59 protein-coding genes and 2 pseudogenes (1 of these 61 only partly in view) are annotated in these 55,971 nt (G+C 70.5%); 24 read left to right on the top strand and 37 right to left on the bottom strand.

Translation table 11 applies throughout. The annotated features are described in order from the left end of the window. The 4 genes in view from M3Q23_02520 to M3Q23_02505 are tightly spaced (at most 28 nt apart) and all read right to left on the bottom strand, a layout consistent with a single transcriptional unit that may run on beyond the window. Positions 1–193 carry the 5' end (the start) of a DUF3566 domain-containing protein gene (locus M3Q23_02520; GenBank protein ID MDP9340986.1) on the bottom strand. It extends 209 nt beyond the left edge of the window, so 193 of the gene's 402 nt are visible here — the first part of the coding sequence; the start codon lies at positions 191–193; its stop codon lies off the left edge, out of view. A 2-nt stretch (positions 194–195) separates the two neighbouring features. Next, positions 196–1,641, bottom strand: coding sequence for an RtcB family protein (locus M3Q23_02515; protein ID MDP9340985.1), 1,446 nt, complete (start codon positions 1,639–1,641; stop codon positions 196–198). Positions 1,642–1,669: 28 nt separating this feature from the next. Next, complete coding sequence (locus tag M3Q23_02510) at positions 1,670–2,086, bottom strand: archease (GenBank protein MDP9340984.1); 417 nt, start codon at positions 2,084–2,086, stop codon at positions 1,670–1,672. 4 nt (positions 2,087–2,090) lie between these two features. Continuing rightward, a complete protein-coding gene (locus M3Q23_02505) occupies positions 2,091–2,375 on the bottom strand; it encodes a hypothetical protein (GenBank protein ID MDP9340983.1) in 285 nt (94 codons plus the stop codon). A 71-nt stretch (positions 2,376–2,446) separates the two neighbouring features. Here M3Q23_02505 and M3Q23_02500 point away from each other — a divergent pair, with 71 nt between their 5' ends. Next, positions 2,447–3,658: an MFS transporter gene (locus M3Q23_02500; protein ID MDP9340982.1), complete on the top strand. Its 1,212-nt coding sequence runs from the start codon at positions 2,447–2,449 to the stop codon at positions 3,656–3,658. Next, the gene (locus tag M3Q23_02495; protein ID MDP9340981.1) at positions 3,655–4,317 is read left to right on the top strand and encodes an SIMPL domain-containing protein; all 663 of its coding nucleotides are present in this window, start codon (positions 3,655–3,657) and stop codon (positions 4,315–4,317) included. The genes M3Q23_02500 and M3Q23_02495 overlap by 4 nt, the downstream gene beginning before the upstream one ends. Positions 4,318–4,328: 11 nt before the next feature. Here the strand turns inward: M3Q23_02495 and gyrA are convergent, their stop codons facing one another. The 6 genes from gyrA to dnaA form a co-directional block, all read right to left on the bottom strand. Further along, positions 4,329–6,803 (bottom strand): DNA gyrase subunit A, encoded by a 2,475-nt coding sequence (gyrA, locus tag M3Q23_02490; protein MDP9340980.1) that lies wholly within the window; start codon positions 6,801–6,803, stop codon positions 4,329–4,331. A 19-nt stretch (positions 6,804–6,822) separates the two neighbouring features. Then, positions 6,823–8,742 carry a DNA topoisomerase (ATP-hydrolyzing) subunit B gene (gyrB, locus tag M3Q23_02485; GenBank protein ID MDP9340979.1) on the bottom strand — a complete coding sequence of 640 codons (1,920 nt, stop codon included), beginning with the start codon at positions 8,740–8,742 and terminating at the stop codon, positions 6,823–6,825. 142 nt (positions 8,743–8,884) lie between these two features. Next, positions 8,885–9,247, bottom strand: a complete 363-nt coding sequence (locus M3Q23_02480; GenBank protein MDP9340978.1) for a DUF721 domain-containing protein — start codon at positions 9,245–9,247, stop codon at positions 8,885–8,887. Positions 9,248–9,251: 4 nt separating this feature from the next. Continuing rightward, positions 9,252–10,376, bottom strand: a complete 1,125-nt coding sequence (gene recF, locus M3Q23_02475; GenBank protein ID MDP9340977.1) for a DNA replication and repair protein RecF — start codon at positions 10,374–10,376, stop codon at positions 9,252–9,254. A gap of 77 nt (positions 10,377–10,453) precedes the next feature. Beyond that, on the bottom strand, positions 10,454–11,557 hold the full coding sequence (gene dnaN, locus M3Q23_02470) for a DNA polymerase III subunit beta (protein MDP9340976.1): 1,104 nt from the start codon (positions 11,555–11,557) through the stop codon (positions 10,454–10,456). Between the two features lie 227 nt (positions 11,558–11,784). Beyond that, positions 11,785–13,080, bottom strand: coding sequence for a chromosomal replication initiator protein DnaA (dnaA, locus tag M3Q23_02465; GenBank protein MDP9340975.1), 1,296 nt, complete (start codon positions 13,078–13,080; stop codon positions 11,785–11,787). A gap of 358 nt (positions 13,081–13,438) precedes the next feature. Here dnaA and rpmH point away from each other — a divergent pair, with 358 nt between their 5' ends. The 8 genes and pseudogenes from rpmH to M3Q23_02425 all read left to right on the top strand — a co-directional run bounded on the left by rpmH (position 13,439) and on the right by M3Q23_02425 (position 18,980). Continuing rightward, a complete protein-coding gene (rpmH, locus tag M3Q23_02460) occupies positions 13,439–13,573 on the top strand; it encodes a 50S ribosomal protein L34 (protein ID MDP9340974.1) in 135 nt (44 codons plus the stop codon). Positions 13,574–13,605: 32 nt separating this feature from the next. Further along, a complete protein-coding gene (gene rnpA / locus M3Q23_02455) occupies positions 13,606–13,935 on the top strand; it encodes a ribonuclease P protein component (GenBank protein ID MDP9340973.1) in 330 nt (109 codons plus the stop codon). A gap of 66 nt (positions 13,936–14,001) precedes the next feature. Beyond that, on the top strand, positions 14,002–14,265 hold the full coding sequence (yidD, locus tag M3Q23_02450) for a membrane protein insertion efficiency factor YidD (protein MDP9340972.1): 264 nt from the start codon (positions 14,002–14,004) through the stop codon (positions 14,263–14,265). Beyond that, positions 14,262–15,443 (top strand): YidC/Oxa1 family membrane protein insertase, encoded by a 1,182-nt coding sequence (locus M3Q23_02445; GenBank protein ID MDP9340971.1) that lies wholly within the window; start codon positions 14,262–14,264, stop codon positions 15,441–15,443. The genes yidD and M3Q23_02445 overlap by 4 nt, the downstream gene beginning before the upstream one ends. Next, positions 15,409–16,101: a protein jag gene (locus M3Q23_02440; GenBank protein ID MDP9340970.1), complete on the top strand. Its 693-nt coding sequence runs from the start codon at positions 15,409–15,411 to the stop codon at positions 16,099–16,101. The genes M3Q23_02445 and M3Q23_02440 overlap by 35 nt, the downstream gene beginning before the upstream one ends. Beyond that, positions 16,067–16,732, top strand: a complete 666-nt coding sequence (locus M3Q23_02435; protein MDP9340969.1) for a class I SAM-dependent methyltransferase — start codon at positions 16,067–16,069, stop codon at positions 16,730–16,732. Before M3Q23_02440 ends, M3Q23_02435 begins: the two co-directional genes overlap by 35 nt. 404 nt (positions 16,733–17,136) lie before the next feature. Next, positions 17,137–17,925: pseudogene (locus M3Q23_02430) on the top strand (AAA family ATPase). 176 nt (positions 17,926–18,101) lie between these two features. Beyond that, positions 18,102–18,980 (top strand): ParB/RepB/Spo0J family partition protein, encoded by an 879-nt coding sequence (locus M3Q23_02425; protein ID MDP9340968.1) that lies wholly within the window; start codon positions 18,102–18,104, stop codon positions 18,978–18,980. A 56-nt stretch (positions 18,981–19,036) separates the two neighbouring features. On the opposite strand, the gene M3Q23_02420 is transcribed toward M3Q23_02425, so the two are convergent. After that, positions 19,037–20,287 carry a PLP-dependent aminotransferase family protein gene (locus M3Q23_02420; protein ID MDP9340967.1) on the bottom strand — a complete coding sequence of 417 codons (1,251 nt, stop codon included), beginning with the start codon at positions 20,285–20,287 and terminating at the stop codon, positions 19,037–19,039. Between the two features lie 305 nt (positions 20,288–20,592). Here M3Q23_02420 and trpS point away from each other — a divergent pair, with 305 nt between their 5' ends. Both trpS and M3Q23_02410 read left to right on the top strand, forming a co-directional pair. Continuing rightward, the gene (gene trpS, locus M3Q23_02415; GenBank protein MDP9340966.1) at positions 20,593–21,582 is read left to right on the top strand and encodes a tryptophan--tRNA ligase; all 990 of its coding nucleotides are present in this window, start codon (positions 20,593–20,595) and stop codon (positions 21,580–21,582) included. Positions 21,583–21,584: 2 nt separating this feature from the next. Next, entirely contained in the window at positions 21,585–21,740 is a 156-nt protein-coding gene (locus tag M3Q23_02410) for a hypothetical protein (protein MDP9340965.1), read from the top strand. A gap of 38 nt (positions 21,741–21,778) precedes the next feature. On the opposite strand, the gene M3Q23_02405 is transcribed toward M3Q23_02410, so the two are convergent. From M3Q23_02405 to M3Q23_02350, 12 genes are all read right to left on the bottom strand, one after another. After that, positions 21,779–22,891, bottom strand: a complete 1,113-nt coding sequence (locus M3Q23_02405) for an N-acetylmuramoyl-L-alanine amidase (GenBank protein ID MDP9340964.1) — start codon at positions 22,889–22,891, stop codon at positions 21,779–21,781. Between the two features lie 82 nt (positions 22,892–22,973). Continuing rightward, the gene (gene trxA / locus M3Q23_02400) at positions 22,974–23,303 is read right to left on the bottom strand and encodes a thioredoxin (protein MDP9340963.1); all 330 of its coding nucleotides are present in this window, start codon (positions 23,301–23,303) and stop codon (positions 22,974–22,976) included. Between the two features lie 131 nt (positions 23,304–23,434). Further along, complete coding sequence (gene trxB, locus M3Q23_02395) at positions 23,435–24,364, bottom strand: thioredoxin-disulfide reductase (GenBank protein MDP9340962.1); 930 nt, start codon at positions 24,362–24,364, stop codon at positions 23,435–23,437. A 93-nt stretch (positions 24,365–24,457) separates the two neighbouring features. Continuing rightward, positions 24,458–25,375 carry a zf-HC2 domain-containing protein gene (locus M3Q23_02390; protein ID MDP9340961.1) on the bottom strand — a complete coding sequence of 306 codons (918 nt, stop codon included), beginning with the start codon at positions 25,373–25,375 and terminating at the stop codon, positions 24,458–24,460. Next, entirely contained in the window at positions 25,372–25,974 is a 603-nt protein-coding gene (locus tag M3Q23_02385; GenBank protein MDP9340960.1) for a sigma-70 family RNA polymerase sigma factor, read from the bottom strand. Before M3Q23_02385 ends, M3Q23_02390 begins: the two co-directional genes overlap by 4 nt. Beyond that, complete coding sequence (locus tag M3Q23_02380) at positions 25,967–27,454, bottom strand: protein kinase (protein MDP9340959.1); 1,488 nt, start codon at positions 27,452–27,454, stop codon at positions 25,967–25,969. Before M3Q23_02380 ends, M3Q23_02385 begins: the two co-directional genes overlap by 8 nt. Positions 27,455–27,550: 96 nt before the next feature. Beyond that, entirely contained in the window at positions 27,551–27,955 is a 405-nt protein-coding gene (locus M3Q23_02375; GenBank protein MDP9340958.1) for a pilus assembly protein TadG-related protein, read from the bottom strand. Beyond that, positions 27,952–29,604, bottom strand: a complete 1,653-nt coding sequence (gene murJ / locus M3Q23_02370) for a murein biosynthesis integral membrane protein MurJ (protein MDP9340957.1) — start codon at positions 29,602–29,604, stop codon at positions 27,952–27,954. Before murJ ends, M3Q23_02375 begins: the two co-directional genes overlap by 4 nt. 10 nt (positions 29,605–29,614) lie before the next feature. After that, positions 29,615–31,690, bottom strand: a complete 2,076-nt coding sequence (locus M3Q23_02365) for a DUF6049 family protein (protein MDP9340956.1) — start codon at positions 31,688–31,690, stop codon at positions 29,615–29,617. Between the two features lie 10 nt (positions 31,691–31,700). Then, entirely contained in the window at positions 31,701–32,120 is a 420-nt protein-coding gene (locus M3Q23_02360; GenBank protein MDP9340955.1) for an NUDIX hydrolase, read from the bottom strand. Beyond that, complete coding sequence (locus tag M3Q23_02355) at positions 32,117–32,608, bottom strand: YbaK/EbsC family protein (protein ID MDP9340954.1); 492 nt, start codon at positions 32,606–32,608, stop codon at positions 32,117–32,119. Before M3Q23_02355 ends, M3Q23_02360 begins: the two co-directional genes overlap by 4 nt. Before the next feature lie 161 nt (positions 32,609–32,769). Then, the gene (locus M3Q23_02350; protein MDP9340953.1) at positions 32,770–32,964 is read right to left on the bottom strand and encodes a hypothetical protein; all 195 of its coding nucleotides are present in this window, start codon (positions 32,962–32,964) and stop codon (positions 32,770–32,772) included. A gap of 151 nt (positions 32,965–33,115) precedes the next feature. Between M3Q23_02350 and M3Q23_02345 the strand changes: the two genes are divergently transcribed. Together M3Q23_02345 and M3Q23_02340 are read left to right on the top strand one after the other, a co-directional pair. Next, the gene (locus M3Q23_02345; protein MDP9340952.1) at positions 33,116–34,201 is read left to right on the top strand and encodes a type IV pilus twitching motility protein PilT; all 1,086 of its coding nucleotides are present in this window, start codon (positions 33,116–33,118) and stop codon (positions 34,199–34,201) included. A 51-nt stretch (positions 34,202–34,252) separates the two neighbouring features. After that, positions 34,253–34,405, top strand: a pseudogene (locus M3Q23_02340) (TfoX/Sxy family protein). 11 nt (positions 34,406–34,416) lie between these two features. Here M3Q23_02340 and M3Q23_02335 read toward each other — a convergent pair. Beyond that, a complete protein-coding gene (locus M3Q23_02335; protein MDP9340951.1) occupies positions 34,417–35,337 on the bottom strand; it encodes a glycoside hydrolase in 921 nt (306 codons plus the stop codon). Positions 35,338–35,427: 90 nt separating this feature from the next. Between M3Q23_02335 and M3Q23_02330 the strand changes: the two genes are divergently transcribed. The 3 genes from M3Q23_02330 to M3Q23_02320 all read left to right on the top strand — a co-directional run bounded on the left by M3Q23_02330 (position 35,428) and on the right by M3Q23_02320 (position 38,737). After that, positions 35,428–35,904: a hypothetical protein gene (locus tag M3Q23_02330; GenBank protein MDP9340950.1), complete on the top strand. Its 477-nt coding sequence runs from the start codon at positions 35,428–35,430 to the stop codon at positions 35,902–35,904. Positions 35,905–35,995: 91 nt separating this feature from the next. After that, on the top strand, positions 35,996–37,408 hold the full coding sequence (locus M3Q23_02325; protein ID MDP9340949.1) for a CCA tRNA nucleotidyltransferase: 1,413 nt from the start codon (positions 35,996–35,998) through the stop codon (positions 37,406–37,408). A gap of 42 nt (positions 37,409–37,450) precedes the next feature. After that, positions 37,451–38,737: an MFS transporter gene (locus tag M3Q23_02320; GenBank protein MDP9340948.1), complete on the top strand. Its 1,287-nt coding sequence runs from the start codon at positions 37,451–37,453 to the stop codon at positions 38,735–38,737. Here M3Q23_02320 and M3Q23_02315 read toward each other — a convergent pair. From M3Q23_02315 to M3Q23_02290, 6 genes are all read right to left on the bottom strand, one after another. Next, a complete protein-coding gene (locus tag M3Q23_02315; protein ID MDP9340947.1) occupies positions 38,681–39,361 on the bottom strand; it encodes a hypothetical protein in 681 nt (226 codons plus the stop codon). The genes M3Q23_02320 and M3Q23_02315 overlap by 57 nt on opposite strands. A 278-nt stretch (positions 39,362–39,639) precedes the next feature. Then, positions 39,640–40,743: an ABC transporter ATP-binding protein gene (locus tag M3Q23_02310; protein MDP9340946.1), complete on the bottom strand. Its 1,104-nt coding sequence runs from the start codon at positions 40,741–40,743 to the stop codon at positions 39,640–39,642. Then, on the bottom strand, positions 40,740–41,525 hold the full coding sequence (locus tag M3Q23_02305) for an ABC transporter permease (GenBank protein MDP9340945.1): 786 nt from the start codon (positions 41,523–41,525) through the stop codon (positions 40,740–40,742). Before M3Q23_02305 ends, M3Q23_02310 begins: the two co-directional genes overlap by 4 nt. Positions 41,526–41,529: 4 nt before the next feature. Next, positions 41,530–42,282, bottom strand: a complete 753-nt coding sequence (modA, locus tag M3Q23_02300; GenBank protein MDP9340944.1) for a molybdate ABC transporter substrate-binding protein — start codon at positions 42,280–42,282, stop codon at positions 41,530–41,532. Next, complete coding sequence (locus M3Q23_02295; protein ID MDP9340943.1) at positions 42,279–42,671, bottom strand: TOBE domain-containing protein; 393 nt, start codon at positions 42,669–42,671, stop codon at positions 42,279–42,281. Before M3Q23_02295 ends, modA begins: the two co-directional genes overlap by 4 nt. Positions 42,672–42,747: 76 nt before the next feature. Then, positions 42,748–43,728 carry a DUF933 domain-containing protein gene (locus M3Q23_02290; GenBank protein MDP9340942.1) on the bottom strand — a complete coding sequence of 327 codons (981 nt, stop codon included), beginning with the start codon at positions 43,726–43,728 and terminating at the stop codon, positions 42,748–42,750. A 95-nt stretch (positions 43,729–43,823) separates the two neighbouring features. Between M3Q23_02290 and M3Q23_02285 the strand changes: the two genes are divergently transcribed. Then, complete coding sequence (locus M3Q23_02285) at positions 43,824–44,099, top strand: hypothetical protein (protein MDP9340941.1); 276 nt, start codon at positions 43,824–43,826, stop codon at positions 44,097–44,099. Between the two features lie 63 nt (positions 44,100–44,162). Here the strand turns inward: M3Q23_02285 and sodN are convergent, their stop codons facing one another. Next, positions 44,163–44,591: a superoxide dismutase, Ni gene (sodN, locus tag M3Q23_02280; protein ID MDP9340940.1), complete on the bottom strand. Its 429-nt coding sequence runs from the start codon at positions 44,589–44,591 to the stop codon at positions 44,163–44,165. Between sodN and M3Q23_02275 the strand changes: the two genes are divergently transcribed. The 3 genes from M3Q23_02275 to M3Q23_02265 are packed head-to-tail and all read left to right on the top strand — an operon-like array spanning position 44,584 to position 46,581. Beyond that, positions 44,584–45,099 carry a S26 family signal peptidase gene (locus tag M3Q23_02275; protein MDP9340939.1) on the top strand — a complete coding sequence of 172 codons (516 nt, stop codon included), beginning with the start codon at positions 44,584–44,586 and terminating at the stop codon, positions 45,097–45,099. The genes sodN and M3Q23_02275 overlap by 8 nt on opposite strands. A gap of 12 nt (positions 45,100–45,111) precedes the next feature. Beyond that, positions 45,112–45,360: a hypothetical protein gene (locus M3Q23_02270; protein ID MDP9340938.1), complete on the top strand. Its 249-nt coding sequence runs from the start codon at positions 45,112–45,114 to the stop codon at positions 45,358–45,360. Then, positions 45,361–46,581 (top strand): GNAT family N-acetyltransferase, encoded by a 1,221-nt coding sequence (locus tag M3Q23_02265; GenBank protein MDP9340937.1) that lies wholly within the window; start codon positions 45,361–45,363, stop codon positions 46,579–46,581. A gap of 17 nt (positions 46,582–46,598) precedes the next feature. Here the strand turns inward: M3Q23_02265 and M3Q23_02260 are convergent, their stop codons facing one another. Both M3Q23_02260 and M3Q23_02255 read right to left on the bottom strand, forming a co-directional pair. Next, positions 46,599–47,351 (bottom strand): hypothetical protein, encoded by a 753-nt coding sequence (locus tag M3Q23_02260; protein MDP9340936.1) that lies wholly within the window; start codon positions 47,349–47,351, stop codon positions 46,599–46,601. Between the two features lie 75 nt (positions 47,352–47,426). After that, a complete protein-coding gene (locus M3Q23_02255) occupies positions 47,427–48,881 on the bottom strand; it encodes an MFS transporter (protein MDP9340935.1) in 1,455 nt (484 codons plus the stop codon). Positions 48,882–48,925: 44 nt separating this feature from the next. Between M3Q23_02255 and M3Q23_02250 the strand changes: the two genes are divergently transcribed. Continuing rightward, entirely contained in the window at positions 48,926–49,432 is a 507-nt protein-coding gene (locus M3Q23_02250) for a hypothetical protein (GenBank protein ID MDP9340934.1), read from the top strand. A gap of 200 nt (positions 49,433–49,632) precedes the next feature. On the opposite strand, the gene M3Q23_02245 is transcribed toward M3Q23_02250, so the two are convergent. Continuing rightward, positions 49,633–50,754: an inositol-3-phosphate synthase gene (locus tag M3Q23_02245; protein ID MDP9340933.1), complete on the bottom strand. Its 1,122-nt coding sequence runs from the start codon at positions 50,752–50,754 to the stop codon at positions 49,633–49,635. Further along, entirely contained in the window at positions 50,751–51,344 is a 594-nt protein-coding gene (locus tag M3Q23_02240) for a PadR family transcriptional regulator (protein MDP9340932.1), read from the bottom strand. The genes M3Q23_02245 and M3Q23_02240 overlap by 4 nt, the downstream gene beginning before the upstream one ends. A gap of 231 nt (positions 51,345–51,575) precedes the next feature. Between M3Q23_02240 and M3Q23_02235 the strand changes: the two genes are divergently transcribed. Then, complete coding sequence (locus tag M3Q23_02235; GenBank protein MDP9340931.1) at positions 51,576–53,150, top strand: alkaline phosphatase family protein; 1,575 nt, start codon at positions 51,576–51,578, stop codon at positions 53,148–53,150. Position 53,151: 1 nt separating this feature from the next. Continuing rightward, positions 53,152–54,747: an MATE family efflux transporter gene (locus M3Q23_02230; protein ID MDP9340930.1), complete on the top strand. Its 1,596-nt coding sequence runs from the start codon at positions 53,152–53,154 to the stop codon at positions 54,745–54,747. 67 nt (positions 54,748–54,814) lie between these two features. Here the strand turns inward: M3Q23_02230 and M3Q23_02225 are convergent, their stop codons facing one another. Then, complete coding sequence (locus tag M3Q23_02225; protein MDP9340929.1) at positions 54,815–55,324, bottom strand: hypothetical protein; 510 nt, start codon at positions 55,322–55,324, stop codon at positions 54,815–54,817. Positions 55,325–55,394: 70 nt separating this feature from the next. Further along, positions 55,395–55,649: a hypothetical protein gene (locus M3Q23_02220; protein MDP9340928.1), complete on the bottom strand. Its 255-nt coding sequence runs from the start codon at positions 55,647–55,649 to the stop codon at positions 55,395–55,397. Between the last annotated feature and the right edge of the window lie 322 nt (positions 55,650–55,971).

Below are 55,971 nucleotides of genomic sequence, written 5' to 3'. Positions count from 1 at the left end.
CGCCCACCGCCGCCAGCACGTTGTACAGGATGGTGAGCCCCAGCAGGACCACCAGCATCACGCAGAAGTAGAACAGCAGCGAGAACTTGAAGACCGACCAGGGACCGACCTTCTTCACGATCACCCTGGTCTGCCGGACCTCAGGGGCCCGCTCGCGACGCGGGGGAGGGGCGATCTCGACCGTACGGGACATGCTCATCCTTTCACCACGCCCACGGGGCGCAGGCGGGCCACGACACGCGACAGTCCCGCACCCTCGCAGACGGAAACGACCTCGGAGACATCTTTGTACGCGTACGGAGCCTCTTCGGCAAGCAAGCGGGGCTGGGAAGCCGCCACCGCGATTCCCTGCTCACGAAGCGTATCGGCCAGGGCCGGGCCCGACATGACCTTCTTGGCCTGGGTCCTGGACATGGCCCGCCCGGCCCCGTGGCAGGTCGAGGAGAAGCTTCGCGTGGCGGCTTCGGTCGTTCCCACCAGCACGTACGACGCCGTCCCCATGCTCCCCGGGATGGTCACGGGCTGGCCGATCTCGCGGTAGGCCCGCGGGAGCTCGGGGTGGCCCGGGCCGAACGCCCGGGTGGCGCCCTTGCGATGGACGCACAGCGTCGTGCGGCGGCCGCCGACCTCGTGCTCCTCCAGCTTGGCCAGGTTGTGGGCCACGTCGTACACCAGGTCGAGGTGCATGTCCGCGGCCGAGCGTCCGAACACGTGCTCGAACGACTCGCGCACGCCGTCGGTGATCACATGGCGGTTGGCCCGGGCGTAGTTCGCGGCGGCGCCCATGGCACCGAGGTATCGCTGCGCCTGCTCGTGCTCGACCGGGAGGCAGGCCAGCTGGCGGTCGGGGACCTCGATCCCGGTCCTGGGCATCTCGCGGTCCATGACCTTCACGTAGTCCGTGCACACCTGGTGCCCCAGGCCGCGAGACCCGGAGTGCAGCATCACGCATACCTGGCCCTCGAACAGGCCCATCACGTTCGCCGCCCGGACGTCGCGGACCTCCTCCACCACCTGGACCTCCAGGAAGTGGTTGCCCGCGCCGAGCGAGCCCAGCTGGAGCATGCCGCGGTCGACGGCGCGGTCGCTGACGAACTCGGGCCGCGCGTCGGCGAGCACGCCGCCGTCCTCGCAGAACTCCGCGTCGGCGTCCACCCCGATGCCCTTCGACAGCGGGAACCGCACCCCTTCCGCCAGGACCTTCCGCATCTCGTCGCGGCCCAGGGCCATCCGTCCCCTGGTCCCCACCCCGCGGGGCACTCGGGCCCCCAGGGTGTGGACCAGCTCCTCGATCACGGGCCGGGCGTCGCGTTCCCACTCCAGCTCCGAGCGGATCAGCCGGACCCCGCACGAGATGTCGAACCCGACTCCGCCGGGGGACACCACGCCGCCCGCCTCGGGGTCGGTGGCGGCAACGCCGCCGATGGGAAAGCCGTAGCCCCAGTGGATGTCGGGCATCGCGTAGGAGGCGCCGACGATCCCCGGCAGCGTGGCCACGTTCGCCACCTGGAGCACCGCCCGGTCCTCGACCGCTTTGGCCATGAGGTCGTCGGAGGCGAACACGATGCCCGGCACGCGCATCCCCGGGACCGTTCCGACCGGGATCCGCCACACAAACGGCTCGACCCGCTCGGGCTCCATCGCTGACACCGAGCTCGGAGTCTATCCGTCAGACGTCGAGGTAGACCGTGAGCTCGGTGGCACCGCCCGGGTCCCTCCGGACGTCGAGCTGGTGGTAGGTGGCGGCCTTCACCGCCGTTCCCTCCGGCTCGCCGAGCAAGGGTGTCAGGCCGACCTCCGCCTGGAGGTCCCGCTCCCCGACCCGCGAGACCCGGATCGCCGCGAACCCGGCCTCCTCGCTCTCATGAAGGAACAGCAGCTCGTCCAGGAAGGCGACCGCCAGCGCCCCCAGGTCGTCCGCCTCCGCCCGCACCCGGCGACTCACGCCGGGGAGTCCTTCGGCCGCAGCGCCCAGGATCTCGGCCAGGGCCCAGCCGGCTTGCTCGAAGGCCTCCTCCGGCGAGGCGCCCCAGGCCCGGAGCCCGACGTCCGCCGTGTGCTCGAGGATCTCGTACCCAGCGTCCACCGGGTCAGGCGCTCGGAACGGCCGGGCGGTGGCGGGGCGGACCGAACGGCCCCATCACGACCCGGATATGGGCCGGCCCCAGCAGGAACATGGCCGCCAGGGTCAGGGCCCATTCCGCCGCCGAGACGTTGGACTGCACCAGCAACGAGCCCGCCCCGATGGCCAGACTCGCCGCAGCGGCCAGGCCGAACACCGCCCGCCCGGGAAGCCGCCGGCGAAGCACGAACGCGACGGCGAGCACGAGCAGCCCTCCCGCCGCGATCAGCGCGACGCCCGTTCCATCGCTCATCGCAGGATTATGTGCCCATGTCGATTGGTCCAGGGCCTTCCGAAAGCGCCCCCCGGGCGGCGGGCCCCGCCATGGAGCGCGACCTCCGCACCATCGTGCTCATCCAGGGCCTGAGGGCGTTCCTGTACGGGTTCGGGAGCATCCTGCTCGGCTCCGTGCTGGCGGCCGGCGGCCTCTCCGCGGGCGAGGTCGGGGCGGTGTTCACGGCCATGCTCGGCGGCATGGCCCTGGCCTCGATCGGCGTCGGCCTGTGGGGAGACCGGCTGGGGCGCCGTCGCATCTACGCGGCGCTGTTCGTCGTGATGGGCGTGGCCGGCTCGGTGTTCGCCCTCACCCGATGGCTCCCGGCCCTGGTGCTGGCCTCGCTCACCGGCACCCTGTCCACCGACCCGAACGAGTCCGGACCCATCACCTCCGTGGAGCAGGCCATGATCGGCGAGGCGCCGGGCGACGCCCGCGTGCGGGTGTTCGGCCGCTACAACGCGGTGGCGTTCCTGGCGGGCGCGATCGGGTCGCTCGCCGCGGGAGGGCCGGCCGCTCTGCGCCATCTCCTGCCCTCCCTCCCGGCGAACCAGCGATTCCTCTTGCTCTTCCCGGTCGTCGCGGCGGGCTGCCTGGTGCTGGCGCTGCGGCTGTCGCCCCGCATGGAGCCCGAGCGTCCGGAGCCGGGGCTAGTCCGAAGGCCGCTGGTCCGCTCCAGGGGGATCGTGGCTCGGCTGGCGGCGCTGTTCGCCCTGGACTCGTTCGGCGGCGGCTTCGTCGTGCAGGCGTTCCTGGTGTTCTGGTTCCGTCGCAAGTTCGGCGCCGGCCCCGAGCTCATGGGCCTGGTCTTCTTCGGGGCCGGGCTGCTCCAGGCCGCCTCCTCCATCGCGGCGAGCCGCATCGCCGGGCGGATCGGACTCCTGAACACGATGGTCTTCACGCACCTGCCGTCCAACGTGCTGCTGGCGGCGGTCCCCTTCATGCCCACGCTGTCCAGCGCCGTGGTCGTCCTGCTGGCCCGGTTCGCCCTGTCGCAGATGGACGTCCCCGCCCGGCAGGCGTACGTGGTCACCATGGTGGACCCGTCCGAGCGAACGGCGGCGTCCGCGTACACGAACATGGCCCGCTACGCGACCCGCCCCGCGGGCCCCGTGGCTGCTGGCGCCCTGATGCAGCACGTGGCGCTGGCCGGGCCGTTCCTGGCGGCGGGCGGGTTGAAGATCGTGTACGACCTCACCCTGTACCGGCTGTTCCGGCGAGTCCCGGCTCCCGGCCCACCACCGAAGGAGGAACGACGATGACCGATCAACCGACCATCACCGTCCGTGGCGAAGGCCTGGTCCGAGCGGACCCCGACGAGGTGGAGCTCCAGCTGGAGGTGCACGCTCGTGACCAGACGCCGGAGGCCGCCTATGCGGAGGCGGCACGCCGGAGCCAGGCCATCGACGCACTGCTGAACGACCTGGGAGTCCGAAGAGACCGCCGCTCGACCGCTGGACTGACGGTGCGGGAGGAGGTCGAGTACCGAGAGGGCCGCGAAGAGAGCCGGGGCTATGTCGCCTCGAACCGCATCGTGGTCCGTCTGGGTGACCTGGAGCTGGTGGGCAGGGTGATCGGTGAGGCCACACGGGTCTCGCAGGCCCGAGTGGAGGGCCCGATATGGCGCGTCGCGCCCGAGAACCCCGCCCGGGCGGAGGCTCGCCGGCAGGCTGCCCTCGACGCCCGCCGCCGTGCCGAGGCCTATGCCGAAGCTCTCGGCCTTCGCTTGGGCGCGGTCCTGGAGGTGTCCGAGCCCGGCCTCCGGGCAACCGGCGCGCGAAGGATGCCCTTCCACGTGGCGCTCTCCGGGGGATTCGAGGGAGCGGCGGCCCACATCGAGATCTCGGGCGGCAACCTGGAGGTGCTGGCGCTGGTGGAGGTCACCTTCTCTGTCGACTCGGCGGACGGCTCAGCGAGCTAGTCCGTCCCAGACTAGCTGCCGTTCTCCTCCATCTGCATGATGACCGGGGCGATGGCGACGACCTTGCCGCCTTCGTCGACGCGCATGGTCCGGACACCCTGGCTCGGCCGGCCGACGCGGCGGATCTGCGCCGCCGGAACGCGGATCACGATGCCCGTCGAGGAGATCACGAACAGGTCCTGGTCCCTCGAGCCGACGAAGGCGCCAGCGAGCTCACCGGTCCGCGACGTGACCGCGTGGGCCACAACCCCCTTGATCCCCCGCCCCTTCCGCCGGAACTGTGCAAGCGGTGTGCGCTTGCCGTAGCCATTCTGAGTCACCGTGATGAGCTCCTCGCCGGACGACGTCGCGGCGACCGCGATCACTTCGTCGCCCTCCGTCAAGCGCATCCCGATCACGCCTGCCGTCGCCCGGCCCGTTGAACGCACGGCCGTCTCGGCGAATCGGACGCCCTGCCCCCGCCGCGACACCAGCACGATGTCGTCTTTTCCCTCCGTGAGCAGAACGTCGATGAGCTCGTCGCCTTCTTTCAGGTTGACGGCGAGGAGCCCCGTGCGGGGCGAGTCGTACTCGGGCAGGGCGGTCTTCTTCACGATGCCGTTCCGTGTGGCGAACACCAGGAACTTGCCCGCCTCGTACTCCTTGAGGTCGATGACGGCCTGGACCCGCTCGTCGCCGGAGATGGCGACGCCGGGGAGGTTCGCCGCGTACATGCCGCGGGAGGTCCGCGAACCCTCGGGGATCTCGTGCACCTTCACCCGGTACACCCGGCCCTTGGAGGTGAAGAACAGGAGCCAGTGGTGCGTCGTCGTGGTGAAGACGTGGCTGACCACGTCCTCCTCCTTGAGGTTCTGCCCGATCACACCGCGGCCGCCCCGGCCCTGGCGGCGGTACGTCTCGACGGGCAGGCGCTTCACGTAGCCCGCCCGCGACACCGTGATGACCACGTCCTCCTCGGCGATGAGGTCGAGCGTGTCCAGCTCGCCCTCGTCCGCCTGGATCCGCGTGCGCCGGGGGTTTGCGAAGCGCCGCTTGACCTCGAGGAGCTCCTCCTTGACCAACGCGAGGATCTTGGCCCGGTCGTCCAGCAGCGACTTCAGGTACTCGATCCGTTCGAGCAGCTCCTTGTGCTCGTCCTCCAGCTCCTTCCGCGCGAGCCTCGTGAGCCGCCGAAGCGGCATGTCCAGGATGTGGTTGGCCTGGACCTCGGAGAGCTCGAACCGCTTCATCAGCTTGGTGCGGGCGTCCTCGGAGTCGGCCGCGCCGCGGATGAGCTTGATGACCTCGTCGAGATGGTCGAGGGCGATGAGGAGCCCCTGGACGATGTGGTCGCGTTCCTCCGCCTTGCGCAGCTGGTAGCGCGTGCGCCGGGTGACCACGTCCTCCTGGTGCCGGATGTACTCCTTCACCACCGTGCCCAGGTCGAGGACCCTGGGCTGCACCCCGTCCACCAGCGCCAGCATGTTCACGCCGAACGAGTCCTGGAGCTGGGTGTGCTTGTAGAGCTGGTTCAGCGCGATGTGGGGGTTGGCGCCGTGGCGGAGCTCGATGACCAGGCGCAGACCCTGGCGGTTCGACTCGTTGCGGATGGTCTGGCGGCTGGGGCTGCCCGGCGCGATCTCCCTGACCTTCCCGTCCCTGCGGAGCTCGGCGACCTTCGTCAGCAGCGCGGCCGGGTTCACCTGGTACGGCAGCTCGGTGATGACGATTCGCTGGCCGCCGCGAGAGGTCTCCTCGATCTGGGTGACGCCGCGCATCTTGACGGACCCGCGGCCGGTCTCGTACGCGTCCCGGATGCCCTGCCGTCCCAGGATCAGCCCGCCCAAGGGGAAGTCCGGGCCCTTGATGTGTTTCATCAGCTCGGCCACGGTGATGTCCGGGTTGTCGATGGCGGCGATGACTCCGTCGATGACCTCGCCCAGGTTGTGCGGGGGGATGTTGGTGGCCATCCCCACGGCGATCCCGCCGGCCCCGTTCACCAGCAGGTTCGGGAACCGGGCCGGGAGCACGACCGGCTGCTGCTCGTACCCGTCGTAGTTCGGGACGAAGTCCACCGTCTCCTCGTCGATGTCCCTCAGCAACTCCATGGCGATGAGTGACAAACGGGCTTCTGTGTAACGCATGGCCGCCGCTTCGTCGCCTTCGGCGGAGCCGAAGTTGCCGTGGCCGTCGATGAGGGGTGCCCGCAGGGTGAAGTCCTGGCCCATGCGGACCAGGGCGTCGTAGATGGCCTGGTCGCCGTGGGGGTGGTACTTCTTCATGACCTCGCCGACCGCGGCCGCGCACTTGCGGTGCGGCCGGTCCGGGCGGAGGCCCGACTCGAGCATCGACCACAGGATGCGGCGCTGGACCGGCTTCAGCCCGTCGCGGACGTCGGGCAGCGCGCGCCCCACGATGACGGACATGGCGTAGTCCAGGTACGAGCGCTGGATCTCGTCCTGGATGTCGACGGGCTCAATGCGCCCCGCAAACAGCGTCGTCGACATCTAACCGGTCACCGAAGCCCTACACGTCAAGGTTCTGCACGTCTTTCGCGTTCGACTGGATGAATCCGCGCCGTTCCTCGACATCCGTTCCCATGAGGATGGAGAACAGGCGGTCGGCGGCCGCCGCGTCCTCGATGTCCACCCGCAGCAGCGTCCGCGTCTCGGGATCCATGGTGGTCTCCCACAGCTGGCCGGCGTCCATCTCGCCGAGGCCCTTGAACCGCTGCGGCGTCTCGAGCTTGCGATGGCCGTTCTCCTTGCGGAACTGGTCCCACTCGCGTTCCGTGTAGAAGTAGCGGGGCTTGCGATCCACGTTGAGCAGGTACAGGGGCGGCTGGGCGATGTAGACGTAGCCCGCCTCGATCAGCTGCTGCATGTTGCGGAAGAAGAAGGTCAGCAGCAGGGTCCGGATGTGCGCGCCGTCCACGTCGGCGTCGGCCATCAGGACGATGCGGTGATAGCGGGCCTTGACGAGATCGAACTCCTCGCCGATGCCGGTCCCGATCGCGGTGATGAGCGCCTGGATCTCGATGTTCTCGAGCGTCTTGTGCAGCCGGGCCTTCTCGACGTTCAGGATCTTGCCCCGGATCGGCAGGATCGCCTGGGTGGCCCGGTCCCGGGCCCCCTTGGCGCTGCCGCCCGCCGAGTTCCCCTCCACCACGAACAGCTCGCACTGCGACGGGTCGGTCAGCTGGCAGTCCGCGAGCTTGCCCGGCAGCGTGGTGTCGAGCAGGCCCTTGCGCCGGGTGAGGTCGCGGGCCGCGCGGGCCGCCATGCGGGCCTTGGCCGCCTGCGAGCACTTCGCCACGATGCGCTTGGCGTCGCTGGGATGCTCCTCCAGCCACGTCGCCAGCTGCTCGTTGACCGTCGTCTCCACCAGCGAGCGCATCCGGGTGTTGCCGAGCTTGGTCTTGGTCTGGCCCTCGAACTGCGGCTCGCGCAGCTTCACCGACACGATGCCGATGAGTCCCTCGCGGATGTCCTCGCCGGTCAGGTTCTCCTCTTTCTCCTTCAGGAGCCCCTTGTCCCGGGCGTACCGGTTGACGACGTTGGTCAGGGCCTTCTTCAGGCCCTCCTCGTGGGTCCCGCCCTCGTGCGTGTTGATGGTGTTGGCGAAGGAGTGGATGGACTCCGCGTAGCCGGTGTGCCACTGGAGGGCTACCTCGACCTCGGAGTCCTCTTCCTTGTGCTCGAAGTGGATGACGCGGGTGTGCAGGACGTCCTTGCCCACCGCGAGGTGCTTCACGAAGTCGGCCAGGCCGCCCGACGCCTTGAAGGTCTCCTTGACAGGCGGGTCCTCGCGCTCGTCCTCCAGGGAGATCTCGACGCCGCGGGTCAGGAAGGCCATCTCCTGGAGGCGTTCCACGAGGATCTCCCGCTTGAACAAGACCTCCTCGAAGATGTCGGGGTCGGGCCAGAACCGGATCCTGGTCCCGGTGCGCCGAGACGGCTTCACCTTCTGGAGTTTCGAGACGGCCTTGCCCCGCTGGTACTCCTGGCGCCACAGCCCGCCGTCCCGCTCCACTTCCACGATGAGGCGCTCGGACAGCGCGTTGACCACCGAGACGCCAACGCCGTGCAGGCCGCCCGAGATGGCGTACCCGCGGCCACCGAACTTGCCGCCGGCGTGCAGCGTGGTGAGCACGACCTCCACGGCCGGCCGGCGGTCCTTCGCCTTGGGGATGGGAGTGACCGGGATGCCCCGGCCGTTGTCGGTCACGGTGACGGAGTTGTCAGCGTGCAGGAACACCCGGATCCGGTCGCAGAACCCGGCCATGGCCTCGTCCACGGAGTTGTCGACGACCTCGTAGACCAGGTGATGAAGGCCCCGGGGGCCCGTCGACCCGATGTACATGCCGGGTCGGCGCCGGACCGCCTCGAGGCCCTCCAGGACCGTGATGTCGGCTGCGGTGTACTCGCTGGGACTGGTCGCTGCCACTCAACCTCTCTCTCGATCTGCGCCCACGGCGGGCCAAAGCACGACTGGTGCGAGGGGGCTCACCGCGCGGGAAAATACCTCCTGAAGTATACCATGCAACCCCCCCATCCCGCCGAGCTCGCTGCTCTCCGAAAGCGTTGCGCTACAAGGGTTTCGGGGCGTCCTGACGCCCCGGATCGACCACCACCTGCACCCGCCTCACGACCTCCCCGCCGAGGGCCTCGTTGGCCTGCCGGCGGATCTCCTCGGCCAGGAACCGGGCCTGGGCGCCCCAGGGCCCGTCGGTGGCCGCCACGATCAGGATTCCGCCTTCCAGTCGGACCGGCGCGGTCTCCGCGGCCAGGCGATCTCCCACCACGTCGGGCCATCTCCGCGCCAGCCGGCCGATCTGCATGCCGCCCGCCAGGAACCGTTCCCGCATCAGCCCGGCCACGACGTCCCCGACCGACGACGGCTCCGGGGAGCGTTTCCGGCCGGGGTCCCCGTGGAAGGGCGTTCGGGTCACTTCGTCAGTCCCTCCCGCCCCGGGCCGCAACATGCCCGCTCCGGACCGCGACCCGGCCGTCCTGGACCTCCCACACCGCTTCGGCCTCGTCGGGCACATGGAGGTCGTCGGCCACCGACATCAGGGTCTGGCCCCGCCCGGCCACACGCCCGGCCAGGCGAGCCTTGCGAACGGGGTCGAGGCCCGGGAAGGGGTCGTCCAGCAGCAGCACCGGCGGCTGCCCGGCTTCCTCCGCCACCGCCGAGGCCTGACCCAGGCGCAGGGCCAGCGCGGCGGCCCAGGCCTCCCCATGGGAGGCGAAGCTCCGGGCCGTGAGGTCCCGCACGGCCAGATCGAGGTCGTCGCGATGCGGACCCACCAGGGTCACCCGCCGGACCAGCTCGTCCTCTCGCCGGGCCCGAAGGCGCTCCCGGAAGACGTCCTCGAGGGGCACGCCAGCGTGCTGCGCCTCCACCGATGGTGCATAGCCGACGTGCAGCCCGTAGGCGGCCAGAGCCTCGAACTCCTCGCTGGCCCTCGGTCCTACCCGGGTGGCCGCCTCCGCCCGGGCCCGGGTCAGGGCGGAGCCCGCCGCCACCAGCTCCTGGTCCCACGCCTCGAGCTCCGGCGGGGCCCCGCGCCCCTCCCACTCTTTGAGCAGCCGGTTTCGCTGGCGGAGAGCCCGGTCGTACGCCCGGGCCAGCGAGTCCCGGACCGGCCACAGCGAGACCACGGCCTCGTCCAGGAACGCTCGCCGGGCATCCGCGCTTCCCAGCACGATGTCGAGGTCGCCGGGCGAGAAGAACACGGCCCGGACGTGCCGGCGAAGGTCGCGGCGGCGCCGGACCGGGGACCGGTTCACCTGGATCCGGTTCGCGCCCACCCCGCGGACCTCGATCTCGATCAGCGCGCGGCCCTCCAGGCCTTCGACCTCACCCCGCACGAAGGCGGAAGCCGCCCCGTGACGCACCAGCGGCAGGTCGGCGCTGGTGCGGGGGGACGACAGCGACAGCAGGTAATAGGCCGCTTCCAGCAGGTTCGTCTTCCCCTCGCCGTTTCCCCCCACAGCTACGGCCAACCCCGCCGGTGCCTCCAGCCTGGTCTCCTGGTGGTTCCGGAAGTCCTTCGCCTCGATCCACAACAGGCGCACGGTCCAGCACGCTATCGCACGCCACCGACATCCCGAGCGGCCCCAGCCTCGAGCGGGGCAGAAGGGGGAGCGAGCCCCTATCCCACCGGCGCCGGCAGCCGCACCGGCATCACGAGGTAGGTGAACTCGCTTCCATCGCCCCGCACGACACCAGGCTTCAGGCCGTCGCGGACCTCGAGCGTGATGGAATCGCCCGTCGCGGCCTGGAGCCCGTCGGCCAGGTAGCCGGGGTTGAACGCCACGGTGAGGTCGCCGCCCTCGTAGTTGGCCTCCACGCCCTCCACGGCGCCGCCCAGGTCCGGGGAGGAGGACGTCAGGCGAACCCCCAGCGCGTTGAACTCCATCCGCACCGGCGTGTTCTCCCGCGCCAGCAGCCCCACCCGCTTCACGGCGTCCAGGAGCTGCTGGCGCCCCACCACCAGCCGGCTCTCGTAGCCCTCCGGGAGCAGCTGCCGGTAGCTCGGGAACTGCCCCTCGATCAACCGGGACGTCAGCGTCAGCGGACCGACCCGGAAGGCCACCTGCGACTGGTCCACGAACAGCTCGATGTCGCCCTTTTCGACGTTCCCCGCACCCCGGCCGGCTTCGGTCAGGGCTCGCTCCGGAACGATGGCCTGGGCCTCGCCGGCGGCGGTCGCGGTGAGCTCCCGCACTGCCAGCCGGTAGGAGTCCGTCGCCACCAGGGTCACGCCCTCCCGGTTGATCTCCAGCAGCACGCCGGTGAGGGTCGGCCGGGCCTCGTCCTTCGACGCCGCCCGTCCCACCTGGCCGACCGCCTCGGCGAACCGCGCCGCGTCCACCGTGACCCGCGTCCCCGACGGCTCCTGCCAGGACGGGAAGTCCTCCGCCGGTAGCAGCCGGAGGGTGCCCTCGTACGCCGCGCATTGGATCCGGGCCTGGCTCTGGTCGGCGTCGAGCTCCACCGGGGCCTCCGGGAGGCTCTTCACCATGTCGCCCAGCAGGCGGGCCGGTACCAGGGCCACGCCGGGCTCCTGCACCGTCACCGGGATGCTCAGACGGGCCGAGACCTCCAGGTCGGTCGTGGTCAGCACCAAGGTCCCATCCTCCCCCGCCGCCAGGTGCACCCCGGTGAGGGCCGGGATGCCGGGCCGCGTGGACACACCTCGCTGGACGATCTGGAGGGCCTCGGACAGGTCGTCACGATCGCAACGGAACTTCATCTCTCCACCTCCCGGTCTTCAAACGCTGGATCTGTTTTCAAAGACAGTAGTGATAGGGGCGGGGGAAATGTGGAGAACCCCCGTTCGTGCAGGCTAGCGCGGGGCAGTGACAGAAACGGGCCGGTGGAGAAATGGGGACGGCCGGGGCCGCGCCCGGTGGACCGCACCGGTGTCCCCACGGTTCCCACCGCGGATTCCCCCACTCGCATCCTGTGCATCAACGCGCCTTAACCCCGCCCGCGGGCCCGGATCTTTCGGGTCAGCTCCTGGACGTCCCGGAACATCGTGCCGCGGGCCTTCATGAGCTCCTGGACCTTGTTGATGCCGTGCATGACGGTGGTGTGGTCGCGCTCGAAGACCTCGCCGATCTTCAGGAGCGACAGGCCGGTGCACTCGCGGGCCAGGTACATGGCCACGTGGCGGGCTGTGGTCAGGGGGCGGGAGCGGCTCTTGCTCACCAGGTCCTCTCGGGTCAGGTGGAAGTGCTCCGCTGTCTCGTCGAGGATCATCTCGACCGGCAGCTCGCCGTCGCCCTGGGGGAGCAGGTCCTCCAGGGCCCGCTCGGCGAGCTTGCCGTCGATGGACTTCCGGAGCAGCGACGCGAACGCGGCCACTCGCAGCAGCGCGCCCTCCAGCTCGCGGATGTTGTGCTCGAACCGCGAGGCGATGAGCGTGAGCACCTCGTCCGGCACCTCCACGCCCTCTCGGCGCGCCTTGAGCTGGAGGATGGCGATGCGGGTCTCCAGGTCCGGCGGCTGGATGTCCACGCACAGCCCCCACCGGAACCGGTTCCGCAGGCGCTCCTCCATGCCGGAGAGCTCCTGGGGCTTGCGGTCCGAAGCGATCACGATCTGGTGCTCGGCGCCGTGGAGCGCGTTGAAGGTATGGAAGAACTCGGTCTGGGTCTCCTCGGCCCGGGCCAGGAACTGGATGTCGTCGACCAGCAGCACGTCGACGTCGCGGTACCGCCGCTGGAACTGGTACGCCTGGCGTTCCCGCACCGCCTTGATGAACTCGGTGATGAACTGCTCCGAGGTCACGTACTTGGCGCGCAGGGACGGCGTCAGGCGGGTCATGTGGTTGGCGATCGCGCGGAGCAGGTGGGTCTTCCCCAGGCCGACCTCACCGTAGATGAACAGCGGGTTGTAGGCCTTGGACGGAGAGGTCTCCGCCACGGCGAGGGCCGCCGCGTGGGCGAACCGGTTGCTCGGCCCGGGCACGAAGGTGTCGAACGTGTAGCGGTCCGGGAACGGTAGCGGCTCGGTCCGGGCGCGCTCGGGTTCCGGGGGCCGCTCCGGCCGGGGTGCCGCGCGCTCCGCCACCAGGTTGACCTGGACGGGGCGACCCGCCGCATCCGACGCGGCCTTCTGGATGAACTCCATGTAGTTTCGGGCCAGCCAGTCCCGGGCGTAGTCCGAAGACCGCAGCTCGAGGGCCCGGCCGTCGAACGCCGCCGCGCGAACCTGGGCGAACCACATGCTGAAGGGGCCGTCGGCGAACTCGCGGCGGGCCCGATCGATCACGCGGCCCCAGATGGCCTCAGCGGTCGGTTCTTGGGGTGCAACCGACATCCCGCTATCCACAGGACCTTTCCACAGGTGGGGAAACCCTGTACCGGTGTCATTCGGGGGAAGAGGGCTGGGGCGCCCGAGGGGGAAGTCCGGCGGAATATATACCTGAGGCCCCGGGGGGCCGCTAGGCCCGAGGCGCGAATTGACGCTCTTTCTGCCTCCCGGACGGCTCCTCGCGCCCCTTCGGCGCCGGGTCCTCGGCATGGGTTCGGCGATGCCTCCCGCTTCCCCCGGGCGGGCGTCGGCTCCATGGCTATACTGACTGCCCCGGTCGCCCGGCAGGCGACCCGTTCGATGATGCGGGTGAGTCGTGAAGAAGACCTTCCAGCCCAACAACCGGCGTCGCTCCAAGACGCACGGGTTCCGGCTCCGGATGCGCACGCGCGCCGGGCGGGCCATCCTGGCCCGGCGGCGAGCCAAGGGCCGCGTACGGCTGTCGGCCTGATCCCCGCCGTCGACCGAGGGGGCCGGTGGCGGGTGCGACGCGGCGGCCTCACCCGGTCGGAGATCAAGCGGACCCTCTCTTCCGGAAAGCGCCTGGTGGGAGGGCGGGTGGTACTGTTCGTGACGCCGGTGCCGGGTGAGGTTCGTGCGGCGTTCGTGGCCGGCCGCAGGGTCGGCATGGCCGTCCAGCGGAACCGGGCCCGGCGGGTCCTGCGGGAGGCGTGGCGGCGGATCGCGCCGTCGGTTCGCGCCGGGACCGGGGTGGTCGTGGTGGCCCGTAAGGACTTCCTTCCGGCCAGGACACAGGAGCTCGAGACCGAGATGCGCCAATCGCTCGCCGCGGCCGGCCTTTTGGAGGCCTGAGGTTCCGTGCGCCGAGCGCTGGACGGGGCGAGGGGGCTGCTGTGGCTGGCCGGGTGGCCGGCTCGGATCCTCCTGATCGGTTCGATCCGCCTGTACCGGGCGACCCTGTCGGGGGTGCTCGGGGGGCAGTGCCGGTTCGAGCCGTCGTGCTCGGTATACGCGGAGCAAGCAGTCCGGAACCGAGGAGCCCTCGCCGGGTCTGCACTGGCAGTCTGGCGGATCGTGCGCTGTAGCCCGCTGTCGCGTGGAGGCGTCGACCCAGCCCCCGCCCCGCCCCCTCCACGGCCGTATGATGGCATCATACGCCAAGCGGAGGGAGCTCCCTCGTGATCGCACTGGCGTGGTGGCAGGGCCTCCTGGGCGGACTGGGATGGGTGCTGGCGAAGTTCTACGACTTCATCCCCAGCTACGCCGTCGCCATCATCATGCTCACGGTCGCCATCCGGCTGGTCCTCCTCCCGCTCGGCATCAAGCAGATCCGTTCCATGCAGGCCATGGCCTCGCTCCAACCGAAGATCAAGGCGATCCAGGCGAAGTACAAGGGGAACAAGCAGAAGCAGACCGAGGAGATGCAGCGGCTGTACCAGGAGCATGGGGTGAACCCCCTGGCCGGGTGCCTGCCGATGCTCCTCCAGCTTCCGGTGCTGATCGCGCTGTACGCGGTGCTCCGGTTCCCCACCAACGTGGGGGCCGTCACGCAGGGGCAACCCCTTCCCTACCCGAGCAGTCACATACCGGTCACCAGCACCCTATATACGGATATCGCCAACCAGCAGGGTGGGATTCGCATTGGGGGAGTGAACCTGCTCTGCAGCGCTGGTGAGGCTGGCACAGAGGTCACGCTCAAGGCTCGGAACGGGGCGCCCTACCTGGACCAGGTGACCAAGAAGCCGTTCAAGGCCCTCGACTGCGGCAAGGGAGTGCCGGTCCGGATCCCCTACTACGTACTGGCGCTGCTGATGGTCGGAACCACCTTCTACCAGCAGCGTCAGATGCAGAAGGCGAACCCTGTCGGCTCGCAGCAACAGCAGGCCCTGACCCGGATCATGCCGCTGTTGTTCGGCGTGTGGGGGTTCATCTTCCCGGCGGGGCTGGTGGTGTACTGGACCACGTCCAACTTGTGGCAGATCGGGCAGCAGCACTTCATCCTGAAGGCGAAAGAGAAGGCCGACGCGGCCCAAGCCGCCGGCGACGGTAAGGCTTTGCGGCCCGCCAAGGCCAAGAGGAACTGGTTCGCGTCGATGATGGAGCGGGCCACGCAGGCGCAATCGCAGCGGAGTCAGCGACCGGCGGCGGGGTCAGGTGGTTCGAGGGGGTCAGGTGGGTCGAGCGGTTCCAAGCCCGCCGGGTCAGGGTCGGGATCGAAACCAAGCAATGCAGGGACCTCGAAGCCCGGCGGTTCGGGCACCTCCAGGCCCAGTTCCGGGCCGAAAGCGAATCCGAGCCGCAGGACCGGCAATTCCGGAGGCAAGAGTGCGGGAGATCGAAAAAAGCGCCGGAAGCGTTGAGGAGGCCATCGAGGCAGCCCTCGAGGAGCTCGGCGCCAGCGAGCAAGAGGTCGAGGTAGAGGTCATCCAGGAACCGCGGGGCGGTTTCCTCGGACTGGGCTCACAGCAGGCGCAGGTTCGCGTCCGTCTCCGGTCCGATCGCCTGGAAGAGGATACCGAGGAGCTGGACGACCAGGCCGATGTGGCCATGGATTTCCTGGAAGGTCTCTTCGACGCGATGGGCCTGCCGGCCGAGCTCGAATCCAACCTGGACGAGGGGACCATGTACGTCGATGTATGGGCGTCGGACTCCGAGGAGAGCATGGGTCTGCTGATCGGGAGGCACGGCCAGACCCTCGAAGCGCTCCAGGACCTGGTCAGGAGCGCCGTCCAGCGAAAGACCGGCGATCGTTGCCGGGTGGTGGTCGATGTCGAGGACTACCGCAAGCGGCGCCGATCCCAGCTGGTGTCGCGCGCGCAGACGGCGGCCCGGCGAGTCAAGAAGAGCGGGAAGCCGGAGTCCCTCGAGCCCATGAACGCCTTCGAGCGGAAGATCGTCCATGACGCGGCGGCGGAAGTAGGGGGCGTGGAGACCGCCAGCGAAGGCCAGGATCCCGACCGGCGTGTGGTGATCAGGCGGCGACATGACGCCCGGGTTTCACGTGAAACGGCAGAGTGATCGGCCTCTCGCGTTCCACGTGAAACCAAATCAGCAGTCCGAGCTCGTGGCAGCTTCCCGTCGGCTTGGCCTTCATCTGACGCATGACCAGGTCGAAGCCCTTCTCACGTATGCGGCCCTACTGCGCACGAAGGCCGTGCCGCTCGGCCTCATCGGTGAGAAGGACGAGGGGGGCATCCTGTCCAGGCACGTCATCGACAGCCTTCGCGCCGCCACCGCCGTGCGTCCGAGCGACCGGCTCGCCTACGACCTCGGCTCCGGTGCGGGCTTGCCCGGCATCCCGGTGGGGCTGGCGTGTCCCGACCTATCGGTCCAGCTCGTGGAATCGCGCCTGCGGCGTGCAGGATTCATGGAGCTGGCCGTGGACGAACTGGGACTGCCCAATGCCAAGGTCCGGTTGGGGCGCGTGGAGGACCTCACCGACCCGGCGGACCTGTGCTTCGCACGGGCATTCGCGCCTCTGCCTCGCGCCTGGGAAGCCGCGGCGCGCCTTCTGGCGCCGGGCGGGAGGCTCGTGCACTTCCTGGGCGCGAAAGCCGCCCTCCCCGCCCTCCCCGGCGCCTCGGCGGTGGAACTTCTCTCGGTCCCGTTGCTTGATTCCGGGGGCGCACTCGCTATCATCACCCGGTAGTGGACCCGCTCGTGCACGGCGTGGCCCTCCTGGCCTGCCCGGGGGGCGTTCGAGTGCGTCGTTCCACACGGCCGCCCCCAGCGGAGGCATGACTCGTGCCCGAAGAACCCGATCGCCTATCGTCGGACCAGGTCGTGTCGGAAGGCACGGACTCTGCCCCGGACGTCGATGATCCGCCTATCGGGCCGGCTCCCTCCTCCGGCCCCCCCAACTCCCCTGAGGTCCAGCTCGGCGCCGCCCATTCCGACCCCGGGGCGGGCGAAGATGCTTCGGGGAGCACGCTGGGGGTTGCGCTCGCGGAGGTGTGGGAAGGCGACGGGCCCGACGCCCCCGAGGCCGCGAGGGATTCAGGGGACGAAGCCGCCCGGGAGGGACCCCTCGGGGTGGGCACCGAGTCGGAGGCCGTGGGGCCTGCCCAAGAAGACGCCGCCGCCAGGACCGCCCGCGTCATCGCGATCGCCAACCAGAAGGGCGGTGTGGGCAAGAGCACCACCGCGGTCAGCCTTGGTGCGGCACTGGCCGACCTGGGGCACGAGGTCCTGGTGGTGGACCTCGACCCCCAGGGCAACGCCTCCACCGGGCTCGGAATCAGGCACGTCGCCCGCGACATCACGACGTACGAGATCCTGCTTGCTTCCGCGCCGCTGGAGGACGCCATCGTCCCGACGGCGGTGGAGCGCCTGTTTGCGATCCCCTCGACCATCGACCTGGCCGGGGCAGAGATCGAGCTGGTGAGCCAGTTCTCCCGCGAGATGCGGCTGGCCAAGGCGCTCGAGCCGGTCCGCCGGGGCTCCTACGACTTCATCCTCTTGGACTGTCCTCCGTCGCTCGGGCTGCTCACCATCAACGCACTCGCCGCCGCCGACGAGCTCCTCGTTCCCATCCAATGCGAGTACTACGCCCTGGAGGGGCTGGGCCAGCTCCTGCGGAACGTGAGGCTCATCCAGCAGAACGTCAACTCGAAGTTGAGGCTTACCGGGATCGTCATGACCATGTACGACGCCCGTACCAAACTGTCCGATCAAGTGGTGGCCGAGGTGCGGCGGTACTTCGGGTCGCGCGTGTATGATAGTATCATACCCCGGACCGTCAGGCTTTCCGAGGCTCCCGGCTTCGGGCTCCCCATCACTGCATACGACCCGCTGAACCGGGGGGCCATCATGTACCGGTCGCTGGCTCGGGAGGTGGCGAGCCGGCCTCCGGAGGGCGAGCCGGTTCCGATCGTCAGCGACCTCCCCGAGGTCATCACCCCGGAGCCGAGGGTCCCGAACCGGGCGGACGGGCCCCTCTCGCCCGAGACCGAGGACGAGACGGGGTCCGAGGCGGATTCAAGGAAGCGGTTCCGGCTGTTTCGCAAAGGAGGCCAAGAGTGAGACGTGGAGGGCTCGGACGCGGATTGTCGGCGCTCATCCCCGGAGCGGCCGAGGAAGCCGGCCTGCTAGAGATCCCCGTCGGCGCGATCGCCGCCAATCCTCGCCAGCCCCGCACGGCGTTCAACGAAGAGACGCTCCAGGCGCTGGCCCGCTCGATCGAGGAAGTCGGCGTGCTTCAGCCGGTCGTGGTGCGCCGGGTGAACGGCGGGTATGGGCTGGTGGCCGGCGAGCGGCGGCTGCGGGCGGCCAAGAAGGCCGGCCTCGCCACCATCCCGGCGGTCATCCGGGAGAGCGACGACGCCGAGGCCCTCCGCGAGGCGCTCATCGAGAACCTGCACCGCGAGGACCTGGGCCCGCTGGAGCTGGCCGAGGCGTTCCAGGAGCTCCTGGAGGACCTGGGAGCGACCCAGGAGGCGCTGGCGGACCGCCTGGGGGTTTCGCGTCCGCACATCACCAACACCATCCGGCTGCTTCAGCTTCCCCCGGAAGTCCATCAGCTCCTGGCGGAGCGAAGGATCCAGGCCGGACACGCCCGGGCCCTCCTGGGGCTGCCCGATCCGGAGGCGCAGGTGGCGGTGGCCCTCCGCGCCGCGGCGGAGGACCTTTCCGTCCGTGAGGTCGAGGAGCTCGTCCGCAACTACAGCCAGATCGCTCCGGCCCGAGCCGCAGCTGCAACCGCTTCGAAGGCGCCGGTGACGAGAGCCGTGGAGTTCGCGGAAGCCGAGGAGATCCTGTCCGAGCAGCTCCAGACGCGGGTCCGGATCCAGATGGGGAAGCGCCGGGGCAAGATCATCGTCGAGTTCGGCTCCGGCGACGATCTCGAGCGGATCGTGTCCGAGATCGTCCGCTCGGGCGGTCGCGTCCCGCTCGAGTAGCGAGCGAACTTCCAGCTGCTTCCCCGGGCGACCCCGCCGAGCTAGTCTGGGACAGACTAGCTGGCCGACCCCGCCGCCCGCACCGATCCCACCCCGCCGGCTTCGCCCAATTCCTCCGCCAGCAACGCGCCCAGGCGCCGCACGCCCTCCCGGATGGCCTCCGGCGTGGGATGGCAGAAGGACAGGCGCAGGTGGTCCCGGCCCCGCTCGTCCGCGTAGAAGGCGGTGCCGGGAACGTACGCCACGCGGTGCTCCACGGCCCGCGGCAGCATGGCCTGGGCGTCCACGCCGCCGGGCAGGCGCACCCACACGTAGAAGCCTCCGGCGGGAAGGGTCCACGACGCCCCGGGAGGGAACGACTCGGCGAGCGACGTGAGCATGGCGTCCCGGCGCTCCCGGTAGATCGCCACGAACGAACGGAGGTTCTGCCGCCACCGGTCGCCCTCAAGGTACCGCTCCGCGATGAGCTGGGTGAGCGAGCTGGAGCAGAGGTCGGCCGCCTCCTTGGCCACCACGAGGCGCGCCAGGACGCCGGGCTCGGCCACGGCCCACCCCAACCGCAGGCCCGGCGCGAAGACCTTGGACACGGTTCCCAGGTAGATGACGTTGGTGGGGTCGAGGGTGCGCAGGCAGGGCAGCGGGTCGCCCTCGAACCGCAGCATCCCGTACGGGTTGTCCTCGACGATCGGAATGCCCGCGTCGCGGCACACCTCGACGAGCTGCTGCCGGCGGTGCAGGGACATGGTGACGCCGGCCGGATTGCTGAAGTTCGGGACCGTGTACAGGAACTTGGGCCGGGCCCCCGCCGCGAGGGCGCGTTCCAGCTCGTCCACCACCATCCCGTCGTCGTCGAGGGGGACCGGGATGAACCGGGGCTCGTAGGCGGAGAACGCCGACAGCGCGCCCACATACGCCGGCGCCTCCACCACGATCTCGTCGCCGGGGTCGATGAAGATCTTGGCCACGAGGTCGAGGGCCTGCTGGGCCCCGTTGGTGATGACCGCGTCGTCGGGGTCTGCCGGCGCGCCCTCCTCGGCCATGAGCGCGGTCACCGCGTGGCGGATCCCCGGAAGCCCGGCGCCGCCACAGTACTGGAGCGCCGCTCCGCCGTGGAGGTCGAGCACGTCGCGCACGACGTCGAGGACGTCCTGGCGGGGCAGGGCCTCGACGAAGGGCATGCCGCCGGCCAGCGAGACCACCTCCGGGCGCGAAGCCACCGCGAACAGGGCCCGCACCTCCGAGGCGGACATTCCCGCCATACGGGAAGCGAACAATTCGATCTGGGGATCGGCCACCAAGTCGGCCACAGTCCGCCGATGCTAACAGGCCACCCGAGGAAGCCATCCCAAGCGGGAGGCAGGCCGGCCGTCAGCTGGCCAGCGGGATTGTTGGGGAGCGGTTCGGACGAGGGGCTTCGGCGGTTGGTCGCGGACAGGCCGCAGGGACGCAAAGGACGGCGGGCTCGCGCAGCGTGGGGTTGGGTGGGGACTGGCCGCGCGGAGCGAACCCGCCGTCCCCAGCGCACGATCCGGTTTGGAGGCATCGATCGCGGTTCGGGCGGCGAGCCAACGATCGGGTTTCACGCCGACGCCTTTGCTACCCTGCCGACCCTATGGCACGCGTGCTCTCGGGGATCCAGCCGACGGGGGACTTCCACCTCGGCAACTACATCGGCGCCGTCCGGCACTGGGTCCCGGACCAGGACGTCAACAACAGCTTCATCATGATCGTGGACCTCCACGCGATCAGCGTGACGTTCCCGGACGAGCTGGCTCGGCGGACCCTCGAGCTGGCCGCGATCCTGCTGGTCGCGGGCATCGACCCGGAGCGTTCCACGCTGTTCGTGCAGTCCCACGTCCACGAGCACGCCGAGCTCACGTGGGTCCTCAACTGCGTGGCCAACATGGGCGAGCTCCGCCGGATGACTCAGTTCAAGGAGAAGGCGAGGGAAGGGCAGGAGGGCGCGGCCCCGGTCGGGCTGTTCGTATACCCGGTGCTCCAGGCGGCGGACATCCTGCTGTACCACACGGACCGGGTCCCGGTGGGAGAGGACCAGCGCCAGCATGTCGAACTGACTCGCGACCTGGCCGAGCGGTTCAACCGCCGGTTCGGCGAGACGTTCACGCTGCCGGAGCCGGCCATCCCGAAGGTCGGCGCGCGGGTCATGGACCTCCAGCACCCCCTGGCGAAGATGTCGAAGTCGGCGGAGTCGCCGCAGGGGACGATCGCCGTGCTCGACTCGCCCGACGTCATTCGCAAGAAGATCCGGAGCGCGGTGACCGACTCCGGCCGCGATGTGGTGGCCTCACCGGACAAGCCGGCCATCTCGAACCTGCTGACCATCTTCTCGGTGGTCTCGGGGAGGGCGGTGGAGGAGCTCGAGCAGGAGCACGCGGGGAAGGGCTACGCGCCGTTCAAGCAGGACCTCGCGGAGGCGGTGGTGGCGCTGATCGAGCCGTTCCAGCAGCGCCATCGCGAGGTGATGTCCGACCCCGGGGAGATCGAACGCGTGCTCCGGCTGGGGGCTGACAAAGCGCGGACCGTCGCGGCGAAGACGCTGGCGGACGTGTACGGGCGGGTCGGGTTCCTCCCCCGGACTTGAGCATGGCGACCAACGATTACCGGCCCGCCACCGAGGGTTCCACGAAGGACGAGGTCGTCCGGGCCCTCAAGGCCCTGGGCCTCGGAGCCACCGTCGGTCTCGTCCTCCTGGCCCTGAGCCGGAGAGGCAGATCCGCCGCCTCGCCTCGCCGTCGCTAGGCGCCCAACAGCCGGGCCTCAGGGGTCGAGGCCCCGAGTCAGGCCCGCGCGGCGTTTCCTTCCGGCGCAACGACACCGGCCTGGGCCCCGAAGAACCGCTGCACGCCGTTGGCCAGTGCGATGGCCAGGTCGTGGCGGAAGGCCTCCTCGCCCAGCAGACGGGCCTCCCGCGGGTTGGTCAGGAAGCAGGGTTCCACCTGGACGGCCGGCATCCGGGTCTCGCGGAGGATGGTGATGGTCATGGGGTGGGTCCGGCCGTCCGTCAGCCCCAGCCGCGTCACCAGCTCCTCCATGACCAGCTCTGCCAGACGATGGCCGGCCGGCGAGAAGGACTCCTCGTGCCCGTAGTACAGGCACATGGCCCCTTCCGCGGCGGGGTCGCCCTCGTTGAGGTGCAGGGAGACGCAGACCTCGGCCCCCCACTGGTTCGCCCGCTCGGCTCGCTCCTCCGGCGTGGGGTTCTCGTCGGCGTGCCGGAGCAGGTTGGGTTCGGCGCCACGGCGGGCCAGCTCCTCGGCCAGGGCCACGGCGAGGCCGAACGCGGCGTCCGCCTCCGAGGTCCCGCTCAGCCCCATCGCCCCCGGGTCGTCGGAGCCGTGGCCGGCGTCGATGGCCACCCGGGCTCCCTCCAGGGTCGCGTTCAGGCGGCTGACCGCCTCGCGCTCACGGACCACCGCCCCCGAGACGGCGCCCCCGGGCTGGTCGGGCTGCGCCACCCGGACCAGCTCGTGCACGCTCTCGGGGCCGACGATCCCGTCGGGGCGCATGCCCACGTTCCGCTGGAACTCGCGTACGGCCCGGTCGCACCGCTCGCCGAAGATGCCGTCCTCGCGACCGGCGTCGAAGCCGAGGGTGTTCAGCCGGCGCTGGAGCGCCAGCACGTCGTCGCCCCGGAACATCGGATAGCGGAAGTACAGGACCCGGTCGCCCAGGCTGTAGCCGGCCTCGACCAGGCCGTTCCACGTCTCCGGGCCCACCCGGCCGTCCACCAGGAACCCTCGTCGCTGCTGGAACCCCCGTACGGCCGCTTCCGTGGACGAGCCGAACTGACCCTCCAGCTCCGGCGGGTCGATGCGCGAGCCCAGGGCGGTCAGGCGGTGCTGGACGTCGCGGACGTCGTCGCCTCGGTCACCGGCGCGAATGGTCCTCATACCACCAGTATCGGGACGGCCCGGCCCGGGTCGCAAGCTCAATTGCAAGCGCGGGGCCGGTCGGAACGGCTCGCTCAGGCCGTCACGCCGCGAAGTGCGGCTCGATCTCCCGCAGGATCGCGTCCTTGCCCCGAGCCCCCACCACGCGGGCCTTCTCCTGCCCGTCCTTGAACACGATCAGGGTGGGGATGGACATGACCCCGTATCGCCGGGCGGTCTCCGGGTTGTCGTCCACGTTCAGCTTCCCCACGGAAAGCGACTCCGCGTGGTCGCGCGCGATCTCCTCGACCACCGGCGAGACCATGTGGCACGGAACGCACCACTCGGCCCAGAAGTCCACCAGCACGGGCTTGTCCGACTGGATGACCTTCTGCTCGAAGTCCTGATCCGTCACGTCACCGATCTGGCTCATCTCGTCTTTTCCTCCTCAGGCTGCCCCACGCGGCATGTCCCGTACAACGCCGGGGACCGCCGGTTTCATCCTTCACCGTGTATACCCAGCGTCGGTGGGGAAGCCCCGCGCCGTGCCGGATTGTACGGCCGTCAGTGGCCCTCGGCTTCCAGGAACCGCTCCGAGTCGATGGCCGCCTGGCACCCCATGCCGGCCGCGGTGATGGCCTGCCGGTACACGAAGTCCACCACGTCGCCGGCCGCGAACACGCCCCCCACGCTGGTGCGGGTGGTGGGTTCCTGGACCAGGATGTACCCGGCCTCGTTCGTGTCGAGCTGCCCCTGGAACAGCTCCGTGTTCGGGTCGTGCCCGATGGCGACGAACACGCCGCCCGTGGGGTGCTCGGTCTCGGTGCCGCTCTCGAGGTCCTGGAGCCGGACCCCCGACACCGCGCCGTCACCGAGGACCTCCTGCACCGCCGAGTTCCACACGAACTCGATCTTCGGGTTGTCGAAGGCCCGGTCCTGCATGATCTTGGAGGCGCGGAGCTCGCCGCGACGGTGGACCACGGTGACCTTGGTGGCGAACCGGGTCAGGAAGATGGCCTCCTCCATGGCGGAGTCGCCGCCGCCCGCCACCACCAGCTCCTGGCCCCGGAAGAAGAAGCCGTCGCAGGTTGCGCAGGAGGAGACGCCGCGGCCGCGCAGCCGGTCCTCGCCGGGGATGCCCAGCCACCGCGCGCTGGCCCCGGTGGCGATGATCACCGTGCGGGCCCGCCATTCCTCGTCGCCCGACCACACGCCGAACGGACGCTCCGACAGGTCGACGCGGGAGGCCTCCTGATGCAGCAGCTCCGCGTCGAACCGGGCGGCCTGCTTCTCCATCTTCTCCATGAGCTCGGGGCCCAGGATGGCGTCGGGGAAGCCCGGGTAGTTCTCGACCTCGGTGGTCAGCATGAGCTGGCCGCCGGCGTCGAGGCCCTTCAACACGAGGGGCCTGAGGTTGGCCCGGGCCGTGTACAGGGCTGCCGTCAGTCCGGCCGGCCCCGAGCCCAGGATGACCACGTCGCGTTCTTCAGGCACGTCCATTTTCCATTCTCCCATACGGGAAAACGGCGTCCTATTCCCCGGCTGCGGGGTCGGGTGGCAGCCGTGGGGCGGTGGGGTGCGGGGCGGCTACGGGATCACGCTGCTCGTGTAGTTGAGCAGCGAGCAGTCCGAGGCCGAGACCACCCACACCGTGATGAGGTCGGCGGGGCGGCCCGGCTTCGAGCTGGCCGCGTAGACGCCGATGTACGCGGGAGTTCCCTCGAACCTGGCCCGGATGACCTGGACGAGGCCGGGGGTGGACGACGAGCCCGCCGCGCTCTCGAGGCAGGGAAGGGCCGACGCCGGCGGGGAGGCCGGTACGGGCGACGGTGACGGGGCAGGCTCGGTGGCGCTTCCCAGGGTCGCGGGACCCGGCGGGCTTGGGTTCAACGGCGCAGCGGGGGCGGTACCCCCCGAGGGGGACTTCCCGGGCGGCACGACCGCGCGGTCGAACTTCCGGGAAGTCTTGGCCACGCGGGAGGCCAGGGTCTGGATCGAGGCCGCGTCGTAATCGATGGACTGGCGGGTGACGGCCACAGACGGCACCGACTCGGCGCCCGGACCCACGGAAGCCACGCCCTTCTGGGGAGCGGCGGCGGGCTGGATCGGGCTGCCGCCGCCGTGCAGCGCGCTCCAGGCGAACACCCCGATCACCGCGGCCGCGGCGGCCGTACCGACGCTCCACGCCACCCGGGCCACCCGGGACGAACGATGCGAAGAGCCCCCGACCGTGATCCGGGCCCGGCGGGATCCGCCGCGGCGGCGAAGACCCTCCACCATCGGCCGGGTCACCCCGGCGGGCACCTCGAGCTCCGAGAGTCCCCCCAGGCCGGCGCGGGCCCGCCGGCACAGCGCGAGCTCGTCCTGGCACGTGGCGCACCCCGCGAGGTGGCGTTCGGCTTCCTCGCGCTGGGCGGGCTCGAGCGAGCCGTCGACGTAGCCGGCCAGCAGCTCGTCGGGGTGTGTCGCTTCCCCTGGGGTGGTGGGATCGGTGGGACCGGTCATGGAGACATCTTCCCCTCAGACGGCTCGGGGCTCCCCGAGCGTTCCCCGGGAAGCAGGCGGCCCAAGGCCACCCGGCCGCGGTGCAGGCGCGACTTCACCGTGCCCACGGGCACGCCCAGGATCTCCGCGATCTCCTCGTAGCCGAGGTCCTGGACGTCGTGCAGCACCAGGACGGCCCGGAACTCGTGCGGAACTTGGACCAGGGCCCGCTGCACGTCCACCGCGGTGGAGGCGCTATCGGCGTGGTCGGGCGAGGGCGGGCCGGCCGGGCGGGCGGGCCGGTCGTCCTCGGATGGCTCGTCCAGCACGGGCTCGCGCTTTCGCTTGCGGAGGATGTCGTAGCAGGCGTTCACGGTGACCCGGTGCATCCACGTGGTGAACGCGGCCTCCCCCCGGAACGACGACAGCTTGCGGAGCGCCGTGAGGAAGGCGTCCTGGGTCGCGTCGCGAGCATCCTCCTCCCGGCCCAGCATCCGGTAGGCCAGGTTGTAGACGCGGCGCTCGTGGCGGGACACCAGTGCGGAGAACGCGGCCTGGTCGCCCGCCACGTACCGGCGGACCAGGTCCGCGTCGGATGGATCGCCGGGCGAGCTAGCCACCGGAGCCGTAGACGGCGAACTCCGCGATGGTGGCGCGGTTCCCGTCGGCCGTCGGGACCACCTCCGTGATCCACACCAGCACGTAGCGGCCCGAGGTGGAGTCGATGGACCGGCGCATGTTCGCGGCCGCGGTGAACGCGGGGCCGGGCTGGTTCTGGAGCTGGGTCGGGTCGTCTCCCACCCGGATCTCGAAGCGGAACCCGGGGTTGGGCGTCTGGAGGCGGAACCCGGTGACCGTCTGCGACCCGCCCAGGTCGAACAGCAGCCCCACCCCCGGCTTGGGGGCCAGGCTCAGCTGGTTGTAGTTCTCGGTCTCCCAGAAGGTCTGGGGGTCGCCGTCGACGGCATCCTGGGCCAGGTCGTCGTGTTCCTGACGGTCTCCGAAGGGGTCGAACGCCTGCACGCCGGTGACGTGGAGGGCTCTTCCGGTCGGGGGCGCGCCGGTGCCCTGTGTCGACGGGGTCTCCGGCTTGGCTCGGACCCCCAGCGGTCCGCCCAGCTCGAGGCGGCCGGCCAGGAGCCCGATGACGATGGCCGCCGCGGCCAGCAGCACGAGCAGCAGCGGGACGAGCATCCAGGACCGGAACACGCCGGCGCCCGCGTGTCCCTCCGGTTCCACCTGCCGCTTCACCCGGGCGGTGGGGGCCGCGACCAGCCCAAGCCGGGACAGGGAGGCCGCCATGGCCTCCGCCGAGGCGAAGCGCTGTTCCGGATGACGGGCCATCGCCCGCATCACCACGGCGTCGAGCGGCCTGGGGATGCCGGCCCGGATGGCGCGCGGCGGGACCGGGTCCTTGGTCAGGCGCAGCATGGCCGCCGCGAGCTCGGTGGGCGCGGCGAACGGCAGGCGGCCCGTGAGCAGCTGGTACAGCACGGCGCCGCAGCTGTACACGTCCGAGCGGGCGTCGATCTCCTTCCCCTCCACCTGCTCGGGCGACATGTACGGGACGCTGCCCAGCACCTGGCCGGTGGTGGTGGGCTCGTTGCCCAGGTAGGCGGCCTTGGCGATGCCGAAGTCCGCCACCTTCACCCGGCCGTCGGACCCGACCAGCACGTTCGCCGGCTTGACATCGCGGTGGATCACGCCGGCGTCGTGGGCGAACTGGAGGGCCGTGAGCACCTGGAGCATGATGGCGACCGCCTGCGACGGGTCCAGAGGGCCCTGCCGGGCCAGCACGTCGCGGAGCGTCTCCCCCTCCAGGAGCTCGATCACGATGTACGTGAGGCCGTCCTCGGTTCCCGTGTCGAAGACCCGGACGATGTTCGGATGGGTCAGGCGGGCCTCCGCCAGGGCCTCGGCCCGGAACCGCTCCAGGGCGTTCGGGTTCTTGGCCAGATGTGGGTGGAGGATCTTCACGGCCACCGATCGCTGGAGGATCCGGTCCGTGGCCCGCCACACCGACGCCATCCCGCCCTCGCCGGCCAGCTCGACGAGCTCGTAGCGCCCGCCGATGACGGTACCGGTGGCGAGGTTCTCCATTGGCCGAAGTCTACGGGGGTCGGGGGTCGGGGTTGGGGGAGCTTCCAGGCCGAGCCGCGTCGCCGTGGCCGGGAGCGTCCCCGGGGTGGCCTCGGGTCAGACCGGTGGACCGCTGGTGGAGGTCGCCTTCACGATCCCCAGGTGCTTCAGGAACCCGATCCGGTGCACAACCATGGTGGCCGCCTTCTTCTTCAGGACGACCGTCACGTCGCCGTTCGTGTCGATCACCAGCTTCACCAGATGGGCACCCTCGTCGTTCTCCTGGATGGCCTCGAGGGCGGCCTGCTTCGCCGAGGGAACCTGGTGCGAGGACCCGAACGCGCTGGAGGCGGCCGAGGCGGCTGCATCCGCGGCGTCCTGGAGCTTCAGCTGGGTGAACAGGATCGAGCCGCCCTCCACCGCGGCGAGCCCGAGCACGAGGGCCACCACCAGGAGGATGACCACGCTCCTGCCCACCAGGCCGGCTTCGGCCGAGGGGTCGACGCGGCGAAGCCGGCTCACCGGCGGATCCTCCCGCCGAGGTAACCGCGGAGCAGCTGGAGGTCCTCCATCCGCAGCAGCACCGCCAGGATCAGGAACGTCGCCACGCCCGCTGCCACCGCTCCCAGCACCTGGAGAGTCTGGCCCGCCAGCGTGGCGGTGTTCAACGCCTCCTCCAGGCCTCGCGCGGCGAGATACGCGACCACGCCGGTGGCGGCCCCTCCGACCAGGACCTTGCCCAGGCCGGCCAGCACCAGCCGCCCTTCCAGGCCTCCCAGGCGGCGCCGGATGGCCACGGCGGCGGCCACCGCGGCGAACGTGTACGCCGTGGCGAACCCCAGCGCCAGCCCGCGGACCCCGTAGAAATGGAAGAACACGAAGTTCATCACCGTGTTTATCGACACCGCGGCGATGTTGATGAATGCCGGCGTCCTGGTGTCCTGCGTGGCGTAGAAGGCCCGCAGGAGCAGCTGGAACGCGGAGAAGGGAAACAGGCCGATGGAGAAGAACACGAGGATTCGGGCCACCAGCTGGGTCTGGGCGCCCTCGGCCGCTCCGTGCTGGAGGAGCAGCCGGACGATCGGGCCGGCCAGGGCGAGGTAGCCGGCCGCCGCCGGGATCACGATGAAGGCCGTGCCGCGCAGGCCCCTGGCCAGCATGGTCCGGAAACCCTCGAGGTCCCGATCGGTCCACCGTGAGGCCATGGCCGGCAGGAGCGCCGTCATGATGGACACCGCGAAGATGGCGTGGGGCAGCTGGAACAGGATGAACGCCGCGGTGTACGCGGCATAGGCCGTCTTCTCGGCGGCGAGGACGATGACCACCAGCAGGCCAAGCTGGTTCACCGCCACGTACACGAAGACCCACAGGGCCAGACGCGCGATCCGGCGGACGGCTTCGTGGTGCCAATCGAAGCTCCATCGGAACCGGAACCCCAATCGCCGCAGCGACGGCCAGAGCACCGCCGTCATCGCCACCACGCCGAGGGTCGTCCCGACCGCCAGCACCAGCTTCTGGCCGGCGGTGATCCCGGAAGCCGACGGCACCGCCTCGCTGCCGTGCATGGCCGCGAACGCCAGCATCGTCGCGATCACGATCAGGTTGTTCAGGATCGGCGCGAACATGGGGACGGCGAACCGCCGGTGCGCGTTGAGGAGCCCGGTGGCCACCGCTCCGACCCCGTAGAACACGATCTGGGGCATGAACCAGCGCAGGAAGAAGGTGCCCAGAGCCCGTTCGGCATCCGCTTTCGGCCCGTGGAGGTTCAGCGTGTACAGGCGGATGAACAGCGGCGCCGCGACAAGCGTGAGGACCAGGATCGCGGTCAGGACCACCATGGCGATCGACATGACGGAGCGGGCCACCTCCCACGCCTCGTCGCGACCCCGGGTGTCCAGCCATTCCACGAACACGGGCACGAACACCGACGTGAGGATGCCGCCGAGCACCAGCTCGTAGACGATGTTGGGGGTGTTGTTGGCGACCGTATACGCCTCCGCGACCTGGGAGTGGGCCACGCCGATCGCGTAGGCCATGGCGGACAGGCGCAGGAATCCCGTGAGCCGGGACAGCCCGGTCCCCACCGACATGACCGCGGTGTGGCGGACGAAGCGGCTGCCCGTGTCCTTCTCGGCCGGCCCCGGAGGACCGGCGTCCGGCTGATCCGTCACTTCGGCTTCCTCACTCGCGAGTCCGGGCCCGGAAACGCGGCAGGAACCGTCTCCCCCACCAGGCCAGCAGGAACAGTGCAGCCCCGATGGTGATGATCAGCGCGACGAGGTTGTAGGCGGTCGATCGCACCACCAGCTCATCATGGGTCAGCTCGACCCCGGTGGGTGTGAGGATCTGCACCTGCACCGGGAACCGCCCGGTGGTGCGGGCCTGGACGTGGAACAGCAGGGTCGCGGAGTCCCCGCTCAGTCGGATCGCCTGGGTATCGGCGGGCAGGAACGACAGCCGGTTCGACACCAGGCGAACCGACACCCTGACCGGGTAGCCCGTCCCGTTCGTGATGCCCACCGGGATGATGCCGTTGCGGGAAGCCAGCGTCCGCGCGGGGTCGGAGATGTTCGGACGGACCTTGTCGAACTCCGTGGCCAGCCGGTCCCGCACCGAGTCCAGGAAGCGCCGTCCCGCCAGGTGCTGGTCGGTGAACGAGTCGGACTCCGCCAGCAGGACCGTGGTCTCCAGGCGGTCGGGGAGCGGGTTCGGCCGCACCAGGATGGAGCGGTAGGTCTGGATGTCCGTGCGGACCGAGCGCAGTGTCCCGACGTACCAATCGGGGAAGGTCGCGCCGGTGTTCGGGTCGAGGGACGCCGGCTCGGACGGGGGCGGGAAGTTCCGGGCGATGGTGGTGGCCTTCTGGAGGGTCAGCCAGGGAGCCGCCCCGATCTGCGGCAGCAGCGGCGCGAACAGGTCCCCGGGAAGCGGGAGGGTCTCCGGGAAGCTGATGGCCAGGGAGCGTTCGACGCCGGGACGCTCCAGCCAGATCTGGGCCAGCTCGCCGAGCACCGACTGCGCCGCCAGCCGGGGGTCCTGGGCCAGCGTGTCGGACGTGAGCAGGCCCTGCGTGTCGGCGTCGGGGATGATCGCGGTCACCGTCTCGGTGGGCGACACCTGGAGCGCGGTGGTGGCGGGCTGGGCGAAGTCCTTCTCCTGGGCAGGGCGGTTCCGCACGAGCTCGGGGTCCACCAGGAACACGTGGAACCCCTGCTGCCACAGGGCGAACAGCGAGGCCTGGTCGAGCTTCGAGTGGGGTGGGCGCACCACGTCCCGGTCCGGCGTGACACCGGTGACGGCTTCGACCTCCTGGCGGCCTCGCTCCAGCTGGGTGGAGAGGTCCCCGCCCAGGCCCGCCGCGACCAGCGCCGGCACGCTGGGGTCGGCGAACGGCAGCGCGGACAGCTCCACCGTCGGCGAGGCCGCGATCTTCTTGATCTGCTGGAGGAGGGAGGCGGCTTCGCCGGACGCGCCCTGGCCCGCCGCCACGTGCTGCTCGGTCGATCCGGCCCGTTCCGTGAAGCCGTGCTGGAGCCGGTCCAGCTGGTCCAGGAGCATGGGCGAGAGCACCAGGTCGATCGCGGGTGGGTGCGGCTCCGTGACCAGCCCCCCCAGCCCGTTGACCTCCTGGCGGATCCTCCCGCCCGGGGCCAGCAGCACGCGCACGGCGTCCGCGTCGAACACGCCGTCGGGGCCGTACAGGATGGGCTTGTCCAGCACGAACGTGCACGACAGCCGCAGCGGGGTCAGGGCGCGATGCTGCCCCTGCGGGAAGACCAGGAAGATGATCGGGGAGCGGATGGTGGCCAGGGAGGCATCGTCGGAGCGCAGGTCGAGCACCAGCGGATAGATCGCGCTCTGCCCGCTGGAGGCGAGGTCGTGAGGAAAGACCGACAGGTCGATCGGCTGGAGGAGGAAGGTCCGCGTTTCCCCCGGCTCCAGCGTGCCCTTGAGTCCCAGGGTCTCGCCGAACAGGAAGACGGAGTCGGCCGGGTTCCCGGTCAGCGACAGCTTGTACGCGGTCCGGGAGCGAACCGGTGACCACACGGTGATGCCGAGGGAGAGGTTCGTGAGCGGTGCGGTGCCGTGGTTGGTGGCCCGCACGCCCAGCCGGAGCAGGGGCTGCTCCAGGGTGTTCCAGGGGCTCTGCCGGACCAGGACCAGGGAGACCTCCCCGGTGATGGTCTGCGCGGCCACCTCCGGTGCGAGGGCGGCGAGCACGAGGGTGGCGGCGAGGGATGCGGCGAGCCGTCTCATGGCGGCCCGGTCATTGTAGGCCGGCGCGCTCCAGGATCTCCCGCTCCGAGCCATAGGACGCCATCCGCAGCGCCTCCCGGAACGGAATCCACCGGACCTCCTCCATCTCGTGGTCGTGCCGGGAGACGTCCCCGCCGGTCGCCCGCATCAGGAAGAACCGCACCCGCTTTCGGACCCGCGCGCCATCCCACACGTAGAAGTAGGAGATCTCGCCGAGGTCCCGCTCGATGTCGGCGTCGATCCCGGTCTCCTCCCGCACCTCCCGCACGGCCGTCTCCTCCGGACGCTCGTCTGGTTCGATCTGTCCCTTGGGCAGGCCCCACGCCAGGTCGCCCCGCTTGGTGCGCCGCGACGCCAGCACCACCTCGGGTCCCTCCGGACCGTCCCGGAAGACCACGCCACCGGCCGAGACCTCGGCCCTGGTCCTCATCCCTTCCGTTCCGAAGCGATCCGTTCCGAGGCGATCCGGGCCACCTTGGCCCCGCTGGCGCGGACGAGGTCCTTCCCGCGGACCTTCAGCACGGCGGTGGCCTCCCCTCCGGGGAAGTACAGGACGGGCTCGGAGGTTAGCGCGCGGTCCATCACCACCGTGAACTGCTCGGGAAGTCCGACCGGCGGGGTTGCTTCGGCGAGGTACTCCGAGAGCTGCGAGCTCCGGGCCTGCGTGGCCTTGCGGAGCTGCTCCACCTTCGCCGCCCGGGCCAGGCGCTTCGGGTCGGGGTCGGATTGCGACGAGACCAGGGCGGCCAGCGGCCCCCGGTCCGTCTCGAACACGACGACCTTTCCCACCTGTTCCGGGGGAAGGTCCAGCACGGAAGCCAGCCGCTCGGAGGATCGAAACCGTCCGCGCACGTTGAACAGCTCGTGGGCGATGTCCCGTTCCACCAGATGGTTGTGGACGTCGACGCTGGTTCGCATCGGCGCAAGTATGGCAGTAGGCCCGGCTGGACCCCGACACATGCGTGGGCCGCGCTGGCCAGCGCCGAGCGTTCTTCGTTGCGTCTTGCTGGAACTTCAGGATTTCAAGCCGGTTCGACCTGCCGGCCGGGGGCGGGTGGCGGGCCCGCCCCTGCCGTGCGTTACCGGGAGCCGCCCTTGCGGCCGATCTGCTGGTAGAACTCGATGCCGTACCGCTTCTTGGTGGTGTCGCCGCCCTTCTTGCCGCCGATGCGGCCGATGCGGCCGAAGAACTCCGGGCCGTAGCGATTCTTCGTGGTGAGTCCGCCCTTGCGCCCGGCCTCCGCCCGGCTCATGCGTCCGTTGCCCTGCGCCACGTGTCAGTCACCTCCGCGTCGTTGGGGTCCCTCGCTTTGTACCCGGTGTTCCGCAGAGCAACACGACTCGCCAGGAAAAGGCGGTCCAACCGGGGCCAAGGCCAAACCCGCCCTTAAGGTTTCCGGGGGCCCCGGCCGATCCAAGGGAGCGATGGAAGCCTCCGAGCTGCTGCGGCTCCTGGTGGAGATGGGTGCGAGCGACCTGCACTGCAAGGTCGGGTCGCCCCCGTTCTACCGGGTGGACGGCGAGCTCCGGCCGGCGGACTTCCCCCCGCTGACCTCGCGGGACACCGAGAGCATCGCTGCCGACCTCCTGCCGATGCGCAAGTCCGACGGCTTCGCGGAGACGGCCGAGGCTGACTTCGGCTACTCGCTGGCGGGCGTGGGCCGGTTCCGGATCAACGTGTTCCGCCAGCGCGGCGTGGTGGGCCTGGCCATCCGGCGGGTCCGCTCGGAGATCCCGTCGTTCGACGAGCTCCGGCTGCCGCCCGTGGTCCGGAGCCTGGCCGACCTTCACCGGGGGCTGGTGCTCATCACCGGGCCGGCCGGGACCGGGAAGACCACCACCATCGCCTCGATGATCGGGCACATCAACACGACCCGGCGGGCTCACATCGTGACCGTCGAGGATCCCATCGAGGTCGTGCACGAGGACGTGCTGTCCATCATCGACCAGCGCGAGGTGGGGATCGACACCATGTCGTTCGGCGCGGCGCTTCGCCACGTGGTCCGCCAGGACCCCGACGTCATCTTCATCGGAGAGATCCGCGACCCCGAGTCCGCGGCCACGGCGATCCAGGCCGCCGAGACCGGACACCTGGTCATCTCGACGCTGCACACGGTGGACGCCACCGAGACCGTGAACCGGATCATCGACCTGTTCCCGCCCGAGCAGCACCGCCAGGTCCGCGTGGCCTTCGCGGCCTCGCTCCGGGGTGTGGTGTCGCAGCGGCTGGTCTCCCGCGCCGACGGACGGGGACGGGTGCCCGCCGTGGAGGTGTTGGTGGCGACGGGCCGGGTGCAGGAGCGGATCATGGAGCCCACCACCACCATCGAGATCGCCGACGTCATGGCGGAGGGCGAGTTCTACGGGATGCAGACCTTCGACCAGGCCCTGGTCCGGCTGGTCCTGGAGGAACTGGTGACCGAGGCGGACGCGCGCGAGGCGGCGTCCAACCCCCACGACTTCACGCTGGTGCTGAAAGGCGCTCGGTACCGGGCGCCGGCATCCGCCTAGAAGTCCCACGAGGGAGACCGCCCCGTTCTTCGTGCCGGTACCATGGCCTTCGTGCCCTACGACGAGGAACTGGCCGACCGCATCCGCGAGCTCCTGTCCGGCGAGACGGGCGTGGCCGAGCAGAAGATGTTCGGCGGCCTGGCCTTCTCGATCGGAGGGAACATGGCGGTAGCGGCCAGCGGCCAGGGCGGGATCCTGGTGCGCTCTCGGCCCGGTTAGTCCGAGTCGGCGAGAGCCACCCAGCGTGGCTCGGGCAGGTCGAACGCAGCCTGCTCCCACGTCCGGCCGGCGTCCGTCGACACCCACACCGACCCGTCCGGCGCCGCGAACGCCGCCTCCTCGCCACGTGCGTCGAGCCAGCCGGAGTCGATGTTCCCCTCGAACCATTCCGGGAGGCCGCCCCGGCATCGTTCGAACGCCGTGTCCCCGCGCTGGTCGACGGGTCTTCTGTAGACGGCGGCCTGGGCCCGGCCCCGGGGGCCGGTGGAGGCGGTCAGGAGCACCGTGTCCCCGGCCAGCGCGACCGCCCGCGAGTAGCCCGCGTGAAGGCCGTCCGTGACGAACTCCCAGATGTCGCCTCCGTCGCGGCTCACGGCAAAGCCCCAGGCCGTCGCGGCGAGGACGTTGCCGGGATGATCCGGGCGGGCCAGGACCTGGTGGACGTCGGCATCGACCTCGATGGTCGGTGTCCACGACTCGCCGCCGTCGCGCGAGACGGGGATCCCGCCGACGTGCACGTTCGCGTAGATGGCGCGGTCCGGGCCGGCCGACATCGTCCGGACGTCGGGCGGGCCGCCCCAGGGCGTGTACCAGGCGTCCCGGCCTTCCACCCGGTCGAAGGACGCGACCGGTTCCGCTGCTCCGTCGTCGATGCGGAACAGCCGAGCCTCCGCAGTTCCCGTCAGCAGCGTGCCGCCTTCGGTGGCCACCAGGCAGTTCCCGCGAAGCGCCGGGATCGCCGTGGCGCGCTCGGGCGTTCCCAGGACGTCTCGCCAAACCTCGTGGCCGTCGATGAGCGCCCACCAGGTTCCATCTGCTCGGGCCAGCGCGGCCACGGCGTGTCCTTCCAGGATCGCCCGCGGCCGTTCGCCGAGCACGCGCAGTCCGCCGGCGGTCCCGACCAGGATCTCGGTCACCGGGACAGACTAGCCGCCGCGCGGACCGCGGCCGAGCGGAGCGAGCGCTGGCCCCTATACTCGCCCCGGTTCCCACACGGAGGAGGGGTCATGGGCATCTTCAAGGACCTGCGCGAGGCCAAGAAGGCCGCCAAGGAGCTCCAGGGGCAGGCCGAGGAGCTCCAGCGGGAGTCGGGCGCGCCCACCGGGCTGAAAGGCGCCCTCGAGATGATGAAGCAGGCCCCGGGGATGATGGCCCAGGCCACACAGGCCCTCCACGACGTCCAGGCCCAGCAGGCCGAGGCGGCGCGCCTTCAGACGGAAGGGGTTCCGGCCACGGCCAAGCTGCTTGCCGTCCGGGACGCCGGCATGACCATGACCGGCATGGGAGCCGGCATGGACAGCCCCGTGGCGGATCTCGACCTCGAGGTCACCATCCCCGGATCGGACCCCTTCCGGACGACGGTCCGGGCGGCCGTGCCTCGCTTCCAGATGGCTCGCCTCGCCCCAGGGGCTCTTCTCCCGGTACGGATCGATCCGCTGGACCACTCCAAGCTCGTCGTGGACTGGAACGCGCCCGTCGTCTGACCCGCGCGACCGGGCCGGTCCACCCGAGCCGCCCGAGCTCGCCGTTTGGCATCCGCGTCCGGGCCGAGGCCGGGGGTACCATGGCCCGGTCATGGGCGACCCCCCTTCTCCTGGTGAGGAGCCCACTCCCCCCGTCCTCGAGGTCGATCCGCTCGTGCGCGAGCTGGGGGAGCGCTTTCGCGCGGCCGGGCACGAGCTGTACATGGTCGGCGGGGCGGTCCGGGACCGGTTCCTGGGGCGGCCGGGCGAGGCCGCCGAGGTCGACCTGGCCACGGACGCCCACCCCCAGGAGACCATCGCCCTGATCCGGGGCTGGGCCGACAGCCGGTACCTCCAGGGCGTCCGCTTCGGGACGGTCGGCGCCCGTAAGGGCGACCGCACGTTCGACATCACCACGTTCCGCGAGGAGGTCTATCCCGAGCAGGAACGCAAGCCCCTGGTCACTTTCGGCAGGGACATCCACACAGACCTGTCCCGGCGCGACTTCACCATCAACGCCATGGCGGTGCGGCTTCCCGAGGGGGAGTTCCTGGACCCGTTCGGTGGGCTGAAGGACCTCGCCGCGAAGACGCTCGACACGCCGCTCGACCCCGAGGTCGCGTTCTCGGACGACCCGCTGCGGATGCTGCGGGCGGCGCGGTTCGCCTCGACGCTGGGGATGACACCGGCGCCGCGCGTGATCGATGCCATGCAGCGCATGCGGGAGCGGTTGCGCATCGTCTCGGCGGAGCGGATCCAGGACGAGCTGAACAAGCTGCTCCTGGGCGAACAGCCGTCGCGGGGGCTGGAGCTGGTGGTGGCGACCGGCCTGGCCGAGGAGTTCCTGCCCGAGCTGCCGGAGCTGTCGCTGGAGCAGGATCCTGTGCACAAGCACAAGGACGTGCTGCGGCACACCTTCGCCGTGGTGGAGAACTGCGACCGGAACGACCTGGTGCTGCGGCTGGCGGCGCTCCTGCACGACATCGGCAAGCCGAAGACTCGCGCGTATACCGAGGAGGGCGTGCAGTTTCACCACCACGAGGTGGTCGGGGCCCGGATGGCCGAGGAGCGGCTGCGCGCGCTGCGGTATCCGAACCACGTCATCGAGGACGTGCGGAAGCTGGTGGAGATGCACCTGCGGTTCCACGGTTACGGCGGGGGGTGGAGCGACAGTGCCGTGCGCCGCTATGTCCGTGACGCGGGGCCGCTGCTGGACCGGCTGAACCAGCTGACCCGGGCCGACGTCACCACCCGGGACCCGTTCAAGGCTCGGAAGTTCCAGGCGCTTCAGGACGACCTGGAGCTCCGCATCGCCAAGCTGGCCGAGGAGGAGAACCTGGAGGCGCTCCGCCCGGCGCTCGACGGCAACGAGGTCATGGAGCACCTCGGCTTGAAGCCCGGGCCGCTGGTGGGCCAGGCCCTCGACTACCTCATGGAGATCCGCCTGGAACAGGGCCCCATCGACAAGGAAGAGGCGCTTCGCTTGCTCGACGAGTGGGCGAAGGAGCAGGGGTTGAGTGAGTAGGCCTCCGGCCCTCGGCGACGTGTCGCGGTAGCCTCGTCCGGAGTGGACTCCGTCGAGACCCGCGCACCCGAGTCGCCCTCGCGCGCCCGGGGGCCGCATCGTGGATTGTTCCGGAACCGCAACTTCCGGCTGTTCTTCATCGGTCAGATCGTGTCGAACTCGGGCACGTGGCTCCAGAACGTCGCCCAGGGCGTCCTGGTCCTTCGCCTGACCGGGCGGTCGTTCATGGTCGGGGTCACCAGCGCGGCGCTGTTCGTGCCTGTCCTGTTCCTGGCCCTTGTGGGCGGGCGCCTGGCCGACCGGTTCGACCGGCGGCGGCTGCTGATCGGCACGCAGGTCCTGGCGCTCGCGGCGACCGGCGTCCTGGCCCTGCTCACCGCGACGGGACACGTCACCGTGTGGGCCGTGATCGTCGTCGCGGCGCTGATCGGGGTCCAGTACGCGATCTCCATCCCCACCATGGGCGCGCTGCTGCCGCGCCTGGTGGAGCCGCAGCGGCTGGGCCAGGCGATCGGCATGAACTCGGTGACCTACAACCTGGCCCGCGTCATCGGGCCCGTGGTCGCCGCCGCCGCCATCGCCTGGCTGGGGTTCGCGTGGGCCTTCGGCCTGAACAGCCTGTCGTTCGTGGCCCTGATCGTGGCGCTGCTCCTGCTGCGCCTGCCTGCCGGGGGAAGACCCGAGCGGACCGGCGGCTCCATCCGCGAGGTGATGTCGATGGCGTGGCGGAGTCCGTCCCTGCGGATGATGCTGGCGGCGGTGGCCGCGGTGTCCATCGCCTCGGACCCGGTGGCGACGCTGGGGCCCGCGTTCGCCCGCCAGGTGTTCCATCGCCGCGGCGCCGACGCCGGGCTCATCGTGGCCGCGTTCGGGGTGGGCGCCATCCTGGCGGCGGTCCTGCTGGGGCGGTGGTTCCGGTCGCCCTCGCGGGAGCGGTTCCGCAGGGTGCCGCTCACGATGCTGTTGTTCGCCGCCGGCATGGCCGGCTTCGCGTGGATCCCCTCGTTCTGGCCGGCCCTCGTCCTGCTGGTGATCGGTGGGATCGGCTACCTGGCCTCCAGCACGACCTGGACCACCGCGCTCCAGGAAGAGGTCCCCGACCACATGCGCGGCCGCATCATGGGGCTGTGGACCATCGCCTTCCTGGGAACCCGCCCGCTGGCTGCCCTGGTCGACGGCAGCGTCGCCGACCTGGCCGGCCCCAGGTGGGCAGTACTGGTGGTGCTCATCCCGCTTCTTGTCGTCGCGGCGATCGCCCCGCGCCGGCTGCGGTCAGGATCCGCTCGAGTCGAGGGGGCCGATCCGGTAGAGCACCCCGCGCCGCGGTGAGCTGAGCGCCCACAGGCTCCCATCCCCGATGGCGATGTCCCTCGGGTCACGAACCGCGATTCGCTGGACGATCTGGCCGGTCGTGGGATCGATTCGGACCACTCCTTCGGGATAGCGGTGGATGGCCTTGGCGGTGACCGTGACGAATCGTCCGGTGGTGGCCCACACACCGTCGGCGCTCACCGCGACCGCGGTGGCCCCAAGAAGATCGATCGACTTCGTGACTGCTCCCGTGCGCGAATCGATCCTGATCAGATGGTCGTCAGCGGTGATGGCATTGGAATGCGCGATCCATAGCCCGCCATCGCTCACGGCGAAGTCGAAGCTGGTCCCTTCCGAGAAAAGGGGGAGTTGGTGGACGAACACGGCGACCACCCGAGAGGTCATAGGATCGATCTTCTCCACCGACCCCTTGCCGTCCAGGACCCACAGGTAGCCCTCCCCGGCGACCAGGCTCCACGGGACGATTGCGGCGCGCTGCGCGGAGGTCAAAGACCGGATGGCCGCCATGAGTTCGGGGTCCGCAGCCTCGGGGCCGCCGGTCGCGACCGTCTCTGATCGGACCTGGAGCCGCGCCAGGCGCCGCCGACGCCTCCGCCACGAGATGGCGAGATTGGCCGCCACCCGTTGCACCCAGGCACCCGGGCCGGTCGAGCTTCGACACCGACCTCCATCGCTCGAAAGCTCGCGCGAACGCTTCCTGGGCCACGTCGGCCGCCTCTTCTCTGTCGCTGGTTATCAGGTAGGCGCCCCGGAGGACCGCCGCGTACTCCTCACGGCAGAGCTGCTCGAAGGCCTCTCGTCGATCGTCCCGCACGCTTCCCCCTACCGACGCCTGGGTGCGCCAATTCGCTTAGCCGGGCAATCGACCGCTAGCGCCCTCGAGGGGTTCCTGCGGGAGGCTACGGCAGCAGCACGGTGACCTCGACGGCCTTGAACGAGGCCCAGACGTCGACGCCTTCAGTGAGGCCCAGGCGCGTGACCGAGCCGGGGGTGACCTCGGCGACCAGCGGGGGGGCCGACGCCACCCGGATGCGGGCCCGGTCGGCCTCGATCGACACCGACGTGACCTTCCCGTGCATCACGTTTCGGGCGGAGCCCTCCGGCCTCGAGCGGTACAGCGAGACGTCGGAGGGCCGCAGCAGAGCCAGGACGCCGTCGGCTCCTGCCTCCCCGGCCTCCCCGGCCTCTTCGGCATCCGGCGGCCAGGCCACGACGATGTCGCCGTCGGCGGTCTCGATCCGCCCAGCGCCGTCCTCCAGCCGGACCAGCCTGCCGGCGAACAGGTTCAGCCCCACCAGCTCCGCGGCGTAGGGCGTCCGCGGCGCGGCCCGGATCTCCTCCGGCGTCCCGGTCTGGGTGACCCGGCCGTCCTCCAGCAGCACCAGCTCGTCGGCCAGGGTCATGGCCTCCACCGGGTCGTGCGTCACCAGGACCCGGACCCCGTCGAACCCGGCCAGCGTGGTCCGGACGAGCGTGCGGATCTCGGCCCTGGCCCTGACGTCGAGCGACGACAGCGGCTCGTCCAGCAGCATCAGCCGAGGTTGGTGCACGAGCGCACGGGCCAGGGCTACCCGCTGGGCCTCGCCGCCGGAGAGCTCGCCCGGCCGAGCCCGCGAACGATGCCCCACGCCGAGCCGGTCCAGCAGCGCTTGCGCCGAACGACGGGCCTCCGCTCGCTGCACCCCCCGGGCCCGCAGCGGGAAGGCCACGTTCTCCAGCGCGGACAGGTGCGGGAACAGCAGCAAGTCCTGGAACACCACCCCCACCGGCCGGGCCTGCGCCGGCACGCGCGTGCCGGTCCGCGAGTCCTCCAGGGTGGCTCCGTCCAGCTCGATCCGGCCCTCTTGCAACGGCTCCAACCCGGCCAGGGCGGACACGAACGTGGACTTCCCGGCGCCGTTCGGTCCGAGCAGCGCCACCGTTCGCCCCCCCGGCACGCGGAGCGACGCGTCCAGCAGGAACCCGTCCCCGCGGCGGACCCGGACGTCGGCCTGGAGGCTCACCGGCCCAGGAGCCGTCCGCCGAAGACCACCAGCACCACCAGCGAGATCCCCAGCATCACGACGGACACCATGATCGCGGCGTCGGGATCGGTCTGGAGCGACTGGAACACCGCCAGCGGCAGGGTCTGCGTGGTCCCGCGGAAGTTCCCGGCGAAGGTGACGGTGGCGCCGAACTCACCCAGGGCCCTGGCCCACACCAGACCCACCCCGGCCACGAGGTGCGGGCGCAGCAGCGGCAGCGTGACGCGGCGGAACGTGTACCAGCGGGAGGCGCCCAGGGTCCGTGCGGCGTCCTCCAGCCGGACGTTCAGGGACCGAAGGCCGGCCTCCAACGCCAGCACCAGCAGCGGCGCCGAGACGAACGCCGCGGCCACCGCCGCCCCCGCGGTCGTGAAGGGAAGCGACACACCGACGTGGGCCAGCAATCGCCCCAGGAACCCGAATCGGCCCAGGACGGCCAGGAGGGCCACCCCGGCCACCACCGGGGGCAGCACCACCGGCAGCACGATGACGGCGCGGACCATGCGGCGGGCGGGCAGCTGGACCCGGGCCAACGCCCACGCCGCCGGGAACCCCACGGCCAGCGACAGCAGGGTCGCGCCGATCGTCACCTTCAGGGAGACCGCGACGGCGGTCCACGCTCCGGCCTCGGTCAGCTTCGATCCGGCGTGGGACCACGGCGCGCGGACGGCCAGACCGACTACCGGCACCAGCACGAAGGCCACCGCCGGCAGCGCCAGCAGGATGGCCCAGGAACGCCTCGAAGATGCGGCCGCAGCCACGGGCTCAGGCCGGGAGGAAGCCGGCGCTCCGCAGGACCATCTGGCCGGGTCCGAGCGCGTACCGGACGAACTGCTTCGCCAGGGGCCCCACGCGACTCCCGTCGACCACGCCGATCGCGTACGCGGCCACCACGTTCACGTCGTCCGGGATCGGGATGGCGGTGACCTTTCCGGCGACGTCGGGCGTGACGTCGGTGATATAGACGATGCCGGCGTCGGCGTCCCCCGACTCCACCTTCTGGAGCACCCCTTTCACGTCGACCTCGTTCGAGACCACGTTGGCCAGGGCTTTCCCGACGATCCCCGCATTCGCCAGGATCTCCCTCCCGTAGTCCCCCGCGGGAACTCCCTCCGCCGCCAGGACCAGTTTCACGCCCGGCCGGGCCAGGTCGCTCAGCGATGCGATATGTCCTGGGTTCGACGCCGGCACCACCACCACCAGGCGGTTGCGCGCGAAGTCGGACCGGTCCGCGACGCCCGGACTCTGGGCCACTGCGTCCATCCATTTCTCGCTGGCAGAGGCGAACACGTCGCCCGGCGCCCCCCCCTGGATCTGGGTGGCCAGCCCGTCCGATGGGCCGAAGCTGAACCGCACCGTCACGCCCGGATGTAGCTTCTCGAAGTTCCTCCCCATGGTCTGGAATGCTTCCGTCAGGGAGGCCGCCGCCAGGACCGTGAGGCGGTCGTTGCTGGAGGCTCCCGAGCAGGCCGGAACCAGGACGAGCGAGCACAGGAGGACGGCGAGGAGCCGCCTCACTCGGGGACCTCGACGATGACGTTGGTGGCCTTGACCGTGGCGATGGCCCGCATCCCCGGCTTCAGGCCCATCTCGTCGACCGATTCGCGGGTGATGAGCGCCAGGATCCGGTGCGGCCCGGCCAGGATCTCCACGGTCGCCGCCACCTTGTCCTTCTTCACCGCCGTGACCACGCCCGGGAAGTGGTTGCGGGCCGACGCGGCCAGGATCGGCACCGGCCGCTCCCGCCGCGACGCGAGCAGCCTGGCCACCTCCGACGCCGGGATCAGCCGCTGCCGGCCGGCGGTCCGGCGGCTGGAGATCTTCCCCGACCGCTCCCACCGCCGAAGCGTCTCGACCCGCACGCCGAGCACCGCGGCCGCCTCCCCGATCCGATACGCGTCATCCACGAAGGTCAGAGCATAGAGCTTTTCCGGCCATTCTCGCCAGAGAAACAGCGCATCATGTCCCGGAAAGCTGGCGTCGTCAGACGTTGAAGCGGACGTGGAGGATGTCGCCCTCTCGGACGAGGTAATCCTTGCCCTCGACCCGGAGGAGGCCTCGGGACTTCGCCTGGTTCCAGCTGCCGGCGGCCACCAGGTCGTCGTAGCTCACCACCTCGGCCCGGATGAACCCGCGGGACAGGTCGGTGTGGATGGCGCCGGCCGCATCCTGCGCCGTGGCCCCGCGCCGGACCTCCCAGGCCCGCGTCTCGTCCTCGCCGGTGGTCAGGAACGTGATCAGATCGAGCGCTCCGTAGCAGGCCGCAATGACCCGATCGAGACCGGGCTCCTCCACGCCGAACTCGACGAGCAACGCGCGGGCCTCGTCCTCGGGCATCCCGGCCGTCTCGGCCTCGATCGACGCCCACACCCCGACCGCGCCATCCGGGAGTCCCTCCGGGAGCTCCAACCCCTCCTCCAGGTTCACCACCGGGACCCACGGCTTCAGGGTCAGCGGAGCCAGCGCGCGGAGGTGCTGGCGCGCGTCGTCGTCCCACTCGACGCCGGACAATGGCCGCTCCTCCGAGAGCGCGGCGGCGGCTCGTTCCAGGACCGGAACCTCCGGCCCACCGGACCGTCCGGCTCGGGACCGCCTGGTGGCGTTTCCGAGTGCGCTCTCCACCACGGCCATGTCGGCCAGGAGCAGCTCGGCCCGAAGCCGCTCCAGCTCGCCGGCCGGATCGGCGTCGGGGCCGAACCCGCGAAGCACCAGCGAGAGCGCATCGCATTCGCGGAGGGCCGCGATACCCTGCGCGGTCAGGCCGCCCGGGACGTCCACGAACCGGACCTGCGCGTGGACGACCTTCCGGGACCGCTCCAGATCGGCCAGCACGGCCAGGCGGGGATCGGGGACTGGAACCACGGCCTGGCTCGACCGCCCACCCGCCGCCCCGACCCGGGTCAGCGCGGTGAACAGAGTCGACTTCCCCGCGTAGGGGAGCCCGGCCAGGCCGACGTCCTTCATCGGCCGGCGAGCCTAGCAGCGCGCCATCGACGCGGACCAACCGGAACCCTCAACGGCCCTTCCGGGCCACCGACCAGGCGGCGTACCATGCCCTCGTGAACGGCGATCCCGGCGATGATGGGCGGGAGCATCTCCACGTGGTCCACGACGTCCACGACGACGAGCCTCCCCGTCCCGGTTGGTGGAATGCCCTGATGCTGGGCCTGAACGTCGTGGCGATCGCCTTCGTGGGGTGGGTGGGCTACGAGCGCACGGGGCTGCGTGGAGCCATCTTCCTGGTGGTGGTGGGAGTGGCCGTGACCTACGGGTTCCGCCACGCCGCGGACGCGGCCAGCCGGGTGGCGCGACGGGCGCGCAAGCCCCGGGCATGACCGTGGGCCGGGGTCTTGCCCCCCGGCCCACGCAAAACGCCCAAACGGAAACGGCGAACGCCGCTAGGACTTCTTGGTCTCCGAGAAGATCTTGTCGATCTCGCCGATGAGGTCGAGGAGCTGTTGGCCCTGGGCGGGGTCGGTGGACTTCTTCGCGTTCCCCGCCTCCTTGGTGGCGTTCCAAAACAGCTCGTGCAGCTGCGGATACGTCTCCACGTGCTCCGGCTTGAAGTAGTCGGTCCACAGCACCCACAGGTGGTGCTTCACCAGGTCGGCCCGCTCCTCCTTGATCACCAGGCAGCGCGCCTTGAAGTCCTCGACGGTCTCGGAGGGCTTCTTCTGGTTCTCGGCGTCGCCGTACTTGTCCTGGATCTTCTGCACCGACTCGGCCTCGATCCGGGCCTGCGCGGGGTCGTAGACGCCGCAGGGGAGATCACAGTGGGCGTGGACGACGCGGGATGGTTTGAGGAAAGCTCTCACCAGGTTGAGCATCTCCGCTCCTTTCGGTCGGGACACCAAGACCAGGACAACGTATCACCACTCGCGAACGGGCCGCTTCGGCCTCGCCGCGGCCGTCGGGACGTCGCTCGCCGTGGCCGCTCTGTTGTGGCGGTGGCGGCCGTTTCGGGTCGAGATCGAGGGGACGAGCATGGCCCCCTCGCTCCGGGCCGGGGACTGGGCGGTGGCCACCAGGGCCCGCCGGGTGGCCATGGGACAGGTCGTGGTGGTGGCCCACCCGCTGCGTCCTGGCCTGGAGCTCGTCAAGCGGGTGCTGGGTGGGCCGGGCGACCCGGCGCTTCCCGGCGGCCGGCCGCTCGGGCCCGACGAGTGGTTCGTGGTCGGTGACAACCACGAGAGTTCCACGGACAGCCGGTCGTTCGGGCCGGTGTCGAGGACGGCCATCGTGGGCCGGGTCCGGTTCGTGTACTGGCCGCCCCGGGGGGCCGGGCCCATCCGGACGCATGCCACGGGGACCTCGATCGCGCGCCCCGGCCGGTAGGATGGATGCCTGATGGTGTGGGTCCTGCTCCTGCTGCTCATCGCCGCCGTCGCCGGCATCCTCGGCGCGGTCATCAAGGTCACGCTGATCATCGTGGTGTCCGTGGTGCTGGCCGTCGCGCTGCTGGTGGGAGGGAGCTTCTACTACCTGCGGTGGCGCGTCCGGAAGCTCCTGCGGCAGTCCGAGCGGCCGCGGGGCGGGCGCGGCTACCCCACCCAGGGCACCAAGCGCCCGGACGCCGGGCCCGAGCTCCCCCGCTAGGTGGGCTTCGAGGTCCGGGCCATCGAGCCCGTTGAGCTCGACGACTACATCCGGACCGCGTTCGTGGCCTTCGGCGCGCACCCGACCGAATCGGACATCGAGGCCCACCGCATCCAGTTCGAGCCGGGCCGCAGCCTGGCCGCGTTCGACGGCCCCACCATGGTGGGCATCGGCGCGGCGTATCGGTTCCAGCTGACCGTGCCGGGAGCGGTGATCCCCACTGCCCACGTCACCACGATCGGCGTCATTCCGACCCACCGCCGCCGCGGTGTCATGACCGAGCTGATGCGTCCGCTCTTGGACGACGCGCACGAGCGAAGCGAGGCCGTGTCGACGCTGGGTGCCTCCGAGGGCGGGATCTACGGTCGGTTCGGGTTCGGGATCGGCACGCTGGATTGCCGCATCGACCTCGAGCGGCGCCATGCGACGTTCGCCCGCCCGTTCGAGCCCGCCGGCGCCGTGCGGCTGGTGAGCCGGGCGGAGGCGCTCGACGTATTCGGTCCGATCTACGAGCGAGCGCTGCCCTCCCGGCCGGGCATGATGAGCCGCCCCAAGGGCTGGTGGGAGGCGCGGTTTTACGACCCCGAGCACGAACGGGAGGGTTTCGGGGCGCTGTTCTTCGCGGTGCACGACTCGTGGGACGGCTCCGACGGCTACGTGGCGTATCGCATCCGAGGCGATTGGCCGGAGGAGACGCCGGCCGGCGTGCTCGCGGTCGATGAGCTTGTCGCGGCCACGGACGACGCCTATCGGGACCTGTGGCGATTCTGCCTGGGGGTGGACCTTGTGGCCAGGATCCAGGGCCACGGGCGTCCTCCCGACGAGCCGCTGTTCCACATGCTGGAGGATCCCCGCCGGTTGCGCCTGACGGTCGGAGACGGCCTGTGGTTCCGGCTGGTGGATGTGCCGACGGCCCTGGCGTCGCGGATGTACGCGGCGGCCGGTCGGGTGACCTTCGAGGTTCGCGACCCGGTGTGTCCGTGGAACGATGGCCGCTACGTCCTCGAAGGCGGGCCTGGCATCGCCACCTGCGAGCAGACCTCGGAGGAACCCGACCTGGTGCTCTCCGCGGCCGACCTCGGCGCGGCATACCTGGGCGGGATCTCGCTCCGGACGCTCGGCTCGGCGGGCCGGGTGGAGGAGCGCACCGACGGTGCGCTGGCCAGGGCGAGCGCCATGTTCGCTTGGGACCCGGCGCCGTGGTGCCCGCACGTGTTCTGAGGAACTTCCGGGAACCTCTATCCAGGCAAGGCCACTCGCTCGATCGTGTGGTCTGCGGAAAAAACCCAGCCCGATCCATAGCCGACGGCGAGCAGCGCACCGGGAAGATGGAACGGGCCGGAGAGCCGATTGTCCCCTGCGTCGATCCGGTAGACGTCGTCGCGCCGGGGCGGACCTACCAGCACCCACGCCGAGTCCTGATCTGCCGCCCGCAGGAAAACGTGCTGGCCGACGTGGATCGTTGCGATGACCCGTGCGCTGACGGGATCGATGCGGACGACGGTGCCTCCGCCGCCACTGGACAGCTCGTAAGGGTTGCCCGGGTCTCCCGTGCGTCGCAGGTCGTTCCCAGCCGCCCAGAGGGTACCGCCGAACGCTGTCACGCCAGCCTGGACGGGATGGCGCCCGTCGACGATGGGGATCTTCTCCACGACCCTGTTCGTGGCGGGATCGATTACCCGTACGCCGAGGGCGCCGGCGCTCATCCAGACTCGGTTCTCGGCGACGGCGACGTCTCCTGTCTCACCCCGGATCCGGATGTACGCAGCCACGGAGTCGTTTGGAGGATCGATACGAGCGACCGCCCCCCGACCCGTCGTTACCCACACCCCGCCTGCGCCGGTTGCCAGGTCGTACGGCAGGAAGTCGTGGGCACCGGGGCAATGTTCACACACCGCGAACGGCAGTCGCAACGGGATGATCGCCACCTCCCTGTTCGTCGCCGGGTCGATCCTCGAAACAGTGTCTCGCCAGAAGTCGATGACCCACACGCCACCTTCGCCCGTTGCGACAGCCTGCCCCCACCCGATACGGACGGACGCGATGATCCGCTCGCTCCATGACGGTCAGGCCGGAAGCTCGCGGTCCAGGCGCCACTGCTCGCCGTCCTCGGGCCGGGACACCTCGATCCGGGAGCCGTCCGGCAGCCGAAGCTGGAAGCACAGCAGCCGCGCGCCCGCCCGCTCCTCGCGCCAGGCCCGCTCCACCTCCACGGGTTCCTCGACCCCCGCCATCACCACCGAGCGCGGCTGCTCGTCGGCGCGAGCGCCAGCGTACGAGCGGACCTCCAGCGAGGTGCTTCGGCGGACCCACCGCGGCAGCACGGGCGCGTACGCCACCATGATCGCGCCGGCCACCGCGATGTCGAGCCCGACGGTTGAGCTCCGTACCACGGCGATGGCGATGAGCGCCGCCACCACCCGGGCCATGTTCTGCGCCACGTCGTAGACGGCGAACACCCGTCCCCGGAACGCGTCGGGGATGGCCTGCTGGACCATCGTGTCGATGGGGATCTTCTTCCAGGCGAACCCCAGCCCCAGGAAGAAGCTCGCCACCACCACCGAGATCCTGGTGATGAACCCCGACAGCGCGAGCAGCGGGATGCCCGAGACCAGGAACGCCACCGCCACCATGGCCGGCTTCCGCAGGCGCGACTCCAGCCAACCGACGGTGGCCATGCCGGCGAACCCGCCCACCGCCGACGCGCCGATCAGGAACGAGAACGAGCCGACGCCCTCCCGGAACCGGTCCCGAAACACCACGAACGAGATCACCAGGATCAGGCCCTGGAGGAACTGGTCCACGGTATAGGAGGTGATGGGGCCGAGAGCCCGCGGAGTGTTCCACAGGCGGCGGGTCCCGTCGCGAAGCTCCCCGGCCACCCGGGCCAGCTCCCGGCGCAGGGCCGCCTCCGGGCGCCGCGCCGCGGACAGGTTCGTTCGGATGGTCGACGCGATGAGGGACGCCAGCCCCCACAGCAAGACCGTGAGCGCGATGGTGGGGGGTGCGCCGAACGCGTCCGTCATCAGGCCGCCCGCGGCGACGCCCACGATCGTCGCCAGCGTCCCGCCCACGCTGTTCAACGAGTTCGCCACCAGCAGGTCCTCGAACACCACCAGCTTGGGGGTGACGGTGCCCGCGGTGACCAGGAAGAAGCGGTTCGCCGAGAGCACGATGAGCGCGCCGGCGTAGAAAGGGACGGCGGCGCCGGCTCCGGGGAGCAGCAGCAGCGCGGCGGCGGCCCGCAGCAGTGGCGTCACGACCAGGATGCGGCGACGCCGCCACCGGTCGATGAACACGCCGGCGAACGGTCCCAGCACGGAGTAGGGGACGACGAGGACGGCGGTGGCCCTGGCGAACCCGACGGTAGTGCTCTGCTTCTCCGGCGAGAACACCACCGCGGCCACGATGACGGCCTGGAACAGCCCGTCCCCCAGCTGGCTGGCGATCCGGGCCGCGAACAGCCGCCGGAAGTCGGACGAGCGCAGGGTTTCCCGCGCCCGCGCCGCCGACCCCTTCATCGCCCCCCCGGCTGCCGGCTCATCCGGCACTCTATAGTCGGGCCGTGCCGCTGTTCGAGCCTATCTTCGAGGCGCTGAACCGCAACGATATTCGCTACGTGGTCGTGGGAGGGGTGGCCGTCGTCCTCCATGGGCATGCCCGCCTGACCGCCGATCTCGACCTGGCGATCGACCTCTCCCCGCCGGCCGCGAGGAAGGCCATCGACACGCTCGTCGAGCTGGGGATGCGGCCCCGGGCGCCGGTGGATCCGTTCGAGTTCGCCGACGAGGAGACCCGGGCCAGATGGATGGCAGAGCAGGGGATGCAGGTGTTCTCGATGTGGGATCCGGCGAACCCGCTGCGCTCGGTGGACCTGTTCGCGGACAACCCGGTCGACTTCGAGGAGCTGTGGGGCCGGTCCGAGATGGTCCAGCTCGCGGGGACCACGGCTCGGGTGGCCTCCATCCCCGACCTCATCGCCCTGAAGCGGGTGGCCGGCCGTCCCGAGGATCTGCTGGACATCGAAGCGTTGGAGGCGATCATGGAGCGCCGTCAGGAGCACGATGGCTGAGCAGCACCAGGATCGCGGTGACTGGAGAGCGAGCTGGGAGGAGCACCGCCGCGTGCAGTGGACCCTGGGGCTCTCGGCCACACATGCCCAGCGCCTTGCCTGGCTCGAACAGATGATCGAACTCGCCCATCGCACCGGCGCCCTTCCCCGGAGGGCCCCCCGGTCGGGTCGTTGAGGTCCCGCGGCTGATCGATCCGGCGCTACGCCGGCTGGACGTCGAAGAACTCGCTCCAGTCGGCGGCCTTGGAGGCGCCGTTGCCGAGGATGAACTGCTCGACCATCTCTCGGGCCGCGTCGTCGGAGAACTGCACCGGCGGCGACTTCATGAAGTAGGCCGAGGGCCCGATGAGCGGGCCGGACACCCCGCGGTCCAGGGCCACCCGGGCGCACCGCACGGCGTCGATCACGATGCCGGCGGAGTTCGGGCTGTCCCACACCTCGAGCTTCAGCTCGACCGTCACCGGAACGTCGCCGAACTCGCGGCCCTCGATCCGGATGTGGGCCCACTTCCGGTCGGCCAGCCACGGCACGTGGTCCGACGGGCCGATGTGGACGTTGTCCTTGCCGATGTCCCGGCCGATCTGCGAGGTCACGGCCTGCGTCTTGGATTTCTTCTTCGAGACCAGGCGCTCCCGCTCCAGCATGTTGAGGAAGTCCATGTTGCCGCCGAAGTTGAGCTGCGAGGTGTGCTCGACGGGCACCCCTCGGTCCTCGAACAGCTTCGCCAGGACCCGGTGGATGATGGTGGCGCCGACCTGGCTCTTGATGTCGTCGCCCACGATGGGCAGTCCCGCGTCGGCGAACTTCTTCGCCCACTCACGGTCCGAGGCGATGAACACCGGGATGCAGTTCACGAACGCCGCGCCCGCGTGGATGGCGGCCTGCGCGTAGTACCGCGTGGCCTGCTCGCTGCCGACGGGGAGGTAGCTGACCACCACGTCGACCTCGGCCTCCCGCATGGCCGCGGCCACGTCGACCGGCGACGTGTCCGACTCCTCGATGATCTCCCGGTAGTACTTCCCGAGCCCGTCCAGGGTCGGACCGCGGAGGACTTCGACGCCGAGCGGCGGGACGTCCGCGAACCGGATGGTGTTGTTGGGCTCGGAGATGATGGCCTCGGAGACGTCCTTGCCCACCTTCTTGGCGTCCACGTCGAAGGCCGCGGCCACCTCCACGTCGGACACGTGGTAGTCGCCCACGGTCACGTGCATGAGCCCGGGGACGTCGGCGCCCCGCGGGGCGTCCTTGTAGAACTCCAGGCCCTGGACGAGGGCGGCGGAGCAGTTGCCCACCCCGACGATGGCCAGACGGATCTTCTTCACGTTGCACGCTCCTTCGTGGGGAAACTCGAGCTGGGTCGGCGCCGGCCCCCCTCCTTCGCCGTCCCGCCTGCCTGCACCTTCCGGCGCTCGCTCTTGATGAGGCCGTCCAGCCACGCGATGTCCTGCTCGGTGGCGTCGGCGCCGTGCTTCATCAGCGACTCCGTGTAGGCGTCGATGCGCTCGCGAGTCTTGGTGAGCGATGCCCGGATCGACGACAGCCGGTCCTCCAGGTAGGCCCGCCGTTTCTCCAGCAGGCGGAGCCGGGTGTCCGGCTTCAGGTACTTGAAGAAGGCCAGGCGGACCCGGAACCGGTTGTCCTCCCAGGACTCCTGCCCGGCCTCCTGGAGCAGGTCGTAGAAGAGCTTCTCGCCCTTCTCGGTGATGCGGTAGACGTTCTTGCGCCGCCCGACCTCCTCCTTGGCGAACACGGGCTCCACGGCGCCTTCACGCTCGAGGCGGCGCAGGGTCGGGTACAGCGAGCCGTAGGACACCTTCCAGAACCCTCCCAGGGTGTCGGCGAGGCGCTGGTTCAGCTGGTATCCATGCATCGACCGCTCCTTCAGCAGGCCGAGAATGGCGAGTTCGAGCACGTTCGTCCCTTCCGAATAGATCGACCCGATATATCGGGTCCATATATCGACTCGATATATACAGGGTACCCGGGGAGGTCGTCAACCATGGGCTCGGCTCGGCGTGTGCACCGCCCGCTGAGCGGCGGCTCGAGCCGGGATTGGTGCCCACCGGTGCCGTTTCCTACACTGGTCGGGCTCGCGGGAGCGATGACGGCTCGCGGGCGCCCACCGACACCTGGAGACACGAACATGCCTCGAGTCCTTCTCGTGGGGTGGGATGGCGCCGACTGGAGGATCCTCGACCCGCTCCTGGAGCAGGGCGCGCTGCCGAACCTGGCGGCGCTCATCGGCCGGGGCGCGAAGGGGGTCCTGCGTTCGACCATCCCCACCCATTCCTGGGCGGCCTGGCCGTCCTTCCTCACCGGGGTCGATCCGGCCGACCACGGGGTGTTCGACATCCTGGAGAGCGTGCCGGGAACGCACAAGCAGTACCCGGTGACCTACAAGTCCATCAAGGAGCGCACGTTCCTCCCCGACCTCTCGGCGGCCGGCCGGGAGATCCTGATGGTGAACGTGCCGCTGACGTTTCCTCCGCCGGAGATCAGGGGGCGGCTCATCGCGGGCGGGGTGCTGCCGAAGGGGCGGGCGTTCACGTACCCCTCGACGCTGGCTGACGATCTGGAGAAGGCCGGGACCCCGTGGCCCATCAACGGGATGTCGTGGACCACGTACCGGAACCGGCCGGACGCGTTCCTGGACGAGGTGAACACGGTGACCCGGGCCCGGATCAAGGCCATGGAGCGCCTCGCGGACTCGGACTGGGACCTCGGATGCTTCGTGTTCTTCGCCACGGACCGGGTCCAGCACTGCCTGTCCGAGTACCTCTCGCCCGACCACCCGGACTACGCGACGCGCTCGAAGGAGAAGGTGGCGGAGCGGGTCCGGGACGTGTACCGGATGCTCGACGAGGCCCTGGGGTCGCTGCTGTCCCGGACCCGCCACGACGACCTGGTGATGTTCATCTCCGACCACGGGTTCCAGTCCTGCACCCGGGCGGTGCACATGGACCAACTCCTGCGGCATCTCGGGTATCTCCAGTTCTCGGCCAGCCAGGCGGTGTTCGGGCCCATGCAGTGGGGGTGGGCCCGGAACGTGGCGCGGAAGGTGTACGACATGCTGGGCCTGCACGGGAAGGTGTCGCTGCCCCAATCGGTGAACTGGGCGAAGACGCGGGCGTACACGTCGATCCGGTCCACCGGTGAAGGGGTGTCGGTGAACCTGGCCGGACGCGAGGTCGACGGGATCGTGCCGGCCGAGGACTACGAGCGGGTCCGCGACGAGCTGGCCGAGAGGATCGCGTCGTTCAAGGATCCGGACACGGGCCGCTCGCCGGTGAAGCGGGTGTGGCGGCGCGAGGAGGTCTTCAAGGGGAAGTTCCTGGACCGGGCGCCGGACCTGCTGTTCGAGCCGGCCGAGCTGTACAGCCTCACCCACGCCAAGGCCATGGTGGAGAGGGCGGACTGGGTGTCGGGCGACCACCGGATGGAGGGCGTGATCGTGGCGGCCGGTCCGAACGTGGCGGCCGATGCGTTCGCCGAATCGCCCAACCTGGTCGACGTGGCGCCGACGGTGCTGGCCGCGCTGGACGCTCCGGCGTCGGTGGCCCACACCGGCCGGGTGCTCACCTCCGTGCTGGGAGCGGAGGCCGCGGTGCGGGCCGGCGATGCGTCGGCGGCCGCCACCGAGGACGGGGGCCAGGCCGTGGGCGACCTGGAGGCCGAGGAGATGGAGGAGCACCTCCGCGGCCTGGGCTACCTGGAATAGCGTGGGGCGCACGGGCGAGCGGCCGGTGAAGCGCCGCGGCGGATTTCGCACGGCGCTGGAGTCCGTGCTCCCCCGCGGCCAGTTCGCCGACCAGCGCGACATCCTGGGCGGCGCCGGCCAGAACGTGATCGGCCTGGGGGCCGGCGTCCTGGCCACCTTCGCCACCCAGGTGGTCATGACGCGGTCGCTCGGCGCGGCGGTCTTCGGCGTGGTCACCGTGGCCACGCAGTTCGCGTTCATCGCGTCGACGGCGACCCGGTTCGGCATGGACGTGGCCAACGTGCGGCTGGTGGCCATCCTGGTGGGCCGGGGCGAGCTGGGGCGGGTCCGGCCGCTGGTGCGGAAGTCGGCGGTGATCGCGACCGTGGTCTCGCTGGCGCTGGGCGTGGCGGTGTTCCTGCTGGCCGGGCCTCTGGCCCGGGTGTTCGTGTCCTCGCGGCTGCGCCATCAGGGGACGCTGGCGTTCTGGGCCGCGGCCCTTGCCATCCCCTTCGCCGCGGTGACCTGGGCCTATCTGGGGGGAACCCGGGGCCTGAAGATCATGCGGCACACGCTGTACATCTTCTGGATCGGCCAGCCGGTGGGATGGATCGTCATCGCCCTCGCCGGGTGGTTCGTGGCCAAGAACGCCGGCATCACCACGCTGGCCTACGCCCTGTCGTGGGCGGCGGCGTGCTTCTTCGCCTGGCGGGCCTGGGAGCGGGAGACCCGCGGGTTCGACGCCCGCACCGACGGCGGCGGGATTCCGGAGGAGCACACCGGTGCCCTCATGCGGTTCGGGCTGCTGCGCGCGCCGGCCACGCTGTTCTCGCAGATGCTCTTCTGGACCGACCTGTTCGTCCTGGCGAACTACCGCCCGTCCCATGAGGTCGGGGTCTACGCCGCCACCGTTCGGACCGGCCAGTCGCTGCTGCTGTTCCTGACCTCGCTGTCGCTGGTGTTCAGCCCGTTCGTGGCCGACCTGCACCACCGGGGCGAGCACGAGAAGCTGAACCAGCTCTACAAGAACGTGACCCGGTGGGGCCTGGCCACCACCATGCCGATCCTGCTGGCGCTGGCGATCCTGCCAGGGACCATCATGCGCGTGTACGGCCCGGACTTCGTTGCCGGGAAGTCGGCCCTCGAGATCCTGATCATCGGGCTGATCGTGCCGGTGGTGGTGGGAACGGTCGGGTTCATCCTCATCATGGTGGGGCGGACCGGCTGGGACCTGCTGGTCTACGCGCTGTCGTTCGTGCTGGCGGTGGGCGTGGCGGTGTGGCTGGCGCCGTCGATGGGGATGAAGGGTGCGGCCATCGCGGAGGCCGTGACGCTGACGACGTCCGCCGTGGCGCGGCTGCTCCTCGTCCACCACTTCGTGAAGATCTGGCCGTTCGACCGGCACTTCCTGCGGCTGGTGCCGCCGGCCGTGGCGGGCGGGCTGGCCATGTGGGGGATGCACCTGGCGCTGGCCGGGCCGAAGTGGCTGATCGACCTGGGCGGGTCGATCCTGGTGGGGACGATCGTGTACGGGGTGGTCCTGGTGGCGGTCGGGCTCAAGCCGGGCGAGCGGCGGGCCGTCTTCTCGCTGGCCGGCCGGGCGCTGAGCCGGACGTAGTCTCTGCGTCTCTGCGTCTCTGCGTCTCTGCGTCTCTGCGTCGGGCCGGCCTCGCGCCGTTACGCGGCTACCGTCGGCGCTGTCCCACGGGTTCGCCGCCGCCCGGCGGGACCGGAGGCGGGGGTGCGGAGATCAGGGCCGTCTTCGACACCTGGCTGCCGGCGGGACCGAACTCCGGCGAGCGCTCGGTTGCGGGTTCCAGCTCCTCGGCCCGCTGCCGCAGGGCCAGGTTCTCCTGGTTGAGCGAGGCGTTCTGGGATTCCAGGAGGCGGGATCGCGCCGCCAGTTGCTCCACCCGACGCTCGAGCTCCTGCCGATCGGGTTGCCAGCCGGTGCCTTGGGCGCGCCGGCGTCCACGCCGCCGGGCCAGGAGAGCCAGGCCCACGGCGACCAGGATCACGACCGCGGCGCCCAGGATCGCGCCCGCCACGGCCAGCTCGCGGATGGAGAGATGCATGGTCTGGCCGAACACGGCGACGCCGTGGGCCGGACCGGAGCCGTTCTCCACGACGACGTCGACGAGAACACCGGCGGCGGCCAGGCCGAGCAGGAGCGCGACGATCGCGAGGATGCCCATCACCGAACCTCCCCCATTCACGTGTCAGGCAGACCCTTCCCAGGTGAGGGCGGGCGAAACGGGGGTCGGATCAGGCGGTGCGGCGCTGCGGTTCGGGGGTGGCCTCACCAAGCGCGACAGGAGCGCTGGTGGCCGCCGGACGGTGGGGGGTGCGGATGGTGGCGGCGCCCAGCAGCATCAGCGGGGCCAGCTCGTAGAGGCCCACGCCGAACATCGACGCGACCACGGCCGTGGCTACCAGGGCATCCGCGATGGCGAGGGCCCACAGGCGGCCCGGCCGGAGGAGCGCCGCCAGCCCGCCCACGGCTCCGAGCACGACGGTCATCCCCGTGAGGGGGTTTCAGGACGAAACCGGCGACGGTCGGTTGATCAAGGTGGTCGCCCGGCGACTCTCCCTAAGTACCTCTCCGCATAAGTACACTCGCGTAAGTTGTGCGTGATACGGTATGGTCTCGCGGGCCCCGGAGGGGTCGTCGCCATGCCCAGGAAGAGTCCGTACGTGGTTGAGCTGACCGCGAATGAGCGGAGCGTGCTGGAGGTGCGGGCCCGGAAGTATACGTTGCCGTATCGAGAGGTCTTCCGGGCCCAGATCGTCCTGCTGGCGGCTCAGGGACTGGACAACGACGAGATCGCCGCCCGCCTGAACA

This window comes from Actinomycetota bacterium (assembly GCA_030774015.1).
GTDB lineage: Bacteria > Actinomycetota > UBA4738 > UBA4738 > JACQTL01 > JALYLZ01.
This window is presented reverse-complemented; position numbering and strand designations above follow the sequence as displayed.

Bases quoted from the DNA above. Each gene is read 5' to 3' on its own strand.
- sodN (MDP9340940.1), bottom strand. From the start codon at position 44,591: ATGCTCAACCTGGTGAGAGCTTTCCTCAAACCATCCCGCGTCGTCCAC.
- M3Q23_02330 (MDP9340950.1), top strand. From the start codon at position 35,428: ATGGGCATCTTCAAGGACCTGCGCGAGGCCAAGAAGGCCGCCAAGGAG.
- M3Q23_02220 (MDP9340928.1), bottom strand. From the start codon at position 55,649: ATGACCGTCGTGCTCGGAGCCGTGGGCGGGCTGGCGGCGCTCCTCCGG.
- M3Q23_02505 (MDP9340983.1), bottom strand. From the start codon at position 2,375: ATGAGCGATGGAACGGGCGTCGCGCTGATCGCGGCGGGAGGGCTGCTC.
- M3Q23_02495 (MDP9340981.1), top strand. From the start codon at position 3,655: ATGACCGATCAACCGACCATCACCGTCCGTGGCGAAGGCCTGGTCCGA.
- M3Q23_02360 (MDP9340955.1), bottom strand. From the start codon at position 32,120: ATGAGGACCAGGGCCGAGGTCTCGGCCGGTGGCGTGGTCTTCCGGGAC.
- trpS (MDP9340966.1), top strand. From the start codon at position 20,593: ATGGCACGCGTGCTCTCGGGGATCCAGCCGACGGGGGACTTCCACCTC.
- M3Q23_02380 (MDP9340959.1), bottom strand. From the start codon at position 27,454: ATGGAGAACCTCGCCACCGGTACCGTCATCGGCGGGCGCTACGAGCTC.
- M3Q23_02270 (MDP9340938.1), top strand. From the start codon at position 45,112: ATGGTGTGGGTCCTGCTCCTGCTGCTCATCGCCGCCGTCGCCGGCATC.
- M3Q23_02500 (MDP9340982.1), top strand. From the start codon at position 2,447: ATGGAGCGCGACCTCCGCACCATCGTGCTCATCCAGGGCCTGAGGGCG.
- M3Q23_02325 (MDP9340949.1), top strand. From the start codon at position 35,996: ATGGGCGACCCCCCTTCTCCTGGTGAGGAGCCCACTCCCCCCGTCCTC.
- gyrA (MDP9340980.1), bottom strand. From the start codon at position 6,803: ATGTCGACGACGCTGTTTGCGGGGCGCATTGAGCCCGTCGACATCCAG.
- M3Q23_02435 (MDP9340969.1), top strand. From the start codon at position 16,067: ATGACGCCCGGGTTTCACGTGAAACGGCAGAGTGATCGGCCTCTCGCG.
- M3Q23_02255 (MDP9340935.1), bottom strand. From the start codon at position 48,881: ATGAAGGGGTCGGCGGCGCGGGCGCGGGAAACCCTGCGCTCGTCCGAC.
- M3Q23_02515 (MDP9340985.1), bottom strand. From the start codon at position 1,641: ATGGAGCCCGAGCGGGTCGAGCCGTTTGTGTGGCGGATCCCGGTCGGA.
- M3Q23_02390 (MDP9340961.1), bottom strand. From the start codon at position 25,375: ATGACCGGTCCCACCGATCCCACCACCCCAGGGGAAGCGACACACCCC.
- M3Q23_02290 (MDP9340942.1), bottom strand. From the start codon at position 43,728: ATGAAGGACGTCGGCCTGGCCGGGCTCCCCTACGCGGGGAAGTCGACT.
- M3Q23_02355 (MDP9340954.1), bottom strand. From the start codon at position 32,608: ATGCGAACCAGCGTCGACGTCCACAACCATCTGGTGGAACGGGACATC.
- M3Q23_02410 (MDP9340965.1), top strand. From the start codon at position 21,585: ATGGCGACCAACGATTACCGGCCCGCCACCGAGGGTTCCACGAAGGAC.
- M3Q23_02225 (MDP9340929.1), bottom strand. From the start codon at position 55,324: ATGGGCATCCTCGCGATCGTCGCGCTCCTGCTCGGCCTGGCCGCCGCC.
- M3Q23_02365 (MDP9340956.1), bottom strand. From the start codon at position 31,690: ATGAGACGGCTCGCCGCATCCCTCGCCGCCACCCTCGTGCTCGCCGCC.
- M3Q23_02345 (MDP9340952.1), top strand. From the start codon at position 33,116: ATGGAAGCCTCCGAGCTGCTGCGGCTCCTGGTGGAGATGGGTGCGAGC.
- trxA (MDP9340963.1), bottom strand. From the start codon at position 23,303: ATGAGCCAGATCGGTGACGTGACGGATCAGGACTTCGAGCAGAAGGTC.
- dnaN (MDP9340976.1), bottom strand. From the start codon at position 11,557: ATGAAGTTCCGTTGCGATCGTGACGACCTGTCCGAGGCCCTCCAGATC.
- M3Q23_02235 (MDP9340931.1), top strand. From the start codon at position 51,576: ATGCCTCGAGTCCTTCTCGTGGGGTGGGATGGCGCCGACTGGAGGATC.
- M3Q23_02405 (MDP9340964.1), bottom strand. From the start codon at position 22,891: ATGAGGACCATTCGCGCCGGTGACCGAGGCGACGACGTCCGCGACGTC.